Annotated in this window: 51 protein-coding genes; 33 read left to right on the forward strand and 18 right to left on the reverse strand. The window is 51.6% G+C overall.

The annotated features are described in order from the left end of the window. Window positions 1-442 precede the first annotated feature (442 nt). Window positions 443-1741, forward strand: coding sequence for an alpha-ketoglutarate permease (kgtP, locus tag H9644_RS15240; protein WP_191775200.1), 1299 nt, complete (start codon window positions 443-445; stop codon window positions 1739-1741). Here the strand turns inward: kgtP and H9644_RS15245 are convergent. The 5 genes from H9644_RS15245 to trxC all read right to left on the reverse strand — a co-directional run bounded on the left by H9644_RS15245 (window position 1738) and on the right by trxC (window position 7455). Further along, window positions 1738-2061: a YfiM family lipoprotein gene (locus H9644_RS15245; protein ID WP_074399450.1), complete on the reverse strand. Its 324-nt coding sequence runs from the start codon at window positions 2059-2061 to the stop codon at window positions 1738-1740. The genes kgtP and H9644_RS15245 overlap by 4 nt on opposite strands. Before the next feature lie 44 nt (window positions 2062-2105). Continuing rightward, window positions 2106-3461 carry a CDP-diacylglycerol--serine O-phosphatidyltransferase gene (pssA, locus tag H9644_RS15250; protein ID WP_064526119.1) on the reverse strand — a complete coding sequence of 452 codons (1356 nt, stop codon included), beginning with the start codon at window positions 3459-3461 and terminating at the stop codon, window positions 2106-2108. 113 nt (window positions 3462-3574) lie between these two features. Then, window positions 3575-6235 carry a peptidyl-lysine N-acetyltransferase PatZ gene (gene patZ / locus H9644_RS15255; RefSeq protein WP_191775204.1) on the reverse strand — a complete coding sequence of 887 codons (2661 nt, stop codon included), beginning with the start codon at window positions 6233-6235 and terminating at the stop codon, window positions 3575-3577. Between the two features lie 31 nt (window positions 6236-6266). Then, entirely contained in the window at window positions 6267-6965 is a 699-nt protein-coding gene (gene tapT, locus H9644_RS15260) for a tRNA-uridine aminocarboxypropyltransferase (protein WP_064526123.1), read from the reverse strand. Window positions 6966-7035: 70 nt separating this feature from the next. Then, window positions 7036-7455 carry a thioredoxin TrxC gene (gene trxC / locus H9644_RS15265; protein WP_191775205.1) on the reverse strand — a complete coding sequence of 140 codons (420 nt, stop codon included), beginning with the start codon at window positions 7453-7455 and terminating at the stop codon, window positions 7036-7038. Window positions 7456-7661: 206 nt separating this feature from the next. Between trxC and H9644_RS15270 the strand changes: the two genes are divergently transcribed. Continuing rightward, a complete protein-coding gene (locus tag H9644_RS15270) occupies window positions 7662-8699 on the forward strand; it encodes a tRNA/rRNA methyltransferase (RefSeq protein ID WP_191775206.1) in 1038 nt (345 codons plus the stop codon). Window positions 8700-8746: 47 nt separating this feature from the next. Here H9644_RS15270 and ung read toward each other — a convergent pair whose 3' ends face one another. Next, entirely contained in the window at window positions 8747-9436 is a 690-nt protein-coding gene (gene ung, locus H9644_RS15275) for a uracil-DNA glycosylase (protein WP_130237953.1), read from the reverse strand. Window positions 9437-9741: 305 nt separating this feature from the next. On the opposite strand from ung, the gene grcA reads away from it, so the two are divergent. Further along, window positions 9742-10125: an autonomous glycyl radical cofactor GrcA gene (gene grcA / locus H9644_RS15280; RefSeq protein ID WP_000627804.1), complete on the forward strand. Its 384-nt coding sequence runs from the start codon at window positions 9742-9744 to the stop codon at window positions 10123-10125. A 58-nt stretch (window positions 10126-10183) separates the two neighbouring features. Here grcA and eamB read toward each other — a convergent pair whose 3' ends face one another. Continuing rightward, window positions 10184-10771 (reverse strand): cysteine/O-acetylserine transporter, encoded by a 588-nt coding sequence (gene eamB, locus H9644_RS15285; RefSeq protein WP_064526133.1) that lies wholly within the window; start codon window positions 10769-10771, stop codon window positions 10184-10186. A 102-nt stretch (window positions 10772-10873) separates the two neighbouring features. On the opposite strand from eamB, the gene H9644_RS15290 reads away from it, so the two are divergent. After that, window positions 10874-11755 (forward strand): LysR family transcriptional regulator, encoded by an 882-nt coding sequence (locus tag H9644_RS15290; RefSeq protein ID WP_191775208.1) that lies wholly within the window; start codon window positions 10874-10876, stop codon window positions 11753-11755. A gap of 32 nt (window positions 11756-11787) precedes the next feature. Here the strand turns inward: H9644_RS15290 and srmB are convergent, their stop codons facing one another. Continuing rightward, complete coding sequence (gene srmB / locus H9644_RS15295; RefSeq protein ID WP_000219193.1) at window positions 11788-13122, reverse strand: ATP-dependent RNA helicase SrmB; 1335 nt, start codon at window positions 13120-13122, stop codon at window positions 11788-11790. Window positions 13123-13253: 131 nt separating this feature from the next. On the opposite strand from srmB, the gene trmN reads away from it, so the two are divergent. After that, window positions 13254-13991 (forward strand): tRNA(1)(Val) (adenine(37)-N(6))-methyltransferase TrmN, encoded by a 738-nt coding sequence (gene trmN / locus H9644_RS15300; protein WP_064526137.1) that lies wholly within the window; start codon window positions 13254-13256, stop codon window positions 13989-13991. Here the strand turns inward: trmN and nadB are convergent. After that, window positions 13976-15598, reverse strand: coding sequence for an L-aspartate oxidase (gene nadB, locus H9644_RS15305; protein ID WP_064526139.1), 1623 nt, complete (start codon window positions 15596-15598; stop codon window positions 13976-13978). The two genes, trmN and nadB, sit on opposite strands and share 16 nt — an antisense overlap. A gap of 255 nt (window positions 15599-15853) precedes the next feature. Here nadB and rseD point away from each other — a divergent pair, with 255 nt between their 5' ends. From rseD to shoB, 13 genes are all read left to right on the forward strand, one after another. Further along, window positions 15854-16009, forward strand: coding sequence for a rpoE leader peptide RseD (gene rseD, locus H9644_RS15310; protein WP_064526141.1), 156 nt, complete (start codon window positions 15854-15856; stop codon window positions 16007-16009). Continuing rightward, a complete protein-coding gene (gene rpoE / locus H9644_RS15315; protein ID WP_001295364.1) occupies window positions 16006-16581 on the forward strand; it encodes an RNA polymerase sigma factor RpoE in 576 nt (191 codons plus the stop codon). Before rseD ends, rpoE begins: the two co-directional genes overlap by 4 nt. A gap of 32 nt (window positions 16582-16613) precedes the next feature. Next, window positions 16614-17267: an anti-sigma-E factor RseA gene (rseA, locus tag H9644_RS15320; protein ID WP_191775210.1), complete on the forward strand. Its 654-nt coding sequence runs from the start codon at window positions 16614-16616 to the stop codon at window positions 17265-17267. Next, on the forward strand, window positions 17267-18223 hold the full coding sequence (gene rseB / locus H9644_RS15325) for a sigma-E factor regulatory protein RseB (protein ID WP_064526144.1): 957 nt from the start codon (window positions 17267-17269) through the stop codon (window positions 18221-18223). The genes rseA and rseB overlap by 1 nt, the downstream gene beginning before the upstream one ends. Then, window positions 18220-18699, forward strand: coding sequence for a SoxR-reducing system protein RseC (rseC, locus tag H9644_RS15330; RefSeq protein ID WP_064526146.1), 480 nt, complete (start codon window positions 18220-18222; stop codon window positions 18697-18699). Before rseB ends, rseC begins: the two co-directional genes overlap by 4 nt. A gap of 197 nt (window positions 18700-18896) precedes the next feature. Beyond that, the gene (gene lepA, locus H9644_RS15335; protein WP_000790173.1) at window positions 18897-20696 is read left to right on the forward strand and encodes a translation elongation factor 4; all 1800 of its coding nucleotides are present in this window, start codon (window positions 18897-18899) and stop codon (window positions 20694-20696) included. Window positions 20697-20711: 15 nt separating this feature from the next. Then, window positions 20712-21686 carry a signal peptidase I gene (gene lepB / locus H9644_RS15340; protein ID WP_000002532.1) on the forward strand — a complete coding sequence of 325 codons (975 nt, stop codon included), beginning with the start codon at window positions 20712-20714 and terminating at the stop codon, window positions 21684-21686. 272 nt (window positions 21687-21958) lie between these two features. Beyond that, window positions 21959-22639, forward strand: coding sequence for a ribonuclease III (gene rnc / locus H9644_RS15345; protein ID WP_001068343.1), 681 nt, complete (start codon window positions 21959-21961; stop codon window positions 22637-22639). Then, complete coding sequence (era, locus tag H9644_RS15350; RefSeq protein ID WP_000020738.1) at window positions 22636-23541, forward strand: GTPase Era; 906 nt, start codon at window positions 22636-22638, stop codon at window positions 23539-23541. The genes rnc and era overlap by 4 nt, the downstream gene beginning before the upstream one ends. A gap of 131 nt (window positions 23542-23672) precedes the next feature. Further along, window positions 23673-24401 (forward strand): DNA repair protein RecO, encoded by a 729-nt coding sequence (gene recO, locus H9644_RS15355; protein ID WP_191775348.1) that lies wholly within the window; start codon window positions 23673-23675, stop codon window positions 24399-24401. A gap of 11 nt (window positions 24402-24412) precedes the next feature. Continuing rightward, window positions 24413-25144 carry a pyridoxine 5'-phosphate synthase gene (pdxJ, locus tag H9644_RS15360; protein WP_064526152.1) on the forward strand — a complete coding sequence of 244 codons (732 nt, stop codon included), beginning with the start codon at window positions 24413-24415 and terminating at the stop codon, window positions 25142-25144. After that, window positions 25144-25524, forward strand: coding sequence for a holo-ACP synthase (gene acpS, locus H9644_RS15365; RefSeq protein WP_064526159.1), 381 nt, complete (start codon window positions 25144-25146; stop codon window positions 25522-25524). The genes pdxJ and acpS overlap by 1 nt, the downstream gene beginning before the upstream one ends. Window positions 25525-25944: 420 nt before the next feature. Next, window positions 25945-26025: a type I toxin-antitoxin system toxin ShoB gene (gene shoB / locus H9644_RS15370; RefSeq protein WP_000128779.1), complete on the forward strand. Its 81-nt coding sequence runs from the start codon at window positions 25945-25947 to the stop codon at window positions 26023-26025. 193 nt (window positions 26026-26218) lie between these two features. Here the strand turns inward: shoB and yfhL are convergent, their stop codons facing one another. Next, entirely contained in the window at window positions 26219-26479 is a 261-nt protein-coding gene (gene yfhL, locus H9644_RS15375; protein ID WP_001196283.1) for a 4Fe-4S dicluster ferredoxin YfhL, read from the reverse strand. A gap of 55 nt (window positions 26480-26534) precedes the next feature. After that, on the reverse strand, window positions 26535-27383 hold the full coding sequence (locus tag H9644_RS15380; RefSeq protein WP_064526160.1) for a MurR/RpiR family transcriptional regulator: 849 nt from the start codon (window positions 27381-27383) through the stop codon (window positions 26535-26537). A 207-nt stretch (window positions 27384-27590) separates the two neighbouring features. Between H9644_RS15380 and yfhb the strand changes: the two genes are divergently transcribed. Continuing rightward, the gene (gene yfhb, locus H9644_RS15385; protein ID WP_064526162.1) at window positions 27591-28226 is read left to right on the forward strand and encodes a phosphatidylglycerophosphatase C; all 636 of its coding nucleotides are present in this window, start codon (window positions 27591-27593) and stop codon (window positions 28224-28226) included. A gap of 57 nt (window positions 28227-28283) precedes the next feature. Then, window positions 28284-28787 carry a tRNA adenosine(34) deaminase TadA gene (tadA, locus tag H9644_RS15390; RefSeq protein ID WP_064526984.1) on the forward strand — a complete coding sequence of 168 codons (504 nt, stop codon included), beginning with the start codon at window positions 28284-28286 and terminating at the stop codon, window positions 28785-28787. On the opposite strand, the gene mltF is transcribed toward tadA, so the two are convergent. Further along, the gene (gene mltF, locus H9644_RS15395; RefSeq protein ID WP_191775211.1) at window positions 28784-30340 is read right to left on the reverse strand and encodes a membrane-bound lytic murein transglycosylase MltF; all 1557 of its coding nucleotides are present in this window, start codon (window positions 30338-30340) and stop codon (window positions 28784-28786) included. The genes tadA and mltF overlap by 4 nt on opposite strands. Before the next feature lie 256 nt (window positions 30341-30596). Here mltF and purL point away from each other — a divergent pair, with 256 nt between their 5' ends. The 5 genes from purL (at window position 30597) to glnB (ending at window position 39102) form a co-directional block, all read left to right on the forward strand. Continuing rightward, complete coding sequence (purL, locus tag H9644_RS15400) at window positions 30597-34484, forward strand: phosphoribosylformylglycinamidine synthase (protein ID WP_064526165.1); 3888 nt, start codon at window positions 30597-30599, stop codon at window positions 34482-34484. 589 nt (window positions 34485-35073) lie between these two features. Then, window positions 35074-36501, forward strand: a complete 1428-nt coding sequence (gene qseE / locus H9644_RS15405) for a two component system sensor histidine kinase QseE/GlrK (protein ID WP_191775213.1) — start codon at window positions 35074-35076, stop codon at window positions 36499-36501. A 164-nt stretch (window positions 36502-36665) separates the two neighbouring features. After that, window positions 36666-37379, forward strand: coding sequence for a two-component system QseEF-associated lipoprotein QseG (gene qseG, locus H9644_RS15410; RefSeq protein WP_191775215.1), 714 nt, complete (start codon window positions 36666-36668; stop codon window positions 37377-37379). Continuing rightward, on the forward strand, window positions 37369-38703 hold the full coding sequence (glrR, locus tag H9644_RS15415; protein WP_064526171.1) for a two-component system response regulator GlrR: 1335 nt from the start codon (window positions 37369-37371) through the stop codon (window positions 38701-38703). Before qseG ends, glrR begins: the two co-directional genes overlap by 11 nt. 60 nt (window positions 38704-38763) lie before the next feature. Then, on the forward strand, window positions 38764-39102 hold the full coding sequence (glnB, locus tag H9644_RS15420) for a nitrogen regulatory protein P-II (RefSeq protein WP_000717691.1): 339 nt from the start codon (window positions 38764-38766) through the stop codon (window positions 39100-39102). 43 nt (window positions 39103-39145) lie between these two features. On the opposite strand, the gene hmpA is transcribed toward glnB, so the two are convergent. Beyond that, window positions 39146-40336 (reverse strand): NO-inducible flavohemoprotein, encoded by a 1191-nt coding sequence (hmpA, locus tag H9644_RS15425; RefSeq protein WP_191775217.1) that lies wholly within the window; start codon window positions 40334-40336, stop codon window positions 39146-39148. 328 nt (window positions 40337-40664) lie between these two features. On the opposite strand from hmpA, the gene glyA reads away from it, so the two are divergent. Further along, window positions 40665-41918: a serine hydroxymethyltransferase gene (glyA, locus tag H9644_RS15430; RefSeq protein ID WP_191775229.1), complete on the forward strand. Its 1254-nt coding sequence runs from the start codon at window positions 40665-40667 to the stop codon at window positions 41916-41918. A 166-nt stretch (window positions 41919-42084) separates the two neighbouring features. Here glyA and H9644_RS15435 read toward each other — a convergent pair whose 3' ends face one another. Further along, a complete protein-coding gene (locus H9644_RS15435; protein WP_191775231.1) occupies window positions 42085-43278 on the reverse strand; it encodes an ROK family protein in 1194 nt (397 codons plus the stop codon). A 117-nt stretch (window positions 43279-43395) separates the two neighbouring features. On the opposite strand from H9644_RS15435, the gene H9644_RS15440 reads away from it, so the two are divergent. The 6 genes from H9644_RS15440 (at window position 43396) to H9644_RS15465 (ending at window position 52325) form a co-directional block, all read left to right on the forward strand. Beyond that, a complete protein-coding gene (locus H9644_RS15440) occupies window positions 43396-46677 on the forward strand; it encodes a DUF5107 domain-containing protein (protein ID WP_191775233.1) in 3282 nt (1093 codons plus the stop codon). Between the two features lie 96 nt (window positions 46678-46773). Beyond that, complete coding sequence (locus tag H9644_RS15445) at window positions 46774-47757, forward strand: substrate-binding domain-containing protein (RefSeq protein ID WP_191775235.1); 984 nt, start codon at window positions 46774-46776, stop codon at window positions 47755-47757. A 22-nt stretch (window positions 47758-47779) separates the two neighbouring features. Beyond that, entirely contained in the window at window positions 47780-49291 is a 1512-nt protein-coding gene (locus H9644_RS15450; RefSeq protein WP_191775237.1) for a sugar ABC transporter ATP-binding protein, read from the forward strand. Between the two features lie 24 nt (window positions 49292-49315). Beyond that, the gene (locus H9644_RS15455) at window positions 49316-50314 is read left to right on the forward strand and encodes an ABC transporter permease (protein WP_064526190.1); all 999 of its coding nucleotides are present in this window, start codon (window positions 49316-49318) and stop codon (window positions 50312-50314) included. A gap of 32 nt (window positions 50315-50346) precedes the next feature. After that, window positions 50347-51441, forward strand: coding sequence for a zinc-dependent alcohol dehydrogenase family protein (locus tag H9644_RS15460; RefSeq protein ID WP_191775240.1), 1095 nt, complete (start codon window positions 50347-50349; stop codon window positions 51439-51441). Window positions 51442-51452: 11 nt separating this feature from the next. Then, window positions 51453-52325, forward strand: a complete 873-nt coding sequence (locus H9644_RS15465) for an aldose 1-epimerase (RefSeq protein ID WP_191775242.1) — start codon at window positions 51453-51455, stop codon at window positions 52323-52325. Between the two features lie 158 nt (window positions 52326-52483). Here the strand turns inward: H9644_RS15465 and H9644_RS15470 are convergent, their stop codons facing one another. Next, window positions 52484-52906 carry a DoxX family protein gene (locus tag H9644_RS15470; protein ID WP_191775244.1) on the reverse strand — a complete coding sequence of 141 codons (423 nt, stop codon included), beginning with the start codon at window positions 52904-52906 and terminating at the stop codon, window positions 52484-52486. A gap of 256 nt (window positions 52907-53162) precedes the next feature. Between H9644_RS15470 and H9644_RS15475 the strand changes: the two genes are divergently transcribed. After that, complete coding sequence (locus H9644_RS15475) at window positions 53163-54302, forward strand: 3-phenylpropionate MFS transporter (RefSeq protein WP_191775252.1); 1140 nt, start codon at window positions 53163-53165, stop codon at window positions 54300-54302. On the opposite strand, the gene csiE is transcribed toward H9644_RS15475, so the two are convergent. The 3 genes from csiE to suhB all read right to left on the reverse strand — a co-directional run bounded on the left by csiE (window position 54294) and on the right by suhB (window position 57567). Further along, on the reverse strand, window positions 54294-55574 hold the full coding sequence (csiE, locus tag H9644_RS15480; protein WP_191775254.1) for a stationary phase inducible protein CsiE: 1281 nt from the start codon (window positions 55572-55574) through the stop codon (window positions 54294-54296). The two genes, H9644_RS15475 and csiE, sit on opposite strands and share 9 nt — an antisense overlap. A 190-nt stretch (window positions 55575-55764) precedes the next feature. Then, a complete protein-coding gene (locus H9644_RS15485; protein ID WP_064526200.1) occupies window positions 55765-56619 on the reverse strand; it encodes an alpha/beta hydrolase in 855 nt (284 codons plus the stop codon). Between the two features lie 144 nt (window positions 56620-56763). After that, a complete protein-coding gene (gene suhB, locus H9644_RS15490) occupies window positions 56764-57567 on the reverse strand; it encodes an inositol-1-monophosphatase (protein ID WP_044790284.1) in 804 nt (267 codons plus the stop codon). Window positions 57568-57671 lie beyond the last annotated feature (104 nt).

A 57671-nucleotide genomic window follows, 5' to 3' on the forward strand; every position in this document is an offset into this window, starting at 1 on the left:
AGTGAAACGCCGTAGCGCCGATGGTAGTGTGGGGTCTCCCCATGCGAGAGTAGGGAACTGCCAGGCATCAAATTAAGCAGAAGGCCATCCGTCAGGATGGCCTTTTTGCATTATTGCAGAAAAAACCGGATGCGACGCTGGCGCGTCTTATTGTTTTATCTGTGCCCGTCCTGAATAGCGTAGGCAGTAAAAACCACCGAATGGTCTGGCTAAGAAATAAAGACCCTACACATTTCCTTGTATACGCCAGATGTTCGCCCATTTCCATACGACAACCTCACCTGAAATCCTTCCTGCCATCCTGAATAATCATTCTCTTGCTAACCAAATTCGCAATTATGGTTGCACAAGCACATGTAACAAATGTATAACATTTGCCTTACTAAATAATAAACAACATCGACCGACAAAAGCATCGGATTATGGCAGGAGAAATATTGGCATGGCAGAAAGCACTGTAACGGCAGACAGCAAACTGACAAGTAGTGATACTCGTCGCCGCATCTGGGCAATAGTAGGGGCCTCTTCAGGTAACCTGGTCGAATGGTTCGATTTTTATGTCTACTCATTCTGTTCCCTCTACTTCGCCCACATCTTTTTCCCTTCAGGTAATACGACCACTCAACTACTGCAAACAGCAGGCGTTTTTGCTGCGGGCTTTCTGATGCGTCCAATAGGTGGCTGGCTATTTGGACGCATAGCCGATAAACATGGTCGTAAAAAATCAATGTTGTTATCGGTGTGTATGATGTGTTTCGGATCACTGGTTATCGCCTGTCTGCCAGGTTATGAAACTATCGGTACCTGGGCTCCAGCATTATTGCTTCTCGCGCGTTTATTCCAGGGATTATCCGTTGGTGGAGAATATGGCACCAGCGCCACTTATATGAGTGAAGTTGCTGTTGAAGGGCGCAAAGGGTTCTATGCTTCGTTCCAGTATGTCACGCTAATTGGCGGTCAGTTGCTGGCCTTACTGGTTGTGGTGGTTTTACAACATACTATGGAAGATTCTGCTCTCAGAGAGTGGGGATGGCGCATTCCTTTTGCGTTAGGAGCGGTGTTAGCCATTGTAGCGTTGTGGTTACGCCGTCAATTAGATGAAACTTCGCAACAAGAAACGCGCGCTTTAAAAGAAGCGGGTTCAATGAAGGGATTATGGCGCAATCGCCGTGCATTCATTATGGTTCTCGGCTTCACTGCTGCGGGTTCCCTTTGTTTCTATACCTTTACCACCTATATGCAGAAGTATCTGGTGAATACTGCGGGAATGCACGCCAACGTAGCAAGCGGCATTATGACTGCGGCATTGTTTGTATTTATGCTCATTCAACCGCTCATTGGCGCGCTGTCAGATAAGATTGGTCGCCGAACCTCAATGTTATGTTTTGGCTCTTTGGCCGCTATTTTTACCGTCCCCATACTGTCAGCATTGCAGAACGTCTCCTCTCCTTATGCCGCTTTTGGTCTGGTGATGTGCGCCTTGCTGATTGTGAGTTTTTATACATCAATCAGCGGGATACTGAAGGCTGAGATGTTTCCGGCACAGGTTCGCGCATTAGGCGTTGGTCTGTCATATGCGGTCGCCAATGCTATATTTGGTGGTTCGGCGGAGTATGTAGCGTTGTCGCTGAAATCGATAGGAATGGAAACGGCATTCTTCTGGTATGTGACATTGATGGCCGTGGTGGCGTTTCTGGTTTCTTTGATGCTGCACCGCAAAGGGAAGGGGATGCGTCTTTAGTGATGCGCTATTTGCCAGACGGTATAGCCGGTGGTTGCACCGGCTACATCCCATGTAAAATCTTTCCAGCTCCAGCCGCTCCCTTCGGGGCGGCTATCCCAAAGTTCTTTTGACGTTCCCAACCCTACAGAGAACATCAGCCCGAACATTGCGCTGCGGTCGCGACTCATCCCCTGATGCTGTGCGTATTCATTTCCTGCGGCGGAAAGCATCGCCGAGGCGATAAAGTGTTGAGCTTTATCCTGCCCGTGCCAGCTATCGTAAGCCATGTGGCTGCAACCAGAAAGTAACAATAGCGAACAGACAAAAAGAATACGCAACGCGGCCTCCAAAAAAAACAAACCCCGTACAGGACGGGTTCAGATTACAGGATACGGCTAATTAATCGGTCGATGCGGATGCGGCGCAAACGGCGGATAAGTTTGCGAACTTTCACCGGATAATCGGCAATACTTTGCAGATCGCGGTAGTGCTTAACAATGGTGGTATGCTCGCGGATCAGATCCAGTTCTTTTTCACGCTGCGGCGCAAGCTCCAGTTGCGGATCGTGGATCAAAATGGCGTTTTCCAGATCCAGACGCCAGGCGCGTGGATTCAGGTTATTGCCAGTTACCAGCATCCACTTATCATCAACCCACATTCCTTTCAGGTGATAAGTATTATCGTCATCTTTCCACAAACGGACCACTAACTGGTCGGTATTGACGTAATACTGCAAACGACTCAGGAAGCGACGCAGATTGATCTCATAAAGATAAGGCAACGCGCCAATTATCTTGAATGGTTCATCTTCCGGGATATAGAAGTCATTCGCGGTTTTATCACCAACGATAATTTCGACCTTTTTCCCTTCACGCAGCAACTGGATGATATTGCGCACCAGGATTGCCGGGAGGTTGAAGTATGGCGTGCAGATAGTCAGTTTCTGTTCTGCACAAGGCATCAGATGGAAAATGGTCTTGTTCAACAGACTCGATTTCCCCAGGCCCACCAACGGCGTGACGGAAAGTTGATCGTTATCAGCATCTCCCTGGAAATGATAAGCGGCATCACGCAACTCCTGGCGGAACAGGCGAATGTCGTTCTTGATTTCCGGACTTTTTGGGCGATGTTCATCATCCAGACGGTTAACACCGCGACCATTCATAATATTCTGCGTAACCCATTCAAACATAATGTCTGACATCTTACGGTTACGAATCAGATGATAACGGTCGTAGCGGTATTTGTCGTGCTGATGCAGATAAACATCGTTCAGACTGGCACCGCTGTAAAGTACGCTATCGTCGATGATAAAGCCTTTAAAATGCAGAACACCCAGGGCTTCACGGGTATTGATGGGAACGCCATAAACCGGAACATCTACGCCCGGATTTTCCTGCGCCATGCGGCAGTACCAGTCAGCGTTAGTATTAGATGCCGCAGCGCCAATGCGTCCACGTTGCGCACGATGCCAGTCGACCAGCACCCGCACATCCAGTTCCGGACGCTGCCGTTTAGCCTCATAGAGCGCGCTCAGAATGCCTTTGCCACCATCATCCTGTTCGAGATACAGGGCAACAATGCAAATGCGCTGCTTCGCGCTGGCTATTTTTTCCAGCAGCGTCTCCCGGAAGTCGGCGGGAGCGTAAAAGAAATCGACATCATCAACTGATTGAGAAATCTTGGGTAGTTGGGCAAGGTGTTGTTGATGTTTATTACGCTTAAATTTTGACAACATCACAGTGCATTTCTTCTCTGTTCATTGAAGGGTCCTCTGTGCAATGCAGACGACATAAGCGGGCAATAATAACATCAGACCCGATTAAGTGGTCAACATTTCCAGTACCTTACTCATGATTCCTCGCGCTGGGCAAGATTTAGCGTAAGCCCAACGATCCCCTCTTCGAGCTGGATATCAACGTTAAACCCGAGCTTGCGGGCCAGCGCCACCATGCCACGATTGTTTGGCATCGTAATACCATTCAGACGTTGCAGTCCGTGATCTCGCGTATAGGTAATCAACTTTTCCATCAGTCGCCGACCTAATCCTAACCCTTTGAGATCCGAGCGAACCAGTACGGCAAATTCAGCATCAATGTTATCAGGGTCGGAGATCGCGCGTGTGACGCCGAGGATCTCTTCCGTTTGATCAATACGTCGCACCGCCACAAATGCCATTTCCCGATCGTAGTCGATCTGTGTCATGTTAGCTAAATCTTCATGGGTAAATTCGTTGATCTCGCTAAAGTAGCGATAATAAAGATCTTCTTTGGTGACTCGTGAAATGAATTGCTGAAGCTGTGGCTCATCCTCTGGCAAAATCGGGCGGAACAAGCAGCGTTCGCCGTTTTTCAATTCCACCCATTCTTCCAGCTGATGCGGGTACGGGCGCACTGCCAGCCGACTCTCGTTATCGCCTGCAAACGGTGCAATATCGAGCGTGACATCCAGCGCGGTAAATTCACTGCCAGAAGCCAGCAAAGGATGAATATCCAGACGCTGAATTTCCGGGCAATCGACAATCAAGTTGGAAACCTGCACCAGAAGCTGGCTCAAGCCTGCAACATCCAATGGACGTAGCGCACTGCGCGCACGAATCTTTTTACTTTTGATTCCCTGAATGACCAGATAGCGGGCCAGGTTCATGTTTAGCGGCGGTAGCGCGACGACGGCTTGATCTTCAGGGCGCCACTCCACACCGCCTTCACCCAGCATGATCAGCGGTCCGAAAACCGGATCCTGCTCAACCACTACCCGCAACTCTTGAGCGCCCGCACGGTTAGCCATACTTTGCACCAGCAAACCGTGGATCCGCGCCTGCGGCCAGGCCATTTTTACGCGATCGAAAATAGCGTTCGCGGCTTGCTGTACTTCATTGGCTGTACGCAAGTAAAGCATTACGCCCTGAACTTCCGATTTATGTGGAATATCCGGCGAGCGCAATTTCAGCGCCACCGGATAACCAATCTGTTCAGCAATATGCACCGCTTCGGTACTATCGCTGGCAATCCAGGTGGGAAGCGTGTTCATACCATACGCTTGCAGGATTGGCTGTACCTCATGGGTATCGAGCGACGTTGCCCCTTCGGCAATAGCCTGTTGCAACAGAAGATGCGCTTCTGCGGTATTGGAAGTCAGATTGCTGGGCAGCGCCGGCGTTTCGCGTAGTTGCTTCTGATTACGCCGATACTCAACCATATGCATAAAAGCAGTGATGGTTCCTTCCGGGGTACGGTAGGTCGGCAGCCCGGCTTCGCTGAATAAACGTCGTGCCTCTTGCGAGGAGTGCTCGCCGCACCAGTTCGTCAGCAGGGAGACATACTTGCTGCGAGGGTGATGTTTTACCGCTTCAATTAATGCTTGCGCGCTTTCTGTTGCGGGCGCAGCGGCACTGGGCGAGTGAATAACCATCAGCGCATCAAAATCCTGACTGTGGAGCAGAATATCCAGCGTTTTAATATAGTGCTCACTGCTGGCGTCATCGCGCAGATCAAGCGGGTTAGAGATTACTACATGTTCTGGCAACGCATCGCGTAGTTTCTGGCAAGTTTCTTCGCTTAGCGCTGCCAGTTTGCCATTGCGTGACCATAAGGCATCCAGCGCCAGCGCAGCTGGCGCTGCACCGTTGCTGATAATCATCAGTCGGTCGCCACGCAATGGGCGCATATGGCTAAGGGTTTCCACCGCCGAAAACAGTTCGTGAGTGTCCTGTACTCGTAATAAACCGGCACGCTGAATAGCCGCATCCCATGCCGGGTCCATTCCTGCCGTCGTATTCAGCAGTCGCTGTGCTGCCGGGCTACGTCCGCTTTTAATTACCAGAATCGGTTTATTACGCGAGGCGCTACGGGCAGCCGAAACAAAGCGCCGCGCGTCGCTTAATTGTTCGAGATAGAGCAGGATGGCGCTGGTTTTACTGTCGCGCGCCAGGTAATCGAGCAATTCATCAACGTCGATATCCAGGCTATCGCCGAGCGCAATAAAATACGAAAAACCCATTTCACGCTGTTGCGCCCAGTCGAGAATGGTGTTGGAAACAGCAGCCGATTGCGAAATAAACGCCAGTTTGCCGCGTTTGATTGGTACGGGCGAAAAGCTGGCATTCAGACCTTGCCACGGCGCCAGTAATCCCAGACTGTTTGGCCCAAGCAAGCGCATGTTATGGCGCTGGGCGCAGGCACGGAGATCTTCATGTTGCGATGCCGGGGCAGAAAGAATAATGCAGGTTTTACAGCCTTTCTCGCCGAGTTCTTCCAGAAGCGCCAGATTGCGGCTGGCATTGGTACACAGCACTGCAAGGTCGGGCGTAAATGGCAGACTGGCGATGTCCGGCCAGGCCAGTACACCTTGTACCGCTTTCCAGGCAGGCGTCACCGGTAACACCGGTCCGTTAAAGCCTCCCGCCAGCAGGTTACGCATCATCAGGTAACCTGCGCGATTAGGTTTCATCGATGCGCCAATTACCGCTATCGATTTTGGTCGCAGTAGTGCTTCCAGTCCTCGCTGACTCATACCAGTCTCCCGCAGAAGTGACTGAATGATTCTAAACGCTTTCTAACTGTTCTGCTGTGATGCTACCCAGATGTTGCGTTTTTCCTGCCAGATAGCGTGTTTTAAAGCGAGTGAAATGCTCGCCTAAGCTGACCGCAGCCCCGGTATCGCCCGCCATATCTAAAAGTGCGATAGCCACTTCAGCGGTACAATATTGGCCTTCAGCCTGGGCTTCACGCAGGCGATAAGCAGAAAGCCGGGAAAGATCGACGGAAATGACGGGAAGATTATCCAGATACGGACTTTTACGAAACATCTTGCGAGCTTCCGGCCAGGTGCCATCGAGCATGATAAACAGCGGTGGCTTACCAGAAGGCGGAGTGAAAATGACTTCCCGTTGTTCATCGGCATACGAGGCGGGAAAAACCACCATTGGCTGATATTCCGGATTCTGTACCAGATCCAGCAGTTCTTGCGATGGTTCGGTGCGCGACCATTGAAACGCGATGGTATCCGGCAAGATATCGGCAATCAAACGTCCCGTATTGCTGGGCTTCATCGGCTCGGTGTCGAACATCAGCAAACAAAAGCGGCTTTTTGCTTCCGCTGGCGTGATCGTTGAACAGAGACATAATTTCTCTGGTAAAAGACAACGTTGGCAACGACGAACGCGATTACCACGGGCAAGAAAAGGACGCGTTGCGCGCGCAATACGCTCGGCGCGTAACTGGAGAACAGCGTTTTCGGTCATAAGAGAGCGTCGAAAAAACGCCATTGTCGCAGAGGAGAAAACGGGGTACAAGAGATGCGCCCCGACAAGATTAAAGCGATTCGTTCAGCCAGCTATCGAAAGGTGCTTTCGGTACTGCGCCATTAAGCATGTCGATAACCTGACCGTTTTTGAAAATCATGATCGTTGGAATACTGCGAATACCAAAGCGACTGCTTAATTCTCGTTCAGCTTCGGTATTCACTTTCACAAAGCGCACTTTACCGCTACGCTCTTGCGCAACATCTTCAAAAATTGGCGCGAAATTACGGCAAGGGCCGCACCACGGCGCCCAGAAGTCGATCACCACAGGCAGATCGTCTTTCAGTAATTTGTCGAGCGTTTCACTGGTCGCATTAATCACCTCTCCGTCAAACAGGTTGTGACCGCAGCGTCCACATTTTGCCGCATCTTCGATCCGATCGTCGGGAATGCGATTGATGGCCTGACAATGGGTACAAACGGTATTCATATCTAACCTCGGGATGAGTAAGGAGACTTATCGGTAACGACACAGGTATGTTTCTAATATGTTACATATTATCGAGGGCATTGTTCCAGACAACAATCTGTTTTATTCAATGGGTATGATAGTCACAGGCTTTGGAACGAAATCATGGCGAACCGCGCGCACTTCGGGTAATCTGCGCGCTTCGCGCAGCGCTGGTGGAGAAAAGCATGAACGATGAAATGAAAAGCAAAAGCGGCAAGGTCAAAGTGATGTATGTCCGCAGTGATGATGATTCTGATAAACGTACTCATAACCCGCGTACCGGGAAAGGGGGCGGGCGTCCAGGAAAATCTCGTGCCGACGGTGGCCGTCGCCCCGCCCGCGATGACAAACAGAGTCAGCTTCGTGACCGCAAGTGGGAAGAGTCGCCGTGGCGCACGGTTTCCCGCGCGCCGGGTGATGAGACGCCGGAAAAGGCCGATCACGGTGGCATCAGTGGTAAAAGTTTTATTGATCCGGAAGTGTTGCGTCGTCAGCGTGCGGAAGAAACTCGTGTCTACGGCGAAAATGCATGTCAGGCACTGTTCCAGAGCCGCCCGGAAGCAATTGTTCGCGCCTGGTTTATCCAGAGCGTAACGCCGCGTTTTAAAGAGGCATTGCGCTGGATGGCGGCAAACCGCAAAGCGTACCATGTGGTGGATGAAGCCGAACTGACAAAAGCGTCAGGCACGGAACATCACGGTGGCGTTTGCTTTCTGATCAAAAAACGTAACGGCACAACCGTGCAGCAGTGGGTAAGTCAGGCCGGTGCGCAGGATTGTGTACTGGCGCTGGAAAACGAATCTAACCCGCATAACCTGGGCGGCATGATGCGTAGCTGTGCGCACTTTGGCGTGAAAGGCGTTGTGGTGCAGGATGCTGCGTTGCTGGAATCGGGGGCGGCTATCCGTACCGCAGAAGGCGGCGCAGAACATGTTCAGCCGATTACTGGCGACAACATTGTTAACGTACTGGATGATTTCCGTCAGGCGGGCTACACCGTGGTGACCACTTCCAGCGAGCAAGGTAAACCGCTGTTCAAAACCAGTCTGCCAGAAAAAATGGTGCTGGTGCTGGGTCAGGAATATGAAGGGTTACCGGATGCCGCACGCGATCCGAACGATTTGCGCGTGAAGATTGACGGTACTGGCAACGTTGCTGGACTGAATATCTCTGTTGCAACCGGCGTTCTTCTTGGCGAATGGTGGCGTCAGAATAAAGCCTGATAAATCAGCCGGGTGGCAGTTCTGCCATCCGGCATTTTCCCGTTAATTTACTCACTCTCTGCCGGTAATACTGGCATCCAGTCAATCGGCGTCTCGCCACGTTGTTCCAGCCACTGATTTGCCAGCACAAAATGGTTACAGCCAAAGAATCCACGATGCGCAGAAAGCGGTGACGGATGCGGTGCTTTCAGCACGTGATGGCGTTGCTTATCTATAATCGCCCCTTTCTTTTGTGCATGCGATCCCCACAACAAAAATACCACGCCTTCGCGATGCTGATTAATCAGACTGATGACTTTATCAGTAAATGTCTCCCAACCGAGGCTGGCGTGGGAATGCGCCTGGCCTGCACGTACAGTCAATACGGTATTGAGCAGCAGGACACCCTGACGCGCCCAGCTTTCAAGATAGCCATGAGTAGGGCGAGTAAAGCCTGGGATAGTATTTTCCAGCTCTTTATACATATTCAGCAGTGACGGTGGTGTCGGAATGCCGGGGCGAACGGAAAATGCCAGACCATGCGCCTGTCCTGGTCCGTGATAAGGATCCTGGCCGAGAATCACCACTTTAACGTCCCCCAACTCTGTAAAGCGGAACGCGTTAAAGACATCTTTTTGTGGCGGATAGATAGTGATACCGGACTGCCGCTCGCTGGCGACGGTCTGAAGGGTGTTAAGAAAATAGGGTTGCTGCTTCTCTTCAGCCAGCACGTCATGCCAGGTTAATTCGTTAGCCATCTCGCTCTCCTGCGAATCTTCAATTCGCCTAGCTTAACTGCTTCTTTCTACAGAACAAAACCAAGCTCGCTTTTTAGCCAAAAATACGTGAAAAAAAATGTAAATTGGTAAAATTTCACATCCGCATAAGTTGATGTAAAACAATAAAATCCATTTGCGACCATATTTGATGTGTGGTTTTTATTGATTTAAATCAAAGAATCAGGGGTCTTTGAGGAGTATATATACACTCAAGCAACAATGGTTTTACCAATTGGCCGCGACAGGCCGATCAAATCAAATAAATTTTGCCGGGGAGGCATCACATGATTACAGGTATCCAGATTACTAAAGCCGCTAACGACGATCTGCTGAACTCTTTCTGGCTGCTGGACAGCGAAAAAGGCGAAGCGCGTTGCATCGTTGCGAAAGCAGGTTTTGCAGAAGACGAAGTGGTTGCAGTAAGCAAGCTGGGTGACATTGAATACCGTGAAGTTCCAGTAGAAGTTAAACCAGAAGTTCGCGTAGAAGGTGGTCAGCACCTGAACGTAAACGTTCTGCGTCGTGAAACTCTGGAAGATGCAGTTAAGCATCCGGAAAAATATCCGCAGCTGACTATCCGTGTATCCGGTTATGCAGTTCGCTTTAACTCTCTGACTCCGGAACAGCAGCGCGACGTTATCGCTCGTACCTTTACTGAAAGCCTGTAAGGCTTAAGTCAGATATATCAGAAGCGGAAGAGGGCAACCTCTTCCGTTTTTTTGTTTATTAATAGAAAATACGAACCGCGCAATAGACCAGAAGCAGCGCCAGCACGATATTTAACAGATGACCATACTGGCGAAACAATCGCTGAAACAGATGCCCCGCCAACGCCCAGCATACATTGCCAAACGTCCCAATCATTGCCAGCAAAACGCTGACGCCAACTACCCAGCTTAACGCCTGCGTTTGCGGCAGGACAAATGTCGATAGTGCCGTAATGCCGTACAAAATGATTTTGACGTTCACAAACTGTAGCGCAAAGCTTGCCCAAAAGCTGATCGGTTTTGCCTGTAGCCCGTCTTCCTTTGTTGGGCTGGTAGCGATTTTCCACGCCAGCCAGACAATATATGCCGCCCCCGCCCAACTTAACAGATGCACTGCTGCCGGGTCGATAACAGCCAGTGAAAACGAAATTCCCGCACACAGCAGCATGACGATTAAAAATCCCAGACTCATCCCTGCCAGTACGCGGGTACTCTGACGAAACCCATGCGACGTGGCAGAACTAAGGGCGAGAATATTGTTTGGTCCTGGTGTAAGGGCAGTAATCAGTGTGTAGGTCCAAAAAGCACTTAAAAGGGTCGGTGTCACTTGTTATCTCCTCTGTTTTAGTAGACAGTACCCGACACAAAACATTTAAAAAAATGAATGTTTTCACATTCTAAATTCGATATTTTCGATAGGTTTGGGATTATGGATCTGCGCCGTTTTATTACCCTAAAAACCGTGGTGGAAGAGGGTTCCTTTTTGCGTGCTTCGCAAAAATTGTGCTGCACACAGTCGACGGTTACCTTTCATATTCAGCAGCTTGAACAGGAGTTTTCGGTCCAGTTGTTTGAGAAAATTGGTCGACGGATGTGCCTCACTCGCGAAGGAAAAAAGCTGCTGCCGCACATTTATGAACTCACCAGAGTGATGGAAACGCTTCGCGAAGCTGCCAAAAAAGAGTCTGATCCGGACGGAGAACTGCGCGTTGTTTCGGGGGAAACGTTACTCTCTTACCGTATGCCGCAAGTGTTGCAGCGTTTTCGACAACGAGCGCCAAAAGTGCGTTTATCATTGCAGTCGCTGAACTGTTATGTGATCCGTGATGCACTACTGAATGATGAGGCAGACGTCGGCGTCTTTTATCGCGTAGGGAATGATGATGCACTGAACCGACGTGAGTTGGGTGAACAATCGCTGGTGCTGGTGGCTTCACCGCAAGTTGCAGATGTTGATTTTACTGAGCCGGGTAGGCATAACGTCTGTAGCTTTATTATCAACGAACCGCAATGTGTCTTCCGGCAGATCTTTGAAAGCACGCTGCGCCAGCGGCGCATCACGGTGGAAAACACCATTGAGCTTATAAGCATCGAAAGTATCAAGCGTTGTGTTGCGGCAAATATCGGTGTCAGCTACTTGCCACGCTTTGCGGTGGCAAAAGAGCTTGAAAGCGGTGAATTAATTGAATTGCCCTTCGGTGAACCGTCGCAGACCATTACAGCAATGTGCGCACACCATGCCGGAAAAGCGGTTAGCCCGGCGATGCACACTTTTATTCAGTGTGTTGAAGAGTGTTTTTTGCCGTTATAAAAATAATGCCGGGATTAAGCCCGGCATTATGATTACTCTTCTGTCGTTTGCGGCGGCACGCCCGTTCCGCTTGGTTTGCGGCGCTTACCAATATTTTTGGTATCGCGATGGCGTTTTTTCACCCGCGGCTTCTCTTTCTCTTTAGCCTTTTTCTTCTCGGCACGTTTCGCCAGTACTTTCTTAGATGGCTTGCCAGTCTGTTTCTCGCTTGGCGCACGCGTTTTCGGGCGTAACTCATCAATTACGCGAGCTTTAATCGGCTCTTCAATGTAACGGCCAACTTTGCCCAGCAGTAGATGGTCATGAGCTTCAACCAGCGAAATCGCAGTGCCTTTACGGCCAGCGCGAGCGGTACGCCCGATACGGTGCAAATAAGTATCGCCACTGCGCGGCATATCGAAGTTAAAGACGTGGCTGACATCCGGAATGTCGATACCGCGTGCAGCAACGTCGGTAGCAACCAGCACGTTAACGCGACCTTCGGTCAGACGTTTAATCGCTTCATTACGCTTGCCTTGTACCATCTCACCTTCGAGATAGCAGTTGTTGATGCCCGCTTCGCGCAGCCAGTTTGCCAGTTCATGCACACGCTCACGCTTACGCACAAATACGATTGAGCGAGTCGCTTCAGGCTGTTTTAACAGATGCACCAGCAACGCGGTTTTATGCTCAAGATCATCGGCGCGGTAATACCACTGATGGATCTTTTTGCGCTCACGAGTGGAAGGATTAGCAGAAACTTCCACCGGATCTTCCAGCAGACGCTCGGCAAAATCCTGAATCGCATCGCCTTCCAGCGTTGCGGAGAAGAGCAGGGTCTGTTTACGCCAGCGCGTTTCGCCAGCAATATGTTCGATATCCTGAGCGAAGCCCATATCCAGCATACGGTCCGCTTCGTCGAGGATCAGCGTTTCAACCGCGCGGCAATCGAAATTCTCTTCTTTTATGTATTGCAGCAGACGTCCGGTCGTGGCGACCACGATGTCCTGGTTTTCGCTGAACACTTCTGCGTGGTTCATATAGGCCACGCCGCCGGTGATAGTGGCGATATCGAGATGCGTATGTTTCGCCAGTTCGCGGGCATGATCGGCCACCTGCATCGCCAGTTCGCGAGTTGGGGTGAGGATCAAAATACGCGGTGGACCGGATTTCTTACGTGGGAAATCGAGCAGGTGCTGCAACGCTGGCAGCAGATACGCCGCCGTTTTACCGGTGCCTGTCGGCGCAGAACCGAGTACATCACGGCCATCGAGCGCAGGCGGAATGGCGGCAGCCTGAATGGCGGTCGGGCGAGTGAAACCTTTATCCTGGAGGGCTTCCAGCAGGCTTTCGTCGAGTTCAAGTTCGGAAAAAGTCGTTACAGTCATGTTCTACCTCTGTGTGGGGCGCTGATTATAGACGTTACGGCTGCAATCTTCATCTGTTTGTATGGATATCACTTCTCAGGTATTGTTCTTACCCGGTGCTATCGCCGTTTTTTCAGCAAGGTTTTATTTTCATGTCACAGTCTACATCCGTGCTTCGTCGTAATGGATTTACTTTTAAACAGTTTTTTGTCGCACATGATCGCTGTGCAATGAAAGTGGGAACGGATGGTATTTTGCTTGGCGCATGGGCTCCTGTGGCTGGGGTAAAACGCTGCCTTGATATCGGCAGCGGTAGCGGCTTATTGGCTTTGATGCTGGCGCAGCGCACCGATGACAGCGTGATAATCGATGCGGTTGAAATTGAAAACGAAGCGGCTGCCCAGGCGCGGGAAAATTTCGCTCAGTCCCCGTGGGCAGAGCGGATTAACGTCCATACGGCGGATATTCAGCAGTGGATAACACAGCAGACAACGCGCTTTGATTTAATCATCAGCAACCCGCCCTATTATGAGCAGGGAGTGGAGTGTGCGACACCGCAGCGGGAACAGGCGCGCTATACCACCACGCTGGATCATCAATCCTTGCTGACCTGCGCGGCAGAATGCATTACCGAAGAGGGATTTTTCTGCGTGGTGCTGCCAGAGCAAATCGGTAATAGTTTTACTGAGCTGGCATTAAGTATGGGGTGGCATTTACGTTTGCGAACGGATGTGGCAGAAAACGAAGCACGATTGCCGCACCGGGTGCTGCTGGCATTCTCCCCACTGGCGGGGGAGTGCTTTTGCGATCGCTTAGTCATTCGTGGGCCAGACCAGAACTATTCTGAAGCGTATACGGCGCTGACCCAGGCCTTTTATCTATTTATGTAATGATTGACGGGGGTGAGAATCGACGGACCGGAATGCGTGAGTAGCTCCGGGTAATCCAGCGTGAAATGCAACCCCCGACTCTCCTTGCGCATCATTGAACAGCGAACAATCAACTCGGCAACCTGCACCAGATTACGCAGTTCCAGCAAATTATTCGACACGCGGAAGTGGGCGTAATATTCGTCTATTTCCTGTTGCAACATATTGATACGCCGCAGGGCGCGCTCAAGACGTTTTGTTGTGCGCACAATGCCTACGTAATCCCACATAAACAAGCGTAACTCGTGCCAGTTATGTTGAATCACCACCAGTTCATCAGGATTCTCAACGCGGCTTTCATCCCAGGGTGGCAGGCTGCTGACGCCGCGCGCATAAGGCATACGTTTTGTGATATCTTCCGCCGCCGACCAGCCATAGACCAGACACTCCAGCAAGGAGTTAGAGGCCATGCGGTTAGCACCATGTAATCCTGTATAACTCACTTCTCCAATGGCATACAGGCCATCAACATCCGTGCGTCCATGATTATCAACCATTACACCGCCGCAGGTATAGTGCGCAGCAGGCACAATCGGCACCGGTTCTTTCGTGAGATCAATACCCAGCCCCAACAACTTTTCATAGATCATCGGGAAATGCTGGCGAATAAATTCGGCGGGCTTATGGCTGATATCAAGGAACATACAATCCGCGCCGAGGCGTTTCATCTCATGGTCAATGGCGCGGGCGACAATATCGCGCGGGGCCAGTTCGCCGCGATCATCAAAATCAGGCATAAAACGTGTGCCGTCCGGGCGTTTCAAATAAGCTCCTTCGCCGCGTAAGGCTTCCGTTAACAGGAAATTCCGTGCCTGTGGATGGTACAGCGCGGTAGGGTGAAACTGATTAAATTCGAGATTGGCGACCCGGCAACCAGCACGCCAGGCCATGGCAATACCATCACCAGAGGAAATATCCGGATTGGTGGTGTACTGATAAACCTTCGACGCGCCGCCAGTTGCCAGCACCACTGCTTTGGCGTGGCAAGTTTCCACTGTTTCTTTATTACGGTTCCAAACCCACGCGCCGACAACCCTTCGCGTTCCAGGCAAACCAATCTTGTCAGAAACAATCAGATCAACCGCATTGCTGCGTTCCAGCACATGAATATTCGGATGGTTCTGCGCCTTGCTCACCAGCGTGGTTTCTACTTCTCTACCGGTGGCGTCGGCAGCATGAAGAATACGACGGTGACTATGCCCACCTTCACGGGTCAGATGATAGCTCTCTTCGCCATTTGGCTGGACGTGGGTATCAAACAACACTCCCTGATCAATTAGCCATTGCACGCAGGAACGCGCGTTGCTGGCGACAAACTCAACCGCATGGCGATCGCAAATTCCGGCGCCAGCAATCAATGTGTCTTCCACATGCGAGTCAATGCTGTCAGTTTCATCAAACACGGCGGCGATTCCGCCCTGGGCATAAAATGTTGAGCCTTCCGTTACCGGGCCTTTGCTAAGAACGATGATCCGATGCTGGTCAGCCAGACGTAGTGCCAGTGAAAGCCCGGCTGCGCCGCTACCGATAATCAACACATCGCAAGAATGTTCAGGAAGAGTATTCATTTTGTTTGTTTAATTTACTAAACACGATTTGGTCATCATAGCAGCACATTGTGTAATTAAACACCTGTTATTTTAATATTTGTTACAATGGCTAAACAGGAAGATCCTGGGCGGTGGAAAAAAGAGAAGTTGCTTGCTGGCGGAGGATTAGGTGGTGAAATAAAAAGGCCGTTGGGGTACTCTTCAGGCAGTTAAATGGGCATTTCTACACAGATAATGCGATGTTCAGATTCTGTAGACTTATAATGATAGATAATGATCCGTCTACAGCATGACAAACAAAAACAGATGCGTTACGGAACTTTACAAAAACGAGACACTCTAACCTTTTGCTTGCTCAAATTGCAGCTAATGGAGTGGCGTTTCGATAGCGCGTGGAAATTTGGTTTGGGGAGACTTTACCTCGGATGAGCGAGCAGTTAACGGACCAGGTCCTGGTTGAACGGGTCCAGAAGGGAGATCAGAAAGCTTTTAACTTACTGGTAGTGCGCTATCAGCATAAAGTGGCGAGTCTGGTTTCCCGCTATGTGCCGTCGGGTGATGTTCCCGATGTGGTACAAGAAGCTTTTATTAAAGCCTATCGTGCGCTGGATTCGTTCCGGGGAGATAGTGCTTTTTATACATGGCTGTATCGGATAGCTGTCAATACAGCGAAAAATTACCTGGTTGCTCAGGGGCGTCGTCCACCTTCCAGTGATGTGGATGCCATTGAAGCAGAAAACTTCGAAAGTGGCGGCGCGCTGAAAGAAATTTCGAACCCTGAGAACTTAATGTTGTCAGAAGAACTGAGACAGATAGTTTTCCGAACTATTGAGTCCCTCCCGGAAGATTTACGCATGGCAATAACCTTGCGGGAGTTGGATGGCCTGAGCTATGAAGAGATAGCCGCTATCATGGATTGTCCGGTAGGTACGGTGCGTTCACGTATCTTCCGAGCGAGGGAAGCTATTGATAATAAAGTTCAACCGCTTATCAGGCGTTGACGATAGCGGGATACTGGATAAGGGTATTAGGCATGCAGAAAGAACAACTTTCCGCTTTAATGGATGGCGAAACGCTGGATAGTGAGCTGCTTAACGAACTGGCTCACAACCCGGAAATGCAGAAAACCTGGGAAAGCTATCACTTAATCCGTGACTCTATGCGGGGTGATACTCCTGAGTTGCTTCATTTCGATATCTCATCACGCGTGATGGCCGCCATTGAAGAAGAGCCAGTTCGTCAACCGACGATATTGATCCCAGAGGCCCAGCCTGCACCGCATCAATGGCAGAAAATGCCATTCTGGCAGAAAGTACGTCCGTGGGCGGCACAGCTTACCCAAATGGGCGTAGCGGCATGTGTATCGCTTGCAGTTATCGTTGGCGTCCAGCACTATAATGGACAATCTGAAACGTCCCAGCAGCCCGAAACACCGGTATTTAATACTCTGCCGATGATGGGTAAAGCCAGCCCGGTAAGCCTGGGGGGACCTTCTGAAGCGACGACCGCGAGCAATGGTCAGCAGCAACAGGTACAGGAGCAGCGTCGTCGCATTAATGCCATGTTGCAGGATTACGAACTGCAACGTCGACTCCACTCCGAACAGCTTCAGTTTGAGCAGGCCCAGACACAGCAAGCCGCTGTACAGGTGCCAGGAATTCAAACTTTAGGAACGCAATCGCAGTAATGAAGCAACTTTGGTTTGCCATGTCATTAGTGACAGGTAGCCTGTTATTCTCTGCTAACGCCTCGGCCACTCCCGCGTCCGGGGCGTTATTACAGCAGATGAACCTGGCTAGTCAGTCACTGAATTACGAGCTGTCATTCATCAGCATCAATAAACAAGGTGTTGAGTCTCTGCGTTATCGACATGCACGCCTCGATAACCGTCCGCTTGCACAGTTGTTGCAAATGGATGGCCCGCGCCGGGAAGTGGTACAGCGCGGCAATGAAATCAGCTACTTTGAGCCGGGCCTTGAACCGTTTACTCTTAATGGCGATTACATTGTTGATTCTCTGCCATCGCTCATCTATACCGATTTCAAACGCCTTTCTCCTTACTACGACTTTATCTCCGTGGGACGCACTCGTATTGCTGATCGTCTTTGCGAAGTCATTCGCGTAGTCGCCCGTGATGGTACACGCTACAGCTACATTGTGTGGATGGACACCGAATCGAAATTACCGATGCGGGTTGATCTCCTTGATCGCGATGGCGAAACGCTGGAACAATTTCGCGTGATTGCTTTTAACGTCAATCAGGATATCAGCAGCAGTATGCAGACGCTGGCGAAGGCGAACTTGCCGCCACTGCTTTCTGTTCCTGTAGGTGAAAAAGCCAAATTCAACTGGACTCCAACCTGGTTACCGCAGGGGTTTAGCGAAGTCTCCAGTAGCCGACGCCCGTTGCCCACGATGGACAATATGCCCATCGAATCACGTCTCTATTCTGACGGGTTGTTCAGCTTCTCGGTAAACGTTAACCGCGCGACGCCGTCGAGCACCGATCAGATGTTGCGAACCGGACGCCGAACAGTCAGCACCAGCATACGTGACAACGCGGAAATCACTATTGTTGGTGAACTACCGCCGCAAACGGCGAAACGCATCGCCGAGAACATTAAGTTCGGGGCCGCGCAATGATCAAAGAGTGGGCTACTGTCGTCTCCTGGCAAAACGGGCAGGCGCTGGTCAGTTGTGATGTCAAAGCCTCATGCAGCAGCTGCGCTTCCCGTGCTGGCTGCGGCAGCCGCGTGTTGAATAAACTTGGTCCGCAAACCACACATACCATCGTCGTACCCTGTGATGAACCGTTAGTGCCGGGGCAAAAAGTGGAATTAGGAATCGCTGAAGGTAGCCTGCTTAGTTCCGCATTGCTGGTTTATATGTCGCCGCTGGTGGGATTGTTCCTTGTTGCTTCGTTATTTCAGCTACTCTTTGCTTCAGACATTGCGGCGTTATGCGGCGCAATTCTTGGTGGCGTTGGTGGATTCCTGATTGCGCGCGGCTACTCGCGAAAGTTTGCTGCCCGGGCTGAATGGCAACCGATCATTTTAAGCGTGGCATTGCCGCCAGGCCTTGTGCGGTTTGAAACATCTTCGGAAGACGCGAGCCAGTGATTTCACTGGCTTTGTCGCATTTTGCATAACAAATGCGAGGACGTTTCCAGATACTACAATCCATACGGTATGAACATTTCCTCGCCTCAATGTTGTAGTGTAGAATGCGGCCTTTCTATTAATACAGACGTTAAGCTCAGAACAGCGACTTCTAAAAGCCTGGTTAACCGGGCATTAAGGCACAATAATCATACTTTATGAAGAATATACGTAACTTTTCGATCATTGCTCACATTGACCACGGTAAATCGACGCTGTCTGACCGTATTATCCAGATCTGCGGTGGCCTGTCTGACCGTGAAATGGAGGCGCAGGTTCTCGATTCCATGGATCTTGAGCGTGAGCGTGGCATCACCATCAAAGCGCAGAGCGTGACGCTGGACTACAAAGCGTCTGACGGCGAAACCTATCAGCTTAACTTTATCGACACTCCAGGCCACGTTGACTTCTCCTATGAAGTTTCCCGTTCTCTGGCCGCCTGCGAAGGCGCATTGCTGGTGGTCGACGCCGGGCAGGGCGTAGAAGCGCAAACTCTGGCGAACTGCTACACCGCGATGGAGATGGATCTCGAAGTGGTGCCGGTACTGAACAAGATTGACTTACCGGCAGCCGATCCTGAACGCGTGGCGGAAGAAATTGAAGATATTGTTGGCATCGATGCCACCGACGCGGTGCGCTGTTCAGCGAAAACCGGCGTTGGCGTGCAGGACGTTCTCGAACGTCTGGTGCGCGACATTCCACCGCCGGAAGGCGATCCAGAAGGTCCGTTACAGGCGCTGATTATCGACTCCTGGTTCGATAACTACCTGGGCGTGGTTTCACTTATCCGTATTAAAAACGGCACCCTGCGTAAGGGCGACAAAGTGAAAGTTATGAGCACCGGGCAGACCTATAACGCCGACCGCCTGGGGATCTTCACGCCGAAACAGGTTGATCGTACTGAACTGAAATGCGGCGAAGTAGGTTGGCTGGTGTGTGCGATCAAAGACATCCACGGCGCACCGGTAGGCGATACCTTAACGCTGGCGCGTAATCCGGCAGAAAAAGCGTTGCCTGGGTTTAAGAAAGTTAAACCGCAGGTTTATGCGGGCTTGTTCCCGGTAAGTTCCGACGACTATGAAGCCTTCCGTGACGCGTTGGGCAAACTCAGCCTGAACGACGCCTCACTGTTCTATGAGCCAGAAAGCTCTACGGCGCTGGGCTTTGGTTTCCGCTGCGGCTTCCTCGGCCTGCTGCACATGGAGATCATTCAGGAACGTCTGGAACGTGAATACGATCTGGACCTGATTACCACAGCACCGACAGTAGTGTATGAAGTTGAAACTACGGCAAAAGAAGTTATCTACGTCGACAGCCCATCCAAGCTGCCAGCGGTAAATAACATCTACGAACTGCGCGAGCCGATTGCAGAGTGTCACATGCTGCTGCCGCAAGCGTATCTCGGTAACGTCATTACCCTGTGCGTGGAAAAACGCGGTGTACAGACCAACATGGTCTATCACGGAAACCAGGTAGCGCTGACGTACGAGATCCCGATGGCGGAAGTGGTGCTTGATTTCTTCGACCGACTGAAATCAACCTCGCGTGGCTATGCGTCTTTGGATTACAACTTCAAACGCTTCCAGGCTTCTGACATGGTGCGTGTTGACGTCTTAATCAACGGTGAACGTGTTGATGCGCTGGCATTGATCACCCACCGTGATAATTCGCAAAATCGTGGTCGCGAGCTGGTGGAGAAGATGAAAGATCTGATCCCACGCCAGCAGTTTGATATCGCTATTCAGGCAGCGATTGGTACGCACATCATTGCGCGTTCCACCGTGAAGCAGCTGCGTAAAAACGTACTGGCTAAATGCTATGGTGGTGATATTAGCCGTAAGAAAAAGCTGCTGCAGAAGCAGAAAGAAGGTAAGAAACGTATGAAGCAGATAGGTAACGTCGAGCTGCCGCAAGAAGCGTTCCTTGCCATTCTGCACGTCGGCAAAGACAACAAATAACCCTTAGGAGTTGGCATGGCGAATATGTTTGCCCTGATTCTGGTGATTGCCACACTGGTGACGGGCATTTTATGGTGCGTGGATAAATTCTTTTTCGCACCTAAACGACGGGAACGTCAGGCAGCGGCGCAAGCGGCTGCCGGGGATTCACTGGATAAAGCAACCCTGAAAAAGGTTGCGCCGAAGCCAGGCTGGCTGGAAACCGGGGCTTCTGTATTTCCGGTGCTGGCTATCGTATTGATTGTGCGTTCATTTATTTATGAACCGTTCCAGATCCCGTCAGGTTCGATGATGCCGACTCTATTAATCGGTGACTTCATTCTGGTAGAGAAATTTGCTTACGGCATTAAAGATCCTATTTACCAGAAAACATTGATCGAAACCGGTCATCCGAAACGTGGCGATATCGTGGTCTTCAAATACCCGGAAGATCCGAAGCTTGATTATATCAAGCGAGCGGTAGGTTTACCGGGCGATAAAGTCACTTATGATCCGGTGGCGAAAGAAGTGACCATTCAACCAGGATGCAGTTCCGGTCAGGCGTGTGAAAACGCGCTACCAGTAACTTATTCCAACGTTGAACCGAGCGATTTCGTACAGACCTTCTCGCGTCGTAACGGCGGGGAAGCGACCAGTGGCTTCTTTGAAGTGCCGAAAAACGAAACTAAAGAAAATGGTATTCGTCTTTCTGAACGTAAAGAGACGCTGGGCGATGTAACGCATCGTATCCTGACTGTACCCATCGCCCAGGATCAGGTAGGGATGTATTACCAGCAGCCAGGGCAGCAACTGGCAACCTGGATTGTTCCGCCGGGTCAATATTTCATGATGGGTGACAACCGCGATAACAGCGCGGACAGCCGTTACTGGGGCTTTGTGCCGGAAGCGAATCTGGTCGGTCGGGCAACGGCTATCTGGATGAGTTTCGATAAGCAAGAAGGTGAATGGCCGACAGGTGTGCGCTTAAGTCGCATCGGTGGCATCCATTAATTGCTGTTTCTCGTTCACGTTGTCGTCATTCTGGCGGCAACGTGAATTATTTATGAGATAAATCTCCCCAGGCTAACGACATCCCTTATCGTTGTGTATAGAATATTCCCCCGAAGTTTAAGGTTGGCGCCTTCTGGTTGCCACGGCACACGAAACAGCGTTGATTTCCACATATGGCGTAATGAATCCGCAACAAAGCGGTTAACAGAGCCTATGTGTATCAGGTCTGTTTCGTGTGCTGAATTGTTGACGCATTTATTTATTGGTATCGCATGAACCCCATCGTAATTAATCGGCTTCAACGGAAGCTGGGCTACACTTTTAATCATCAGGAACTGCTGCAGCAGGCATTAACTCACCGCAGCGCCAGCAGCAAACATAACGAGCGTTTAGAATTTTTAGGCGACTCAATCTTGAGCTACGTTATCGCCAATGCGCTGTATCACCGTTTCCCTCGTGTGGATGAAGGCGATATGAGCCGGATGCGTGCCACGCTGGTCCGTGGCAATACGCTGGCAGAACTGGCACGCGAATTTGAGTTAGGCGAGTGCTTGCGTTTAGGGCCGGGTGAACTTAAAAGCGGTGGATTTCGTCGCGAGTCAATTCTCGCCGACACCGTCGAAGCATTAATTGGCGGCGTATTCCTCGACAGTGATATTCAAACCGTCGAGAAGTTAATCCTTAACTGGTATCAAACCCGTCTGGACGAAATTAGCCCAGGCGATAAACAAAAAGATCCGAAAACGCGCTTGCAAGAATATTTGCAGGGGCGCCATCTGCCGCTGCCAACCTATCTTGTAGTTCAGGTCCGTGGCGAAGCGCACGATCAGGAATTTACAATCCACTGCCAGGTCAGCGGCCTGAGTGAACCGGTGGTTGGCACAGGTTCAAGCCGTCGTAAGGCTGAGCAGGCTGCCGCCGAACAGGCGTTGAAAAAACTGGAGCTGGAATGAGCATCGATAAAAGTTACTGCGGATTTATTGCCATCGTCGGACGTCCGAACGTTGGCAAATCCACGCTGCTGAACAAACTGTTGGGGCAGAAAATCTCCATCACTTCCCGCAAAGCGCAGACAACTCGTCACCGCATTGTGGGTATCCATACTGAAGGCGCGTATCAGGCGATCTACGTCGATACCCCGGGCCTGCATATGGAAGAGAAGCGTGCTATTAACCGCCTGATGAACAAAGCGGCGAGCAGCTCCATTGGCGACGTTGAGCTGGTGATTTTTGTCGTTGAAGGCACCCGTTGGACGCCGGACGATGAAATGGTGCTCAACAAGTTGCGTGACGGTAAAGCGCCGGTGATCCTCGCGGTGAACAAAGTGGATAACGTGCAGGAAAAAGCCGATCTGCTGCCGCACCTGCAGTTCCTTGCAAGCCAGATGAATTTCCTCGATATCGTGCCAATCTCCGCCGAAACCGGACTTAACGTTGACACTATCGCGGCAATCGTGCGCAAACACCTGCCGGAAGCGACGCATCACTTCCCGGAAGATTACATCACCGACCGTTCACAGCGGTTTATGGCCTCTGAAATCATCCGTGAAAAACTGATGCGTTTCCTCGGAGCAGAACTGCCGTACTCCGTGACCGTGGAGATCGAACGTTTTGTCACCAATGAACGTGGTGGTTACGACATCAACGGTTTGATTCTCGTTGAGCGCGAAGGGCAGAAGAAGATGGTCATCGGCAACAAAGGGGCCAAGATTAAAACCATCGGTATTGAAGCGCGTAAAGACATGCAAGAAATGTTCGAAGCGCCTGTCCACCTTGAGCTGTGGGTGAAAGTGAAATCTGGTTGGGCCGACGACGAACGCGCGTTGCGCAGTCTCGGTTACGTTGACGATCTTTAATTAGCATACTCTATGACTTTCGAGGTGCAGGAAGGCGGCAAGACCGTGAATCCCTGGGAGCTTACTAAAGTAAGTGACCAGGGTGAACGGGTGCAGCCAGGGCACCTGCAACTTGAAAGGCGACGAGTATGATGGAAGGCTGGCAGCGCGCATTTGTCCTGCATAGTCGCCCGTGGAGCGAAACCAGTCTGATGCTGGACGTCTTCACGGAGGAATCGGGTCGCGTGCGCCTGGTTGCCAAAGGCGCACGCTCTAAACGCTCAACTCTGAAAGGTGCATTACAGCCTTTCACCCCTCTCTTGCTACGCTTCGGTGGGCGCGGTGAAGTCAAAACGCTGCGCAGTGCTGAAGCTGTCTCATTGGCGCTACCATTAAGCGGTATCACGCTTTACAGCGGTCTGTACATCAACGAACTTCTCTCTCGCGTGCTGGAATACGAGACGCGCTTCTCGGAACTCTTTTTCGATTACTTACACTGCATCCAGTCTCTGGCTGGAGCCACAGGCACACCGGAACCGGCCTTGCGTCGCTTTGAGCTGGCATTGCTCGGGCATCTGGGTTATGGCGTTAATTTTACCCATTGCGCAGGTAGCGGCGAACCGGTGGATGACACCATGACGTATCGTTATCGCGAAGAAAAAGGCTTTATCGCCAGTGTAGTTATCGACAACAAAACCTTCACCGGAAGGCAGTTGAAAGCGTTACACGCGCGGGAATTTCCTGATGCAGACACATTGCGTGCCGCGAAACGCTTTACCCGCATGGCGCTTAAGCCGTATCTTGGCGGTAAACCATTAAAGAGCAGGGAACTGTTCCGGCAGTTTATACCTAAGCGAACAGTGCAAACACATAATGACTGATGAGGATTGTCATGGCTGAATTACTGTTGGGCGTCAACATTGACCATATCGCAACACTGCGGAATGCACGTGGTACTGCCTACCCCGACCCGGTGCAGGCCGCGTTTATTGCCGAGCAGGCTGGCGCGGATGGCATTACCGTGCATTTGCGTGAAGATCGTCGCCACATTACTGACCGCGACGTGCGCATCCTGCGTCAGACGCTGGATACCCGCATGAATCTGGAGATGGCGGTGACTGAAGAGATGTTGGCGATTGCCGTTGAGACTAAGCCTCATTTTTGCTGCCTGGTACCAGAAAAGCGCCAGGAAGTGACAACCGAAGGTGGCCTGGACGTAGCCGGTCAGCGTGACAAAATGCGCGATGCCTGTAAACGTCTGGCGGATGCCGGGATTCAGGTTTCTCTTTTCATTGATGCCGACGAAGAGCAAATCAAAGCTGCAGCAGACGTAGGCGCCCCGTTTATCGAGATCCACACCGGTTGTTATGCCGATGCCAAAACTGAAGCTGAACAGGCGCAAGAGTTGGCACGCATTGCCAAAGCAGCAACCTTTGCTGCAAGTCTCGGTCTGAAAGTTAACGCCGGTCACGGTCTGACCTATCACAACGTGAAAGCCATTGCCGCCATCCCTGAGATGCATGAACTGAATATCGGTCATGCCATTATCGGACGAGCGGTGATGACCGGGCTGAAAGATGCGGTGGCAGAAATGAAGCGTCTGATGCTGGAAGCGCGTGGCTAATGGCAATATTAGGTTTAGGCACCGATATCGTGGAGATCGCTCGCATTGAAGCGGTGATCGCCCGATCTGGTGAGCGCCTGGCACGCCGCGTATTAAGCGATAACGAATGGGAAATCTGGAAAACGCACCAACAGCCAGTGCGTTTTCTGGCGAAGCGTTTTGCTGTGAAAGAAGCGGCAGCAAAAGCGTTTGGCACCGGGATCCGCAATGGTCTGGCGTTTAATCAGTTTGAAGTGTTTAACGATGAGCTCGGCAAGCCAAGACTACGGTTGTGGGGCGAGGCGTTAAAACTGGCAGAAAAGTTGGGCGTCGCGCATATGCATGTGACGCTGGCAGATGAGCGCCACTATGCTTGTGCCACGGTAATTATTGAAAGTTAAAAATAATACCGTTCTCTTTAAAAAATAAAACCCCCGAACTGGTAAGGAACGGGGGTTTTACTTTACAACTTTAATTTTGTGCAGCACGCACCCTCAATGAGAGCGATTATGGATCAGTGTGGTTATCTTTTACAAGCAACTTGCAATCTTTAGTATAAAAACTCGAGCCTTGACGAATAAATCGATATTGATGGCAAGATTAACGTGACCGCCAATTTGTAAGTACATTAAAATTAGCTTCGTTATTGGAAATTTTGCTGTGCTTTACACCATGCCACTGAATTCCCCCATTGAAACGAGTGGTGTCGTCAAAGCTCTGGTGTGGAGTGCAGCATGCACCCTCAATAACTCGCACGTTCAGCTTTGGGGAGATGTAAGGGCTAATCTGAGCGGCTGCATTCCTTGTTTAAGGAAAAACGAATGACTGATTGTCGATACCTGATTAAACGGGTCATTAAAGTCGTCATTGCTGTTTTACAGCTGATCCTTCTGTTCTTGTAACACCAGGAAACGTACTTAAGGCGCGTCAGGTTAACCAGCCAGGCGCGCCTTTAATAATTAGAAGTAAATGTCTGCGTAGATATTATAGAAATTCATTTAATGAATATATTTATTAATGACGTCATGGAAATAAATATAACACTTTCGGTTTTATTCGGGTAAATAAGCAATACCCTGCTCCTGAAGCAGGATATTAAATTTTATCCGCGTGATGCATCAGCACAAATTTATCCCACAACTGCTCTTCTGTCTCGACATGCGCCGGATCTTTCACAATGGTATTAGGGATCGGGCACACCTTCTGGCAGGTTGGCGTTTCGTAGTGACCTACGCATTCAGTACACTTATCGCTGTTAATCTCGTAAATATGATCACCCATCGAAATCGCCTCATTCGGGCATTCAGGTTCACACATATCACAATTGATGCATTTTTTAGTGATTAACAGCGCCATAAGGAAACTCTCAAAACAACACAAACCGGGCGGGCATTATACGCGCATTCTTTACTCAAACCAGTTTTTTCACCAGTGCCTCGCTGTGGCGAATGCGCTCAGGCGCCAGTTCGAGATCCTGCTGGATTAGCGCAATGAACAGCAAATCTGTAAGCATTCCCTGGGCGTGACAAGCGGAGATCGACGCACTATTCGTCGCCTGTTCTTCGGCAATAGTATACAGGCAATGGGATGCACGTTGTTGCAGAGCATTTGGCGTGAAACCGGTAATTGCCAGCACCTTTCCTCCCACACGTAGCATCTCATCCGCCGCGAGATTTAACTCACGTCGTACACCAGTGTAAGAGATAGCTAATAACAGGTCGTCCGGTGAAGATGCCTGTACAGTTGAGAGCAACGCATGCATATCGCGTTCTGCGGCAGCATTGAAACCAATCTTCATCAGTTTCCAGGCAAAGTTTTGCGCTACCAGACCCGAAGCGCCAATGCCAGTCAAAATAATCCGCCGCGCAGAACGCAACATCACCACGCATTCATGCAATTTCTCTTCACTGTTAACGTTCAGCGTCGCATACATGGCAGCCGTGTTTTCTTTTATGAGCTTTTCGCCCACCAGTCGCAACGGATCATCACCGCGAATTTGGTTATGAATGGGGACAGAAGGGGATTCCGGCTGGCTCGCCAGAGCTTCGCTTAACGCCAGTTTTAAGGCTGGAAAACCTTTATAGCCGAGTTTTTGTGCGAATTTCACTACGCTGGATTGACTGACTCCGGCTTCGTTGGCCAATTGCTGCGAACTTAAATGGCGCGCCGAATCAGGTTGTAGCAGGAGATAGTCCGCCAGTTTTTTATCACTCTGGGCAAGCTGCTGGTAACGCTGACGAATACGAAGTAAGCCGTTCATATCTTTCCTCGCGATGAAATAATGGCGACAACAGGCAATATGAGACACAAGCGAGTGAATATTATATTCCATAGTTTGTAAGATCTATGAATTAAAAATTCCATTCAGCATTATACGGTAGATTGTTGCCGGAAAAGTGATGATCTATCTGTTAGGCTATGTAGTAGCGATGATTAATCAGGATGTTTCAGTCCAGAGGAGTATGGTTTGGCAACTCACGAGCGTCGTGTGGTGTTTTTTGACTTAGATGGAACATTGCATCAACAGGATATGTTCGGTAGTTTTCTGCGCTACATACTGCGTCGCCAACCACTGAATACACTGCTTGTCCTGCCGCTATTACCGGTTATTGCCATGGCATTATTGATAAAAGGTCGTGCCGCGCGCTGGCCGATGAGTCTGCTATTGTGGGGATGTACTTTTGGTCACCGCGAAGCGCGTTTACAGGCGTTGCAAGCCGATTTTGTGCACTGGTTTCGCGACAATGTTACTGCTTTCCCGCTGGTGCAAGAGCGCCTGACTACCTATCTGCTAAGTTCCGATGCCGATATCTGGTTGATAACTGGTTCTCCGCAGCCATTGGTTGAGGCTGTCTATTTTGATACATCGTGGCTACCACGGGTTAATCTTATCGCCAGCCAAATCCAGCGAGGCTATGGCGGCTGGGTGTTGACCATGCGTTGTCTCGGGCATGAGAAGGTCGCGCAACTGGAGCGCAAAATCGGTACGCCACTGCGGTTGTACAGTGGTTACAGCGACAGTAATCAGGACAACCCGCTGCTCTATTTTTGTCAGCACCGTTGGCGCGTAACTCCGCGCGGCGAACTCCAGCAACTGGAATAGAGTAAAGCATAGCGTACGTGTATAATGCGCCGCGCTTTTATAACCGGAGTTTTCTTTTTGTCTGAAGTCGAATTTAGTCACGAATACTGGATGCGTCATGCCATGACGCTGGCAAAGCGTGCCTGGGACGAGCGGGAAGTACCGGTCGGCGCAGTATTAGTGCATAACAACCGGGTAATCGGCGAAGGCTGGAATCGTCCGATTGGTCGGCATGATCCAACCGCGCACGCTGAAATCATGGCCCTGCGTCAGGGCGGTCTGGTGATGCAAAATTATCGCCTGATCGACGCAACATTATATGTCACGCTGGAGCCGTGTGTAATGTGCGCCGGAGCGATGATTCACAGCCGCATTGGTCGTGTTGTTTTTGGTGCACGAGATGCGAAAACGGGCGCTGCCGGATCATTAATGGATGTGTTGCACCATCCGGGGATGAATCACCGGGTGGAAATCACAGAAGGGATACTGGCGGAAGAGTGTGCAGCGCTACTCAGCGACTTCTTTCGCATGCGTCGTCAGGAAATTAAAGCGCAGAAAAAAGCACAATCTTCTGCGGATTAATTTTGTTTCTTTTCACTTCCCTTCCTGGAAAACAGCAGCGAAGGGGAGTGTGTCAGATAATTAGATGACGACTGTGAAAGAAACGAGAGAAAAGGAAATTTTCCTTTACTCAATTCTGTTGGTGACACCGCCGGATAATCCTGAGCCAACTGCATCGCCGCTTCTGTAGCCTGCTTTTCTTTCTCCTGCAGATACCCCACCAGACTAATCTGATATTTACGGATATTTTCGACATAGGCGTAAGCTTCATGTCCCCGCGCATAACCGTAAGTCAGCTTGCTGTAATAGGGTTTCTGGCTAAGTAAAGGCAGACGTTGTTTAACATCGGTCCAACTGTCAGGATTACCTTTGGTTTTTGCCGTCAGGGCGCGAGCATCCAGCATATGCGCATAACCCATATTGTAAGCGGCGAGCGCAAACCAAATCCGTTCATTTTCTGGCACGCTTTCCGGCACTTTACTCATCATATCCTGCAAATAACGCGCGCCGCCGCTGATGCTTTGTTCGGCATCGGTACGATCGGTAATGCCCAGGCTTTGCGCGGTATTTTTGGTCAACATCATCATTCCACGCACACCGGTCGGTGAGGTGGCTTGCGCGTCCCAATGTGATTCCTGATAAGCAATAGCCGCCAGCAAACGCCAGTCAATTTCCTCGGCGTATTTTTCAAACAAAGGTTTTAATTGTGGCAGAACCGCATCGACGGCGCGTAAAAATGTGCGCGTATCGACGTAATCAAAATCATCGCCATGCCCCAGGTATTTCTCTTCAATGCGTGCCAGCGTACCGTCCTCATTCATTTTGTTGAAGAAGTCGAGCAGAGCTGCGGAAAGGGTATTATCGTCATCTAACTGGCTAAACCAGGTCACGGGTTGTTCATCGGTGATATCGAGCGCCACGGCGAGTTCCGGGTGAACTCGCTGAAACAGGCTGATGGCGACAGAATCAGCAATGGTGTAATCCAGCTTACCTCCAATGACATCTTCCAGTAATTCTGCAGAGCCTTTTTTGTCGTCCACCTTCCAGCTTAAATCCGGGAACTTAGTTTCTTTCAGTCTTTGCAGATCGTTAACGACGACGTGTCCTGGTGCGATGGAGAGCTGTTCCGCCGTCAAATTGCCCAGCGTGCGTGGGCGATATTGACCCACTTTGTAAACCAGTTGTTGTGAAACGGAATAATAGGTTGGACCAGGCTGATAATTTTTTACCCGCTCACTGTTATAAACCAGACCGGCTGCCAGAAGGTCGGCGTCGCCGTTGTCGAGATCGTCAAACAACTGGCTGATATTCTGCCGTACGGTCACTTTCAGTTTCACGCCGAGGTAGTCGGCAAATTGTTTAGCCAACTCATAATCCAGCCCGGAAGATTTACCGTTAATCTCATTCCAGGTGAGGGGAGTATGAATGGTGCTCACGCGCAATTCTCCCCGCGCTTGAATGGCGGCGATACGGTTGTCGGCTTTACCAAACCACGGAATAGATGGCCAGAGAGCTACCGCGAGAAGCAGTGCCAGAATGCCAATGAACAGATAATTAATCTTTAATTTTTTCAATTAGTTAATTCTCTGTGTCGTTCGTGTCCTGGCTTGAAAAAACGATATGCTAAACAAAGGTATAATCATCAATGAGCGGCATTTTGCGTAAACCTGTGCCAGTTGGCAACTTATTACAGCCGTTGGCGGCACGCGTTGCTAATTCACGATGGTGATTTTATTTCCACGCAAACGGTTTCGTCAGCGCGTCAGATTCTTTATAATGACGCCCGTTTCCCCCCTTGGGTACACCGAAAGCTTAGAAGACGAGAGACTTATGATGGAAATTCTGCGTGGTTCGCCTGCACTGTCGGCATTCCGAATCAATAAACTGCTGGCGCGTTTTCAGGCTGCCAGGCTCCCGGTTCACAACATTTACGCCGAGTATGTCCATTTTGCTGACCTCAATGCGCCGTTAAACGAAGAAGCGTACGCGCAACTTGAACGCCTGCTGAAATATGGCCCGGCACTCGCCAGCCATGCCCCGGAAGGCAAATTACTGCTGGTGACCCCGCGTCCAGGTACCATCTCTCCCTGGTCTTCAAAAGCGACCGATATCGCTCATAACTGCGGGCTGCAACAGGTAAACCGCCTTGAGCGCGGCGTTGCTTACTATGTAGAAGCCGGTACGCTGAACAATGAACAATGGCAGCAGGTTACCGCTGAACTGCACGACCGCATGATGGAAACGGTCTTTTTCGCTTTAGATGATGCAGAGCAGCTGTTTGCCCATCATCAACCGACTCCGGTCACCAGCGTTGATTTACTGGGGCAGGGACGTCAGGCGCTGATCGACGCAAACCTGCGTCTCGGCCTGGCACTGGCGGACGATGAAATTGACTATCTGCAAGATGCTTTCACAAAGCTTGGTCGTAACCCGAACGACATCGAGCTTTATATGTTTGCCCAGGCGAACTCTGAGCACTGCCGTCATAAGATTTTTAACGCCGACTGGATTATCGATGGTAAACAACAGCCGAAATCGCTGTTTAAGATGATCAAAAACACCTTCGAAACCACGCCGGATCACGTTCTCTCTGCTTATAAAGATAACGCCGCAGTGATGGAGGGCTCTGAAGTGGGCCGCTATTTTGCCGACCACGAGACGGGCCGCTACGATTTCCATCAGGAACCGGCGCATATTCTGATGAAAGTGGAAACCCACAACCACCCGACGGCGATTTCTCCGTGGCCGGGGGCGGCGACCGGTTCTGGCGGTGAAATACGTGATGAGGGCGCCACCGGGCGCGGTGCGAAGCCGAAAGCCGGTCTGGTCGGTTTCTCCGTTTCTAACCTGCGTATTCCGGGCTTCGAACAGCCGTGGGAAGAAGATTTCGGTAAGCCGGAGCGCATTGTCACCGCGCTGGACATCATGACTGAAGGCCCATTAGGCGGCGCGGCATTTAACAACGAATTTGGTCGTCCGGCACTGAACGGCTACTTCCGTACCTATGAAGAAAAAGTAAACAGTCACAACGGCGAAGAGCTGCGCGGCTATCACAAACCGATCATGCTGGCGGGTGGGATCGGCAACATTCGCGCCGATCACGTACAAAAAGGTGAGATCAACGTTGGTGCGAAGCTGGTCGTCCTCGGCGGTCCGGCGATGAACATCGGTCTTGGCGGCGGTGCGGCGTCTTCTATGGCGTCTGGTCAGTCTGATGCGGATCTCGACTTTGCTTCCGTCCAGCGCGACAACCCGGAGATGGAGCGTCGCTGCCAGGAGGTGATCGACCGTTGCTGGCAGTTGGGCGATGCGAACCCAATCCTGTTTATCCACGACGTTGGCGCAGGCGGTCTTTCTAACGCCATGCCGGAGCTGGTGAGCGACGGCGGACGCGGCGGTAAATTTGAACTGCGCGATATCCTGAGCGACGAACCGGGCATGAGCCCGCTGGAAATCTGGTGTAACGAATCCCAGGAACGCTACGTGCTGGCGGTTGCTGCCGATCAGTTACCGCTGTTTGACGAACTGTGTAAGCGTGAACGCGCGCCATACGCGGTGATTGGTGAAGCGACCGAAGAACTGCATCTTTCTCTGCACGATCGCCATTTTGATAATCAGCCAATCGATCTGCCGCTGGACGTGCTGCTTGGCAAAACGCCGAAGATGACCCGCGACGTACAAACGCTGAAAGCGAAAGGCGACGCCCTGGCCCGTGAAGGGATCACCATTGCTGATGCGGTGAAACGCGTGCTGCATCTGCCGACCGTGGCGGAGAAAACTTTCCTGGTGACCATTGGCGACCGTACCGTAACCGGTATGGTGGCGCGCGATCAGATGGTGGGTCCGTGGCAGGTGCCGGTCGCTAACTGCGCGGTCACTACCGCCAGCCTCGACAGCTACTACGGTGAAGCGATGGCGATTGGCGAACGTGCGCCGGTTGCGCTGCTGGATTTCGCCGCTTCTGCCCGTCTGGCGGTCGGTGAAGCGTTAACTAACATCGCCGCTACGCAGATTGGCGATATCAAACGCATTAAACTTTCCGCCAACTGGATGGCGGCAGCAGGTCATCCTGGTGAAGATGCTGGCCTGTATGAAGCCGTTAAAGCCGTGGGCGAAGAGCTTTGTCCGGCGCTGGGCCTGACGATCCCGGTGGGTAAAGACTCCATGTCGATGAAAACCCGCTGGCAGGAAGGTAGCGAAGAGCGCGAAATGACGTCGCCGCTGTCGCTGGTAATTTCTGCATTTGCCCGCGTAGAAGATGTACGTCACACCATTACGCCGCAGCTTTCTAACGAAGATAACGCACTGCTGCTCATTGATCTGGGCCTTGGCAATAACGCGCTGGGCGCAACGGCGCTGGCGCAGGTTTACCGTCAGCTTGGCGACAAACCCGCTGATGTGCGCGACGTCGCGCAACTGAAAGGTTTCTATGACGCGATTCAGGCACTGGTTGCGCAGCGTAAGCTGCTCGCGTACCACGACCGCTCTGACGGTGGCCTGCTGGTGACGCTGGCGGAAATGGCGTTTGCCGGTCATTGCGGCATTGAAGCGGATATCGCCTCTCTGGGCGACGATCGCCTGGCTGCGTTGTTTAACGAAGAACTGGGGGCGGTGATTCAGGTGCGCGCCGCTGACCGTGAAGCGGTCGAAGCCGTACTGGCACAGCATGGCCTTGCTGATTGCGTTCATTATGTCGGTCAGGCGGTATCTGGTGACCGTTTTGTGATTACCGCTAACGGACAGGCTGTATTCAGCGAAAGCCGTACTACGCTGCGTGTCTGGTGGGCAGAAACCACCTGGCAGATGCAGCGCCTGCGTGACAACCCGGAGTGCGCCGATCAGGAACATCAGGCGAAATCCAACGACGCCGATCCGGGTCTGAATGTGAAACTGTCGTTCGATATCAACGAAGATGTGGCAGCACCGTTTATTGCCACTGGCGCGCGCCCCAGAGTTGCCGTGCTGCGTGAGCAGGGCGTGAACTCGCATGTTGAGATGGCGGCAGCTTTCCATCGTGCAGGCTTCGATGCTATCGACGTGCATATGAGCGACCTGCTGGCTGGACGAACTGGTCTGGAGGATTTCCACGCCCTGGTAGCGTGTGGCGGTTTCTCCTACGGTGACGTGCTGGGCGCAGGTGAAGGCTGGGCGAAGTCTATTCTGTTCAACAACCGTGTACGCGATGAGTTTGCAACTTTCTTCCATCGTCCGCAAACGCTGGCGCTGGGGGTATGTAACGGATGCCAGATGATGTCCAACCTGCGCGAACTGATCCCTGGTAGTGACCTGTGGCCACGTTTTGTGCGTAACACATCCGATCGCTTTGAAGCGCGTTTCAGCCTGGTTGAAGTGACCCAAAGCCCGTCGTTGCTGCTGCAGGGGATGGTTGGTTCGCAGATGCCGATAGCCGTTTCTCACGGTGAAGGGCGCGTTGAAGTGCGCGATGCGGCGCATCTGGCGGCACTGGAAAGCAAAGGGCTGGTGGCGCTGCGCTATGTCGATAACTTCGGCAAAGTCACTGAAACCTACCCGGCCAACCCGAATGGTTCCCCGAACGGTATCACTGCGGTCACTACCGAAAGCGGTCGTGTCACCATTATGATGCCGCACCCGGAACGTGTTTTCCGGACTGTCAGCAACTCCTGGCATCCGGAAAACTGGGGGGAAGATGGTCCGTGGATGCGCATTTTCCGCAATGCACGTAAGCAGTTGGGGTAAGGCTGCGAGTATTTTTCGCAACGCATTGATTTTGTTGGCCGGATAAGGCGTTAACGCCGCATCCGGCATTAAACGTCAACCACTATTATCAGCTCCCAAATCCGGGAGCTTTTTTTGTGTCTGTAAATCACGACAACGGGTGGTTTGCCGTGTCGCTTATAGGTGACATTTAACTTGTTGATTTAATTTAAAACTAATACTTTTATCTTTAATTGTCTCTTATGAGCGACACAGTGGCTGATTTATAGACAAATCGTCAAGCAGCCATAAATCCATCAAACCAACGTAGAATCAGTACGTTATCAAACTATTTTATTTATTGGCACAGTTACTGCATAATAGTAACCAGTGGCTCATTCACCTACTTATGTCAGCCCCTTCGGGACGTGCTACATAAAATTCGAATGACGCACAACAAGGTGCCTGCCGTCCAACTTCTGATATCAGCGTAGCTATATCAACCATCGGGCGAAACGTCGAGTTAGGCACCGCCTTATTCCACAACAAAGCCGGGTAATTCCCGGCTTTGTTGTATCTGAACTCCCCCTCGGTTAGCATCAGGCTATTCGCGTCTGACGAGAGTAACACCTTGAAACGCTGGCCCGTTTTTCCCCGTTCATTACGACAATTAGTCATGCTGGCATTCTTGCTCATTTTGCTTCCTCTGCTGGTGCTGGCATGGCAAGCCTGGCAAAGCCTTAATGCACTTAGCGATCAGGCGGCGCTGGTCAATCGCACAACGCTTATTGACGCCCGGCGCAGTGAGGCAATGACTAATGCGGCGCTGGAGATGGAGCGTAGCTACCGTCAGTATTGCGTGCTGGATGATCCCACCCTGGCAAAGGTCTATCAAAGCCAGCGTAAACGTTACAGTGAAATGCTCGATGCCCACGCAGGCGTGCTGCCAGACGATAAACTCTACCAGGCATTACGTCAGGATTTGAACAATCTGGCCCAACTTCAGTGTAACAACAGTGGGCCGGATGCGGCGGCGGCTGCGCGTCTGGAAGCCTTTGCCAATGCCAATGCCGAAATGGTACAGGCCACGCGCACCGTGGTGTTCTCACGCGGGCAGCAACTCCAGCGTGAAATAGCCGAACGCGGACAGTATTTCGGCTGGCAGTCACTGGTGTTGTTCCTGGTGAGTCTGGTAATGGTGCTGCTTTTCACCCGAATGATTATCGGCCCGGTGAAAAATATCGAACGGATGATCAACCGTCTGGGGGAAGGGCGTTCTCTGGGTAATAGCATCTCGTTCAGTGGCCCGAGTGAGTTACGTTCGGTCGGGCAGCGTATTCTCTGGTTAAGCGAACGCCTGTCATGGCTTGAATCCCAACGCCATCAGTTTTTAAGACATTTATCTCATGAATTGAAAACGCCGCTGGCGAGTATGCGCGAGGGTACTGAATTATTGGCTGACCAGGTCGTCGGGACGCTCACGCCGGAACAAAAAGAGGTGGTGAGCATCCTCGATAGCAGCAGCCGCAATTTGCAAAAACTTATAGAACAACTGCTTGATTACAACCGTAAACAGGCGGATGGCGCAGTTGAGCTTGAGAACGTTGAGCTAGCACCGCTGGTGGAGACGGTGGTTTCCGCTCACAGCCTGCCAGCACGGGCTAAAATGATGCATACCGACGTCGATCTCAAGGCAACAGCTTGCCTGGCGGAGCCAATGTTGCTGATGAGCGTGCTGGATAATCTTTACTCCAATGCGGTGCACTACGGGGCTGAATCCGGTAACATTTGCCTTCGCAGCAGTTTACATGGTGCGCGGGTTTATATTGATGTCATCAATACAGGCACGCCCATTCCGCAAGAGGAACGCGCCATGATCTTCGAACCCTTTTTTCAGGGAAGCCACCAGCGAAAAGGGGCGGTGAAGGGCAGCGGTTTGGGATTAAGCATTGCCAGGGATTGTATTCGCCGTATGCAGGGAGAACTGTATCTGGTCGATGAGAGCGGGCAAGACGTTTGCTTCCGCATTGAATTGCCTTTGTCGAAAAACACGAAATAATGTTAAGCGCCTATCCCATTAGGCTATTTTATTTGCCAGTTCGGCCCCGGGCAGTGCTCGAAATCCTCACGTACTACGTGTACGCTCCGGTTTCTCCGCGCTGCCCGTGTCCAAACTGCCTGCAACAATTACGCCCGCTGGGAAAGGCTCTAAGTCTGGTGAATATGCGACACATTTTTCAACGATTTTTACCCCGACGGCTGTGGCTGGCGGGGGTGCCTTGTCTGGCGCTGCTGGGCTGCGTGCAGAATCACAATAAGCCAGCCATTAATGCGCCAGTAGAAGAAAAAATTCCGGTTTATCAACTGGCTGATTATCTTCCTACTGAATGTAGCGACATCTGGACGCTGCAAGGTAAATCAACCGAAACTAACCCGCTTTACTGGCTACGGGCGATGGATTGCGCCAACCGCTTAATGCCAGCGCAGTCGCGTCAGGAAGCGCGTAAGTATGGTGATGGCAGCTGGCAAAATACCTTTAAGCAGGGGATTTTGCTCGCCGATGCCAAAATCACGCCTTTTGAGCGCCGTCAACTGGTCGCGCGCATTGATGCGTTAAGTACTGAGATCCCGGCGCAGGTTCGCCCTTTGTATCAACTCTGGCGCGACGGACAGGCGCTGCAACTGCAACTGGCGGAAGAACGCCAACGTTACAGCAAACTCCAGCAGTCCAGCGACAGCGAACTGGACGCCTTGCGCCAGCAACATCACGTTCTACAGCAACAGCTGGAACTCACCACCCGCAAGCTGGAGAACCTGACGGATATTGAGCGCCAGCTCTCGACCCGCAAACCGGCCGGAAATTTCCCACCGGACACGCCGCACGAGAGTGAAAAAAACGCGCCATCCACCAATGAGGTCACCCCTGATGAGCCATAAACCTGCGCATTTATTATTGGTCGATGACGATCCGGGATTGCTGAAATTGCTTGGTCTGCGCCTGACCAGTGAAGGTTATAGCGTGGTTACAGCAGAAAGTGGTGCCGAGGGATTACGGATACTGAATCGTGAAAAAGTGGATTTAGTCATCAGCGACCTGCGGATGGATGAAATGGATGGTATGCAACTGTTTGCTGAAATCCAGAAAGTGCAGCCAGGTATGCCGGTAATCATCCTCACCGCGCATGGTTCTATTCCCGATGCCGTAGCAGCGACACAGCAGGGCGTGTTTAGTTTCCTCACCAAGCCCGTCGATAAAGACGCGCTATATCAGGCAATTGATGATGCGCTGGAGCAATCCGCCCCAGCCACTGACGAACGTTGGCGCGAGGCGATTGTCACTCGTAGTCCGCTGATGCTGCGCTTGCTGGAACAGGCGCGGCTGGTGGCGCAATCAGATGTTAGTGTTTTGATTAACGGTCAGAGCGGCACCGGGAAAGAGATTTTCGCCCAGGCAATTCACAACGCCAGCCCGCGCAACAGCAAGCCGTTTATTGCTATTAACTGTGGCGCATTGCCTGAACAGTTGCTGGAGTCGGAGTTGTTTGGTCATGCACGCGGCGCGTTTACTGGTGCCGTCAGCAATCGCGAAGGTTTATTCCAGGCGGCGGAAGGTGGCACGTTATTTCTCGATGAGATTGGCGATATGCCCGCACCTTTGCAGGTCAAACTGCTTCGCGTATTGCAGGAGCGCAAAGTACGTCCGTTGGGCAGCAACCGCGATATTGATATCGACGTGCGGATTATTTCAGCGACTCACCGCGACCTGCCAAAAGCGATGGCGCGCGGGGAGTTTCGCGAAGATCTCTATTACCGCCTCAACGTTGTCAGCCTGAAAATTCCGGCGCTGGCGGAGCGCACGGAAGACATTCCGCTGCTGGCAAATCACTTGTTGCGCCAGGCGGCAGAACGGCATAAACCGTTTGTCCGCGCGTTTTCTACAGATGCGATGAAACGCCTGATGACCGCCAGCTGGCCAGGCAATGTGCGCCAGTTGGTGAACGTGATTGAACAGTGTGTGGCGCTGACCTCATCGCCGGTGATTAGTGATGCGTTAGTGGAGCAGGCGCTGGAGGGCGAAAACACGGCGCTGCCCACCTTTGTTGAGGCACGTAACCAGTTTGAACTCAACTACTTACGCAAGTTGTTGCAAATCACCAAAGGCAACGTCACTCATGCGGCGAGAATGGCGGGGCGCAACCGGACAGAATTTTATAAACTGCTTTCCCGACACGAGCTGGATGCAAACGATTTCAAGGAATGAATCGGCGTAATGTGTTACGTTTAGCAGATCAAAAGACAGGCGACCTTTTCAAGGAATAGCATGAAAAAGATTGATGCGATTATTAAACCCTTCAAGCTGGACGATGTCCGCGAAGCACTGGCCGAAGTCGGTATTACCGGCATGACCGTGACCGAAGTGAAAGGCTTTGGTCGCCAGAAAGGCCACACTGAGCTGTACCGCGGTGCGGAATATATGGTGGATTTTCTGCCGAAGGTGAAAATTGAGATCGTCGTGCCGGACGACATTGTCGATATCTGCGTAGACACGATTATTCGCACGGCGCAAACCGGCAAAATTGGTGATGGTAAAATTTTCGTCTTTGACGTGGCACGGGTCATTCGTATCCGTACCGGTGAAGAGGACGACGCGGCAATTTAAACCGCGTCATGGTTGCCGGATGTCTCCATCCGGCAACATCAAATCACAGCACTTTATGCGGGCCAAAGCATTCGTAATGAATGTTTTCCTGCTTCACACCCAGGTCCACTAACTGTTTCGCGGCAAACTGCATGAAGCCGACCGGACCGCAGAGATAGAACTGCATTGCCGGATTGCTGAACGCACCTTCCAGTTTGCTTAAATCCATCAGACCTTCACTGTCAAACTGACCTTTCGCGCGATCGGCTTCGCTCGGCTGGCGATACCAGGTGTGTGCGGTAAAGCGCGGCAGTGCTTGCCCCAGTTCCTTAACTTCATCAGCAAAGGCGTGAACATCGCCATTTTCTGCCGCATGGAACCAGTTTACCTGGGCGCTATGGCCTGCTTTTGCCAACGTGTCGAGCATCGCCAGCATTGGCGTTTGCCCTACGCCCGCAGAGATCAGTGTTACCGGCGTGTCATCTGTCACATCCATAAAGAAATCACCCGCTGGAGCCACCAGTTTCACAACATCGCCAACGTTGGCGTGATTGTGCAGCCAGTTGGATACCTGGCCGCCATCTTCGCGTTTCACCGCAATACGATAGCCTTTGCCATCAGGTTTACGGGTCAAAGAGTACTGACGAATTTCCTGATGCGGGAAACCTTCCGGTTTCAGCCAGACGCCGAGATATTGCCCCGGACGGTATTCTGCCACTGCGCCACCGTCGACCGGTTCCAGTTCGAAGCTGGTGATCAATGCGCTGCGCGGTGTTTTAGCCACAATGCGGAAATCGCGTGTACCTTCCCAGCCACCGGCTTTGCTGGCGTTTTCGTTATAGATTTCTGCCTCGCGATTGATAAATACATTAGCCAGTACGCCATAGGCTTTACCCCACGCGTCCAGCACTTCCTGGCCCGGGCTGAACATTTCGTCCAGGGTCGCTAACAGGTGTTCGCCGACGATGTTGTACTGTTCCGGTTTGATCTGGAAACTGGTGTGCTTCTGGGCGATTTTTTCTACCGCAGGCAGCAGCGCAGGCAGGTTTTCGATATTGCTGGCGTAGGCGGCAATAGCGTTAAACAAGGCTTCACGTTGATCGCCATTACGCTGGTTACTCATATTAAAAATTTCTTTGAGTTCAGGGTTATGAGTAAACATACGGTCGTAGAAATGGGCGGTTAACTTCGGCCCTGTTTCCACCAGTAAAGGGATAGTGGCTTTTACTGTAGCGATGGTTTGAGCGTCAAGCATATGGTCTTCCTTTTTTTGCATCTTAATTGATGTATCTCAAATGCATCTTATAAAAAATAGCCCTGCAATGTAAATGGTTCTTTGGGGGTTTTTCATTAAGAATGTGATGAAGTGAAAAATTTGCATCACAAACCTGAAAAGAAATCCGTTTCCGGTTGCAGGCCCTTTATTCTCAAAAGCCTTGCACAGCCTGAAGGTAATCGTTTGCGTAAATTCCTTTGTCAAGACCTGTTATCACACAATGATTCGGTTATACTGTTCGCCGTTGTCCATCAGGACCGCCAAAATCAGGCGAAAATTTTATTGTTAGCTGAGTCAGGAGATGCGGATGTTAAAGCGTGAAATGAACATTGCCGATTATGATGCCGAACTGTGGCAGGCTATGGAGCAGGAAAAAGTACGTCAGGAAGAGCACATCGAACTGATCGCCTCCGAAAACTACACCAGCCCGCGCGTAATGCAGGCGCAGGGTTCTCAGCTGACCAACAAATATGCTGAAGGTTATCCGGGCAAGCGCTACTACGGCGGTTGCGAGTATGTTGATATCGTCGAACAACTGGCGATCGATCGCGCGAAAGAACTGTTCGGCGCTGATTACGCTAACGTTCAGCCGCACTCCGGTTCCCAGGCTAACTTTGCGGTCTACACCGCGCTGCTGGAACCCGGTGATACCGTTCTGGGTATGAACCTGGCGCATGGTGGTCACCTGACTCACGGTTCTCCGGTTAACTTCTCCGGTAAACTGTACAACATCGTTCCTTACGGTATCGATGCAACTGGCCACATCGACTACGCAGATCTGGAAAAACAAGCCAAAGAACACAAACCGAAAATGATTATCGGCGGCTTCTCCGCATACTCCGGCGTGGTTGACTGGGCGAAAATGCGTGAAATTGCTGACAGCATCGGTGCTTACCTGTTCGTTGATATGGCGCACGTTGCAGGTCTGGTTGCCGCTGGCGTCTACCCGAACCCGGTTCCTCATGCTCACGTAGTGACTACCACCACTCACAAAACTCTGGCGGGTCCGCGCGGCGGCCTGATCCTGGCGAAAGGCGGTAGCGAAGAGCTGTACAAAAAACTGAACTCTGCTGTCTTCCCTGGCGGTCAGGGCGGTCCGTTGATGCACGTAATCGCCGGTAAAGCGGTAGCGCTGAAAGAAGCGACGGAGCCGGAGTTCAAAACTTACCAGCAGCAGGTCGCGAAAAACGCCAAAGCGATGGTAGAAGTGTTCCTCGAGCGCGGCTACAAAGTGGTTTCTGGCGGTACTGATAACCACCTGTTCCTGGTTGATCTGGTTGATAAAAACCTGACCGGTAAAGAAGCTGACGCCGCTCTGGGCCGTGCTAACATCACCGTCAACAAAAACAGCGTACCGAACGATCCGAAGAGCCCGTTTGTAACTTCTGGTATTCGCGTAGGTACTCCGGCGATTACGCGTCGCGGCTTCAAAGAAGCAGAAGCGAAAGAACTGGCTGGCTGGATGTGTGACGTGCTGGACAGCATCAATGATGAAGCGGTTATCGAGCGCATCAAAGGTAAAGTTCTCGACATCTGCGCACGCTACCCGGTTTACGCATAAGCGAAACGGTGATTTGCTGACAATGTGCTCGTTGTTCATGCCGGATTCGGCGTGAACGGTCTACAAATTCTCCGTGTAGGCCTGATAAGCGTAGAGCATCAGGCAATCTTACGTTTGTGATCATCGTAAGGCTTCCTTCGGGAAGCCTTGTTACGTTATCGCGCCATCAAATCTGTCGTAACTGCGCCTCAACATACAAATAGCCAATCCCCAGTACCTGTTGTGCGCGGCTTAATTGCCCGAAGCCAATTTGCGTCGCTTTCACGCTCGGTCCTTCGTCGCGGTCGAACGGATTAAATCCCGTCTGGCGAATAATGGTATTAAGCCAGTTCTCGCCAAAAGCACAGCTGCGACCATATAACCAAATCTGATTAATATTGAGGATGTTGAGGAAATTATACAGACTCAAACCAATGGCGTTGGCACTGCGGTCAACCCAGCTAGTGACCCACGGTTCTCCGCTCTGCCAGGCCGCAATCAATTGCGCGGTAGTCAGTTTTTCGGGATCAAGCTGAGTATTGCCTGGTTGTGATTTTAGCCATACCCGCGCCTGCTTTTTTAATGCGCTTAACGAGGCAACGGTTTCCAGACAGCCGTAACGTCCGCAGTCGCAGGCGACGCCATCCAGGTTAACGATGGTGTGACCAATCTGCCCGCTGCCATACAAACTGCCGCGATAAATTTGCTCGTTAATCACGAATGACGAGCCAATGCCGTAATCAACGTTGATCACACAGAAATCACGTCCCTGCGAATTATTTTGCCATTTCTCTGCCAGTGCCAGCATCACACAGTCATTATCGACCATCACCCGAATACCGAGCTTCTCTTCCAGCAGATACTTGACCTCAACCGGTGTTGCCCACGGCGCTTGCGGCATGGTTTGCGACACACCGGTCACAGGATCCACCTGGCCGTGGATTGCCAGCGCCAGATTGATGGTGCGGCCTGGCCACAGTTTGCGATGGCGATGCCAGCATTTTTCGATTTCGGACAGCAGTGCCTGAGGTGTTGGTGCCTCTATCTGTAAATACTCAAATTCACCTTTCGGACTTAAACAAGCATTAGCAACCTGACACTCAATGCTGGTGGGCGTCACGTTCAGGCACAGCGTCCAGTCGCCATCCGGCGCAATCAGCCATGTGCCGCTGCTATGCCCGCGTGTCTGGCTTTCATCGTCGATATTCACCACCCGCTTTTCGTTTTCCAGCTCCTGCAAAATATTACTGACCGCCGGAATCGAAATTTGCGCCAGCCGCGCCAGCGTCGACTTATTGGCGCGTTTTTGTCGGTATAGCAATTCCAGAATCACGCATTTGTTATGGTGGCGGATCTGTTGATTGTTAATGCAGGCTCTCATCTTCACTAAACCTTGTTTAGTTAATTGCGTGATTATTCCGCGAAAACATTGCCAGATTGTTCAATACACTGCCACAAATCTTTTAATTCAGTATGTCTTGTTAATATTGAGGACACCATGACTCCAGTAAAAGTGTGGCAAGAGCGCGTTGAGATCCCGACCTATGAAACCGGGCCGCAGGATATACATCCCATGTTCCTGGAAAATCGCGTTTATCAGGGCTCGTCCGGCGCGGTTTATCCCTACGGCGTGACCGATACGCTGAACGAGCAGAAAACCCTGAAATCCTGGCAGGCGGTGTGGCTGGAAAACGACTACATCAAAGTGATGATCCTTCCGGAGCTGGGCGGTCGTGTGCATCGCGCGTGGGATAAAGTGAAACAGCGCGATTTTGTCTATCACAATGAAGTCATTAAACCGGCGCTGGTGGGGCTGCTGGGGCCGTGGATTTCCGGCGGGATTGAGTTTAACTGGCCACAACACCATCGCCCGACCACCTTTATGCCCGTTGATTTCACCATCGAAGCCCATGAAGACGGTGCACAGACGGTGTGGGTCGGCGAAACGGAACCGATGCATGGTTTACAGGTGATGACCGGTTTTACGTTGCACCCTGACCGTGCCGCACTGGAGATTGCCAGCCGCGTCTATAACGGCAATGCCACGCCGCGTCATTTCTTGTGGTGGGCCAACCCTGCGGTGAAAGGTGGCGAAGGGCATCAGAGCGTTTTCCCACCGGATGTGACTGCGGTGTTTGATCACGGCAAACGCGCAGTGTCTGCCTTCCCAATCGCCACTGGCACCTATTACAAAGTGGATTACTCCGCTGGAGTGGACATTTCTCGCTATAGAAATGTGCCAGTGCCGACTTCGTATATGGCCGAAAAATCGCAGTACGATTTTGTTGGCGCATGGTGTCACGATGAAGATGGCGGCTTGCTGCACGTTGCCAACCACCATATTGCGCCAGGTAAAAAACAGTGGAGCTGGGGACACAGTGAATTTGGCCAGGCGTGGGATAAGAGTCTGACCGACAATAACGGCCCGTATATCGAGCTGATGACCGGCATTTTTGCCGATAACCAACCCGATTTTACCTGGCTTGATGCTTACGAAGAGAAGCGTTTCGAGCAGTATTTCCTGCCTTATCATTCTCTGGGTATGGTGCAAAACGCCTCCCGCGATGCAGTGATTAAACTCCAGCGTAGCGAGCGGGGGATTGAGTGGGGGCTGTATGCCATCTCCCCGTTGAATGGATATCGCCTGGCGATCCGCGAAATCGACAAATGCAACGCGTTACTCGACGACGCCGTGGCCCTGACACCAGCGACCGCCATTCAGGGCGTGTTGCACGGTATCAATCCAGACAGACTGACCATTGAACTCTCCGATGCCGACGGCAATATCGTACTGAGTTATCAGGAACATCAGCCGCAAGAATTGCCGTTGCCGGACGTCGCCAAAGCGCCACTGGCAGCGCAAGACATTACCAGTACAGATGAGGCCTGGTTTATCGGTCAGCATCTTGAGCAATACCATCATGCCAGCCGTTCACCGTTCGATTACTACCTGCGCGGCGTGGCGCTGGACCCGTTGGATTATCGCTGTAACCTGGCGCTGGCGATGCTGGAATATAACCGTGCAGATTTCCCGCAAGCGGTGGCGTATGCCAGTCAGGCGTTGAAACGCGCACATGTGCTGAACAAAAACCCACAGTGCGGACAGGCAAGTTTAATTCGCGCCAGTGCTTACGAACGTCAGGGACAATATCAACAAGCCGAAGAGGATTTCTGGCGTGCGGTCTGGAGCGGCAATAGTAAAGCGGGCGGCTATTATGGTCTGGCACGTCTGGCGGCGCGTAATGGTAACTTCGACGCTGGTCTGGATTTTTGCCAACAAAGTCTTCGCGCCTGCCCAACCAATCAGGAAGTGCTTTGCCTGCAGAACCTGCTGCTGGTGTTAAGCGGTCGTCAGGACAACGCGCGTTTACAGCGCGAGAAACTGCTGCGCGATTATCCGCTGAACGCCACCCTGTGGTGGCTGAACTGGTTCGATGGTCGTAGCGAATCAGCCCTCGCGCAGTGGCGCGGTCTGTGTCAGGGACGCGACGTTAATGCCCTGATGACCGCAGGGCAACTGATTAACTGGGGAATGCCTGCTCTGGCGGCAGAGATGCTGAACGCACTGGACTGCCAGCGTACGCTGCCGCTTTACCTGCAAGCCAGCTTGCTGCCGAAAGCTGAACGCGGCGAACTGGTCGCAAAAGCGATTGATGTCTTCCCGCAGTTTGTCCGTTTCCCTAATACACTGGAAGAAGTAGCGGCGCTGGAGTGTATCGAAGAGTGCTGGTTTGCACGGCATTTACTGGCCTGTTTCTACTACAACAAGCGCAGCTACGGCAAAGCCATTGCCTTATGGCAACGTTGCGTAGAGATGTCGCCGGAGTTTGCCGACGGCTGGCGCGGGCTGGCGATCCATGCGTGGAATAAGCAGCATGATTCTGAACTGGCCGCGCGTTATCTTGATAGTGCTTATCAGCTTGCGCCGCAGGATGCACGTCTACTTTTTGAACGGGATTTGCTGGATAAGTTAATCGGCGCGGCACCAGAAAAACGACTGGCGCGTCTGGAAAATAATCTGGAAATTGCGCTGAAACGCGACGACATGACCGCAGAATTGCTCAATTTGTGGCATCTCACTGGTCAGGCAAACAAAGCGGCGGATATTCTCGCCACGCGCAAATTCCACCCGTGGGAAGGCGGGGAAGGGAAAGTCACCAGTCAGTTTATCCTCAACCAGTTATTACGTGCCTGGCAGCATCTTGATGCCAGACAGCCGCAGCAGGCCAGCGAACTGCTTCATGCCGCGCTGCATTATCCGGAGAATTTAAGCGAAGGCCGTTTACCGGGGCAAACTGACAACGACATCTGGTTCTGGCAGGCGATATGCGCAAAAGCCCTGGGCGATGAAACTGAAGCGACGCGTTGTTTACGTCTGGCGGCGACCGGCGATCGCACCATTAACATCCACAGTTATTACAACGATCAGCCGGTTGATTATCTCTTCTGGCAAGGAATGGCACTGCGACTGCTGGGCGAACATCAAACCGCACAGCAACTGTTTAGTGAAATGAAACAGTGGGCGCAAGAGATGGCGAAAACCAGTATTGAAGCGGATTTCTTTGCTGTTTCACAACCTGACTTGTTGTCGCTGTATGGCGATTTGCAACAGCAGCATAAAGAAAAATGCCTGATGGTGGCGATGCTGGCGGCCGCGGGATTAGGGGATATTGCGCAATATGAATCTGCTCGCGCTGAATTGACTGCGATTAATCCAGCCTGGCCGAAAGCGGCATTATTCACCACCGTGATGCCTTTTATTTTTAACCGCGTTCACTAAACCCTATTAACTGTAATATTTGAGCGGCACGTGCTGCCGCTCATCACTAAATAATTAGAATAAGCCGTTGTAAATAAAAACCCTACAGGAGGCACTATGCCTACAAAAATCAGAATAACCCGTAATCTATTATTAATGGCTACGCTATTGAGTAGCGCACTATTTGCCAGAGCAGCGGAAAAAGAAATGACCATTGGCGCAATATATCTTGATACCCAGGGATATTACGCTGGAGTGCGTCAGGGTGTTCAGGATGCGGCAAAAGATTCTTCAGTACAGGTACAGTTAATAGAAACCAATGCTCAGGGCGATATTTCAAAAGAAAGTACCTTTGTTGATACCCTCGTGGCGCGTAATGTCGATGCCATTATTTTGTCGGCAGTTTCTGAAAATGGCAGTAGCCGCACCGTTCGTCGCGCCAGTGAAGCGGGTATTCCGGTAATTTGCTACAACACCTGTATTAATCAAAAGGGCGTCGATAAATATGTTTCGGCATATCTGGTTGGTGATCCGCTGGAATTTGGTAAAAAACTGGGTAACGCTGCCGCCGATTATTTTATTGCCAACAAAATTGACCAGCCGAAAATTGCCGTCATCAATTGCGAAGCCTTTGAAGTTTGTGTGCAACGACGTAAAGGGTTTGAAGAAGTATTAAAAGCCCGCGTTCCCGGCGCGCAAATTGTCGCTAATCAGGAAGGGACTGTTTTAGATAAAGCGATTTCTGTCGGTGAAAAACTGATTATCTCCACGCCGGATCTCAACGCCATTATGGGGGAATCGGGCGGTGCGACACTCGGCGCAGTAAAAGCGGTACGCAATCAAAATCAGGTCGGAAAAATTGCTGTTTTCGGTTCGGATATGACCACTGAAATTGCTCAGGAGCTGGAAAACAACCAGGTGCTAAAAGCGGTAGTGGATATTTCTGGTAAGAAAATGGGCAATGCTGTTTTCGCGCAAACATTGAAGGTTATCAATAAACAAGCCGACGGTGAAAAAGTGATTCAGGTGCCAATCGATCTCTATACCAAAACTGAAGACGGTAAACAGTGGCTGGCAACGCACGTTGATGGTCTGCCCTAATAGCTGATACGCAGAGGTCCCTATGTTCACGGCAACAGAGGCAGTCCCGGTAGCAAAAGTGGTGGCTGGAAATAAGCATTATCCAGGCGTCGTTGCGCTGGATAACGTTAACTTCACGCTCAATAAAGGCGAAGTTCGCGCGCTGTTAGGAAAAAACGGTGCGGGAAAATCGACCCTCATTCGAATGCTTACCGGTAGCGAACGTCCGGATAGCGGTGATATCTGGATTGGCGAGACGCGACTGGAAGGTGACGAAGCTACGCTGACTCGCCGTGCCGCTGAACTGGGGGTACGCGCGGTTTATCAGGAGTTAAGTCTGGTGGAGGGGCTGACGGTGGCGGAAAACCTCTGCCTTGGTCAATGGCCACGCCGCAATAGCATGATTGATTACCCGCAAATGGCGCAGGATGCCCAACGTTGCTTACAGGCGCTGGGTGTCGACGTTAGCCCTGAACAACTTGTTTCGACATTGAGTCCGGCGCAAAAGCAACTGGTGGAAATTGCGCGGGTGATGAAGGGCGAGCCGCGCGTGGTCATTCTTGATGAACCCACCAGCTCGCTTGCCAGTGCGGAAGTTGAACTGGTGATAAGCGCCGTGAAAAAGATGTCAGCACTGGGCGTGGCGGTGATTTACGTCAGCCACCGGATGGAAGAAATCCGCCGCATTGCCTCCTGTGCCACCGTTATGCGCGATGGTCAGGTGGCGGGTGATGTGATGCTCGAAAACACCTCAACCCGCCATATTGTGTCGCTGATGCTCGGACGCGATCACGTTGATATTGCACCGGTTGTTGCTCAGGAGATTGCGGACCAGGCCGTACTGGAAGTTCGCGCGTTACGCCACAGACCAAAGCTTACGGAGATCAGTTTCTCCCTGCGTCGTGGCGAAGTGCTCGGCATTGCTGGCCTGCTGGGGGCAGGGCGCAGTGAATTGCTGAAAGCGATTGTTGGGCTGGAGACGTATGAACAGGGCGAAATTATTGTCAACGGCGAGAAAGTCACGCGCCCCGATTACGGCGACATGCTGAAACGCGGGATTGGTTATACGCCAGAAAACCGCAAAGAAGCAGGGATCATTCCCTGGCTGGGCGTTGACGAAAATACGGTACTGACCAATCGGCAAAAAATCAGCGCCAACGGCGTACTGCAATGGTCCACCATCCGCCGCCTGACCGAAGAGGTGATGCAGCGGATGACGGTCAAGGCTGCCAGTAGCGAAACGCCCATCGGCACGCTTTCTGGCGGCAATCAGCAAAAAGTGGTGATCGGTCGTTGGGTCTATGCCGCCAGCCAGATTTTGTTGCTCGACGAGCCAACGCGCGGCGTCGATATCGAAGCCAAGCAGCAGATCTATCGTATTGTCCGCGAGCTGGCCGCAGAAGGAAAAAGCGTGGTGTTTATCTCCAGTGAAGTGGAGGAGTTGCCGCTGGTGTGCGACCGCATCCTGTTGTTACAGCACGGCACGTTCTCGCAGGAGTTTCACTCGCCGGTCAATGTGGATGAGCTGATGTCCGCCATTCTGTCTGTGCACTGATGAATTTTACCGAGGAACCTGAAGATGTCTGCTTCGTCATTACCATTGCCGCAGGGCAAGAGCGTCTCGCTCAAACAATTTGTCAGTCGCCATATTAATGAGATTGGTTTGCTGGTGGTGATTGCCATTTTGTATCTGGTCTTCTCCCTGAACGCGCCTGGCTTTATCTCATTGAATAACCAGATGAACGTGCTGCGCGATGCCGCCACCATCGGGATCGCCGCCTGGGCGATGACGCTGATTATTATCTCCGGTGAAATTGATGTCAGCGTTGGGCCGATGGTGGCTTTTGTCTCAGTGTGCCTGGCGTTTTTGCTGCAATTTGACGTTCCGCTGGCGATTGCTTGCCTGCTGGTGTTGCTGTTAGGGGCGCTGATGGGAACGCTCGCCGGGGTGCTGCGCGGCGTGTTTAACGTGCCAAGTTTCGTTGCCACACTGGGGTTGTGGAGCGCCCTGCGCGGAATGGGGCTGTTTATGACTAACGCCCTGCCAGTGCCGATTGACGAAAACGAGGTCCTGGACTGGCTGGGGGGACAATTTCTCGGTGTGCCAGTATCCGCGCTGATCATGATGGTGTTGTTTACGCTGTTTGTGTTCATCAGCCGCAAAACTGCTTTCGGGCGCTCGGTTTTTGCCGTTGGCGGTAATGCTACGGCAGCGCAGTTGTGCGGTATTAACGTTCGTCGGGTGCGCATTCTCATCTTTACCCTTTCGGGATTATTAGCGGCGGTGACGGGCATTTTGCTGGCGGCGCGCCTTGGTTCTGGTAACGCAGGTGCGGCCAACGGTCTGGAGTTTGATGTTATTGCCGCTGTCGTGGTCGGCGGTACGGCGCTTTCCGGTGGTCGCGGCTCGTTGTTCGGTACGCTGCTTGGCGTACTGGTGATTACGCTAATCGGTAACGGTCTGGTGTTGCTTGGGATTAACTCCTTTTTCCAGCAGGTGGTGCGCGGCGTCATCATCGTGGTGGCGGTCCTGGCGAATATCTTGCTGACCCAGCGAAGCAGTAAAGCGAAACGCTAAACCTTAACGCCCCTGGCGCGGGTGCGGCAGGGATGAAAATTAATCGTATTGTTAATGAGGGATTTATGAAAACGATGCTGGCAGCTTATTTACCAGGAAATTCGACCGTCGATCTGCGGGAAGTTGCGGTGCCGACGCCGGGGATTAACCAGGTGCTGATCAAAATGAAATCCTCCGGGATTTGCGGAAGCGATGTCCACTACATTTATCATCAGCACCGCGCCACGGCGGCCGCGCCCGATAAACCGTTATACCAGGGATTTATCAACGGTCATGAACCGTGCGGGCAAATTGTGGCAATGGGGCAAGGCTGTCGCCATTTCAAAGAGGGCGATCGCGTGCTGGTGTATCACATTTCTGGCTGTGGTTTTTGCCCGAACTGCCGCCGCGGTTTTCCTATCTCTTGTACCGGCGAAGGAAAAGCGGCTTACGGCTGGCAGCGTGACGGCGGTCATGCCGAATACCTGCTGGCGGAAGAAAAAGATCTGATCCTCCTGCCGGATGCGTTGAGCTACGAAGATGGTGCGTTTATCAGTTGTGGCGTTGGCACGGCCTATGAAGGGATTTTGCGCGGTGAAGTTTCCGGCAGCGATAACGTGCTGGTGGTTGGTCTGGGACCGGTCGGCATGATGGCGATGATGCTGGCGAAAGGTCGCGGTGCAAAACGGATCATCGGCGTTGATATGTTGCCGGAACGTCTGGCAATGGCGAAACAGTTAGGCGTGATGGATCACGGTTATTTGGCAACCACTGAAGATCTGCCGCAGATAATCGCCGAACTCACTCACGGTGGCGCGGATGTTGCGCTCGATTGCTCCGGTAATGCCGCAGGTCGCTTACTGGCACTGCAATCCACCGCTGACTGGGGACGCGTGGTTTACATTGGTGAAACCGGAAAAGTGGAGTTCGAGGTTAGCGCTGACCTGATGCACCACCAACGGCGAATTATTGGTTCCTGGGTGACCAGTTTGTTCCATATGGAGAAATGCGCCCACGATTTGACTGACTGGAAATTGTGGCCGCGTAACGCCATTACTCATCGCTTCACGCTGGAACAGGCGGGAGATGCTTATGCGCTGATGGCAAGCGGCAAATGCGGCAAAGTCGTGATTAACTTCCCGGATTAAGGAGTTAGCGGATGACCATCTATACCTTATCTCACGGGCCGCTAAAGCTGGATGTCTCTGACCAGGGCGGCGTAATCGAAGGTTTCTGGCGTGACACGACGCCGCTCTTACGTCCCGGTAAAAAAAACGGTGTGGCAACCGATGCCTCTTGTTTTCCGCTGGTGCCATTTGCAAACCGGGTGAGCGGCAACCGTTTTGTCTGGCAGGAGCGAGAGTATCAACTGCAACAAAATGTTGAGTGGGATACGCACTATCTGCACGGTGACGGCTGGCTGGGCGAGTGGCAATGTGTAACGCGCAGCGATGATAGCTTGTGTCTGGTGTATGAACATCGCACGGGTGTTTATCACTATCGGGTAAGTCAGGCGTTTCATTTAACGGCAGATACGCTGAGGGTCACGCTCTCTGTCACCAATCAAGGGGTAGAGACGCTGCCATTTGGTACCGGCTGGCATCCTTATTTTCCGTTGTCGCCGCAAACGCGGATTCAGGCACAGGCGAGCGGTTACTGGCTGGAGCGGGAGCAGTGGCTGGCGGGTGAGTTTTGCGAGCAGTTACCGCAGGAGCTGGATTTCAACCAGCTCGCGTCGTTGCCGCGCCAGTGGGTAAACAATGGTTTTGCTGGCTGGAATGGTCAGGCCCGCATCGAGCAGCCGCAGGAAGGTTACGCCATCACTATGGAGACGACGCCGCCCGCGCCGTGCTATTTCATCTTTGTCTCCGACCCGGTGTTTGATAAAGGGTATGCGTTTGATTTCTTCTGTCTGGAGCCGATGAGTCATGCGCCGGATGACCATCATCGCTCTGAAGGGGGGGACCTCATTGCGCTTGCGCCGGGGGAATCAACAACCTCAGAGATGTCGTTGCGGGTTGAGTTGCTGTAATTTATAAAATACCGGATGCACAGGCCTACAGGGTAATTTCGACTTGGTAGCAATCGGCGCACCATGCCTGATGCGACGCTTATCGCGTCTTATCAGGCCTACAATCGGTGTTGGATCGGTAGGCCGGATAAGGCGTTCACGCCGAATCCGGCATGTTTTTAACGTCGATCCAGAGAAATAGCCCCCGGCCCGGTAATTGCCAGCAGCAGGAATGCGCCAGCAATGCTGATATTCTTCCAGAAATTAATCATATTTGGCCCGACCGCATCGCCGGTCATATCCCAGTAATGGTGGCCAATCACCGCCGTACCCAACGTGTAGAAAATAAACAGTATCGCCAGTGGGCGGGTGAAAAAGCCAAGTACGATTAATATCGCGGCGGGGACTTCCATAATCACCGCAATAACTGCCGCCAGCATCGGCATCGGTGCGCCCAGCGAGGCCATATATTGTACAGTACCGTCAAAGCCCATCATTTTGGGAAAACCAAAAATAATGAAAATTAAGATGACGGCGATACGGGCAATTAATAACAACACGGGGCGGGCGGCACCAAAATCAAAATAACGTAGTGAGTTCATAACCAATCCCTTTGCAAGATAATGTGATTTAAACGTAATACACACACTCGCACCTCGCCACGCCTCAGCAGATGAGAAATTTGGTAATTATCCAGGTCAGCATCCAGCGCATTTTCTGTAGGTGATATTTTGTTAGCGGTATTAACGATAATTTTTTCCAGAATGGTGTACTGGAAGTGGCCCTGATTTTCTTATTTTTCAACTTGCAACAACATTCGATTAACCTCAGACTAACGCCTCCTGACGGGAGGGACTCATGGTTTTGCAATCCACGCGCTGGCTGGCGCTCGGTTATTTCACTTACTTTTTTAGCTACGGTATTTTTCTACCTTTCTGGAGCGTCTGGCTTAAGGGAATTGGCTTAACGCCAGAAACCATCGGCCTGTTGTTGGGAGCCGGGTTGGTGGCCCGTTTTCTCGGTAGTTTGATAATTGCGCCTCGTGTCAGCGATCCTTCTCGCCTGATTTCTGCGCTGCGTGTACTGGCGTTGCTGACGCTACTTTTTGCTATCGCCTTCTGGGCGGGTGCGCACGTAGCGTGGCTGATGGTGGTGATGGTTGGTTTTAACCTCTTTTTCTCACCGCTGGTGCCGTTGACCGATGCATTGGCGAATACCTGGCAAAAGCAGTTCCCGCTTGATTATGGCAAAGTGCGACTTTGGGGCTCGGTGGCGTTTGTCATTGGCTCGGCGCTAACGGGAAAACTGGTCAGCGTATTCGATTATCGGGTGATTCTGGCAATGCTGACGTTGGGCGTAGCATCTATGCTGCTCGGTTTTCTGATTCGCCCGACCATTCAGCCACAAGGAGCAAGCCGCCAACAGGAAAGCACCGGTTGGCCAGCGTGGTTGGCGCTGGTTCGCCAGAACTGGCGTTTTCTGGCCTGCGTGTGTTTGTTGCAGGGGGCGCATGCGGCTTATTATGGTTTTAGCGCCATTTACTGGCAGGCGGCTGGCTATTCGGCCTCGGCAGTAGGCTATTTGTGGTCGCTGGGCGTGGTGGCGGAAGTCATTATCTTTGCGCTGAGTAATAAGCTTTTCCGCCGTTGTAGCGCCCGTGATATGTTGCTGATCTCGGCGGTATGCGGGGTAGTGCGTTGGGGAATTATGGGGGCAACCACTGAGCTGCCGTGGTTGATTATGGTGCAAATTCTGCATTGCGGCACCTTCACCGTGTGCCACCTGGCGGCCATGCGCTACATTGCCGCTCGTCAGGGGGGCGAGGTGATCCGCTTACAGGCAGTTTATTCTGCCGTCGCGATGGGCGGCAGTATTGCCATCATGACCGTCTTTGCCGGTTTCCTGTATCAATATCTGGGGCATGGCGTGTTCTGGGTGATGGCATTGGTGGCGTTTCCGGCAATGTTTTTGCGCCCAAAAGTCGTTCCCTCATGCTGATTCAAGTATTTTGCGGATCTGCTCCTGTTGATGTGCCGTCAGGGTCAGATCCGTATAAATTAGCGGTGGTGAAAAAAGCGGCAGCGGTATGGTATAAGGCGCAATAATAAGCGCGGCGTTGCGCGGTGCGCCAATCTGCAAAAATGTCTTCACAGACATGTGCTTAATATTGAGTGGCAGTATCGTTAGCTCACGCAATTGCAGCTCAATATTCGCTTCTCGTTCGCTGTCATTGCCCGTCAGCAAAATAATCTGTTTTTCGTGAATTTCATTTGCCGGCATCAGCCATGCACCGAAAATCACAGCCACCAGACAACTTTCTTCATCGGAAAGACTGACATTGTATTCATTTTCAAACCCAACCAGCGCTTCGCGGGTGGTGTGCACGAGCCGTGGATAAAGTCGACGGAACTCTTCCGGTAAAGTGTTATCAATGCCGATAGAAAACAAACAGCGGTTTAACGCCTGGGCGAGGTGAGTATAAAGCTGATAGCATAACCCCTGTTCATCATAGAAACGGACGTTACTCAACTGACGAAAATGCTGTACCAGACGGTTAATTGACAGACGCAACTGCTTGCCACGCTGATGGGTGTCTCGCAGTGGATCAGGAACCCGCAACATGGAAAAAAGTAATGCCATAAATAGCGGTTCATCTGGGGGGACAGGTTGACGCGCCCGCCGTTGCCAGTGCCGGCCAATTTCCTGTGCAACCTGAAACTCAATGCAAGATTCCAGCCAGTGGCGTTGCAGCGGGTTAAAAAGGGGCGAGATTCCGGCATGGTGTTGCAATAAGCAATATTGCAGATACAAACACAGGAAATGAATATCTCGCGCGTCAAAGCGTTTTTGTAGCCTTCGCGAGCAGAGATTAACTAACGCCAGTAGATTGGTGTCGTCGTAAAAATTACGAGCAATCCCCCGACGTTTTAGCTCCCTCTTTAACGCGGGTGTAAAATGGTTGCTGATAAATGACGGGCAAAGGCGAAAAGCGCGTCGTAGCCAATGAAATAAACATAAGCGTTTGTTAAGTATTGTACCTTCAATCCGGTAGCTCCCGTCATATCCAGTTGTAATGATGAGTTGATGATAACGCTGGATCTCCCGTCCTGTTTCGCTGATATCGCGACCCACAATTTCATCATCCACACCATTAAGCTCGCTGAAAGTTGCCGCTGTGGCACTCAACCCCGGCTGGAACAGCGTCAGTAATACCTGGCAACGGCGCTGGGGAGCTGAAAGTACAGATGGTGGGGCAAGTGTAGGTATCATCTGTAGATCTCCCATAAGCATAATTTATAAGAATAGCTAAAGTTTGCTTAGGGAAACGGTGATTGGAATGCTATTCATCAGAAATGATGACAAACATCACAGAATTTTTATCGATATAAACACTTCCAGGCAGTTTAATGCCATCAATTAAAGTGATTTCTTGCTGTTTTATCTGGTTTCGACCATAAAGTTAATTCTGTGGATTCAACGCGCTAAGGATAAAATCCACCATCTGCTCGCGATAAACGTCTCCGTGACGATCGGAAAAGGCATCAATATGTTCGCCATCGGGGATCAAAATCAGGCGTTTTGGCTCTTTCGCCAGGGCAAATAATTTCTCGCTATGCTGCCATGGAATAACATGATCAGCTTTGCCGTGAATCAGTAAAAGCGGAATGGGGCTGACACTGGCGATGTAGTTTTCGCTGCTGTAACTCTCATCAAGTAAGTAGCCACTGCCGGGGATCATTTGGTTGGCGATGGTCGAATAAGAGGCAAATGTGGAGTCGAGGATCACCGCGCGTATGCCCTCGCGATCTCCCAGTCCAATAACGTCAAGAATATTCGCGCCGCCAATACTCTGCCCGAACAACACCAACCGTTTTGGGTTTACATCGCTGCGATGGCGCACCACATTGATGGCACTTTGCGTATCGTCCAGTAATCCGGCTTGTGATGGCGTGCCTTTAGATTTACCAAAACCGCGATAATCGAACATAAAAACATTGAAATTGCGTTCTGGTAACCAACTGACCAGTGGCCAGTGGGCGGACATATTCCCGGCATTGCCATGAGCATGAATTACGGTAGCAATAGCGTTTTCGGCAGGACCAGTGGAAGAGGGGATAAACCAGCCTTGCAGCCTTGTGCCGTCTTTAGCAGTAAATTCAACAGATTCCGCAGACCAGGGATCAGGGCCGTAAATTTTGTCATCGGGATAATAAAAGAAGTTGATGGCGATGCGCGGCACTAAATAAACGCAGAAAGCAGCAATAAAAAGAATAAACAGTATCTTGAGAACGCGTTTGTTCGCTGGCAGAACCATGACCTTTCCTTACGACTTCTTTGTAATCCATTAATCGGGGAAAGATGGTGGGAGAGTGGCAAAGGAAAGTAAAGCGGTGAGAAAGTATTTCGGAATAGCGCCTGAAAGGCGAGGGCGGGTGAGGAAAGTCACCCGCCCGAGAAATTAACGCTTCAGGGCGTCGCTTAACTCGTCACGCATATTTGACAGCATGGCTTTCACTACGCGTGGGTTACCGGCAACGATGTTACCAGTCAGCATGTAGTTATGACCGCCAGTGAAGTCGCTGACGATACCGCCTGCCTCACGAACCAGCAACTCGCCTGCGGCGAAGTCCCACGGACGCAGACCGATTTCAAAGAAACCGTCAACACGACCAGCGGCGACGTAAGCCAGGTCCAGCGCTGCAGAACCGGTACGACGGAAGTCAGCGCACTCGTTGAACAGTTTGCCGACGATGTTGATGTAGGTGGTGGCGTACTGTTTTGCTTTGAACGGGAAGCCGGTCGCCAGAATAGTACCGTCGAGATCGCGAGCGGTGCTGCCGCGCAGACGATAACCGTTCAGCTGTGCGCCCTGACCGCGAGTCGCGGTGAACAGTTCGTTACGCATAGGATCGTAAACCACAGCAACTTCAGTGCGGCCTTTGATACGAACGGCGATAGATACCGCGAAGTGCGGCAGACGTTTGATAAAGTTGGTAGTGCCATCCAGTGGATCGATAACCCATTGAACATCCTGATCAGTACCTTCAAGTTCACCGCTTTCTTCGGTGATGATGGTGTGCTGTGGGTAAGATTTACGAATCGTGTCGATAATCACCGCTTCGGCAGCTTTATCTACGTTGGTCACGAAATCGTTACTGCCTTTCTGGCTCGCTTCTACAGCGTCCGGGGTTTCATAGTTTTTGGCAATTAAATTACCCGCCTTGCGCGCTGCGCGCACGGCGATGTTCAGCATCGGATGCATCGGTTTCTCTCACTGGATGTTAAAGAACGGGAAAACGGCGCAGAGTATAGCAGCGAGATCGGCATCTGTCTTCGTTTTATGTTAAGATGCACGAATAATCTTTA

The sequence above is a fragment of the Escherichia whittamii genome (assembly GCF_014836715.1).
GTDB classification, from domain to species: Bacteria; Pseudomonadota; Gammaproteobacteria; order Enterobacterales; family Enterobacteriaceae; genus Escherichia; species Escherichia whittamii.

What these genes read in the sequence shown, in the direction of transcription:
- kgtP (WP_191775200.1), top strand. Translation starts at nt 443, where the DNA reads ATGGCAGAAAGCACTGTAACGGCAGACAGCAAACTGACAAGTAGTGAT.
- pssA (WP_064526119.1), bottom strand. Translation starts at nt 3,461, where the DNA reads ATGTTGTCAAAATTTAAGCGTAATAAACATCAACAACACCTTGCCCAA.
- patZ (WP_191775204.1), bottom strand. Translation starts at nt 6,235, where the DNA reads ATGAGTCAGCGAGGACTGGAAGCACTACTGCGACCAAAATCGATAGCG.
- tapT (WP_064526123.1), bottom strand. Translation starts at nt 6,965, where the DNA reads ATGACCGAAAACGCTGTTCTCCAGTTACGCGCCGAGCGTATTGCGCGC.
- trxC (WP_191775205.1), bottom strand. Translation starts at nt 7,455, where the DNA reads ATGAATACCGTTTGTACCCATTGTCAGGCCATCAATCGCATTCCCGAC.
- H9644_RS15270 (WP_191775206.1), top strand. Translation starts at nt 7,662, where the DNA reads ATGAACGATGAAATGAAAAGCAAAAGCGGCAAGGTCAAAGTGATGTAT.
- ung (WP_130237953.1), bottom strand. Translation starts at nt 9,436, where the DNA reads ATGGCTAACGAATTAACCTGGCATGACGTGCTGGCTGAAGAGAAGCAG.
- grcA (WP_000627804.1), top strand. Translation starts at nt 9,742, where the DNA reads ATGATTACAGGTATCCAGATTACTAAAGCCGCTAACGACGATCTGCTG.
- H9644_RS15290 (WP_191775208.1), top strand. Translation starts at nt 10,874, where the DNA reads ATGGATCTGCGCCGTTTTATTACCCTAAAAACCGTGGTGGAAGAGGGT.
- srmB (WP_000219193.1), bottom strand. Translation starts at nt 13,122, where the DNA reads ATGACTGTAACGACTTTTTCCGAACTTGAACTCGACGAAAGCCTGCTG.
- trmN (WP_064526137.1), top strand. Translation starts at nt 13,254, where the DNA reads ATGTCACAGTCTACATCCGTGCTTCGTCGTAATGGATTTACTTTTAAA.
- nadB (WP_064526139.1), bottom strand. Translation starts at nt 15,598, where the DNA reads ATGAATACTCTTCCTGAACATTCTTGCGATGTGTTGATTATCGGTAGC.
- rseD (WP_064526141.1), top strand. Translation starts at nt 15,854, where the DNA reads ATGATCCGTCTACAGCATGACAAACAAAAACAGATGCGTTACGGAACT.
- rpoE (WP_001295364.1), top strand. Translation starts at nt 16,006, where the DNA reads ATGAGCGAGCAGTTAACGGACCAGGTCCTGGTTGAACGGGTCCAGAAG.
- rseA (WP_191775210.1), top strand. Translation starts at nt 16,614, where the DNA reads ATGCAGAAAGAACAACTTTCCGCTTTAATGGATGGCGAAACGCTGGAT.
- rseB (WP_064526144.1), top strand. Translation starts at nt 17,267, where the DNA reads ATGAAGCAACTTTGGTTTGCCATGTCATTAGTGACAGGTAGCCTGTTA.
- rseC (WP_064526146.1), top strand. Translation starts at nt 18,220, where the DNA reads ATGATCAAAGAGTGGGCTACTGTCGTCTCCTGGCAAAACGGGCAGGCG.
- lepA (WP_000790173.1), top strand. Translation starts at nt 18,897, where the DNA reads ATGAAGAATATACGTAACTTTTCGATCATTGCTCACATTGACCACGGT.
- lepB (WP_000002532.1), top strand. Translation starts at nt 20,712, where the DNA reads ATGGCGAATATGTTTGCCCTGATTCTGGTGATTGCCACACTGGTGACG.
- rnc (WP_001068343.1), top strand. Translation starts at nt 21,959, where the DNA reads ATGAACCCCATCGTAATTAATCGGCTTCAACGGAAGCTGGGCTACACT.
- era (WP_000020738.1), top strand. Translation starts at nt 22,636, where the DNA reads ATGAGCATCGATAAAAGTTACTGCGGATTTATTGCCATCGTCGGACGT.
- recO (WP_191775348.1), top strand. Translation starts at nt 23,673, where the DNA reads ATGGAAGGCTGGCAGCGCGCATTTGTCCTGCATAGTCGCCCGTGGAGC.
- pdxJ (WP_064526152.1), top strand. Translation starts at nt 24,413, where the DNA reads ATGGCTGAATTACTGTTGGGCGTCAACATTGACCATATCGCAACACTG.
- acpS (WP_064526159.1), top strand. Translation starts at nt 25,144, where the DNA reads ATGGCAATATTAGGTTTAGGCACCGATATCGTGGAGATCGCTCGCATT.
- shoB (WP_000128779.1), top strand. Translation starts at nt 25,945, where the DNA reads ATGACTGATTGTCGATACCTGATTAAACGGGTCATTAAAGTCGTCATT.
- yfhL (WP_001196283.1), bottom strand. Translation starts at nt 26,479, where the DNA reads ATGGCGCTGTTAATCACTAAAAAATGCATCAATTGTGATATGTGTGAA.
- H9644_RS15380 (WP_064526160.1), bottom strand. Translation starts at nt 27,383, where the DNA reads ATGAACGGCTTACTTCGTATTCGTCAGCGTTACCAGCAGCTTGCCCAG.
- purL (WP_064526165.1), top strand. Translation starts at nt 30,597, where the DNA reads ATGATGGAAATTCTGCGTGGTTCGCCTGCACTGTCGGCATTCCGAATC.
- qseG (WP_191775215.1), top strand. Translation starts at nt 36,666, where the DNA reads ATGCGACACATTTTTCAACGATTTTTACCCCGACGGCTGTGGCTGGCG.
- glrR (WP_064526171.1), top strand. Translation starts at nt 37,369, where the DNA reads ATGAGCCATAAACCTGCGCATTTATTATTGGTCGATGACGATCCGGGA.
- glnB (WP_000717691.1), top strand. Translation starts at nt 38,764, where the DNA reads ATGAAAAAGATTGATGCGATTATTAAACCCTTCAAGCTGGACGATGTC.
- hmpA (WP_191775217.1), bottom strand. Translation starts at nt 40,336, where the DNA reads ATGCTTGACGCTCAAACCATCGCTACAGTAAAAGCCACTATCCCTTTA.
- glyA (WP_191775229.1), top strand. Translation starts at nt 40,665, where the DNA reads ATGTTAAAGCGTGAAATGAACATTGCCGATTATGATGCCGAACTGTGG.
- H9644_RS15435 (WP_191775231.1), bottom strand. Translation starts at nt 43,278, where the DNA reads ATGAGAGCCTGCATTAACAATCAACAGATCCGCCACCATAACAAATGC.
- H9644_RS15440 (WP_191775233.1), top strand. Translation starts at nt 43,396, where the DNA reads ATGACTCCAGTAAAAGTGTGGCAAGAGCGCGTTGAGATCCCGACCTAT.
- H9644_RS15445 (WP_191775235.1), top strand. Translation starts at nt 46,774, where the DNA reads ATGCCTACAAAAATCAGAATAACCCGTAATCTATTATTAATGGCTACG.
- H9644_RS15450 (WP_191775237.1), top strand. Translation starts at nt 47,780, where the DNA reads ATGTTCACGGCAACAGAGGCAGTCCCGGTAGCAAAAGTGGTGGCTGGA.
- H9644_RS15455 (WP_064526190.1), top strand. Translation starts at nt 49,316, where the DNA reads ATGTCTGCTTCGTCATTACCATTGCCGCAGGGCAAGAGCGTCTCGCTC.
- H9644_RS15460 (WP_191775240.1), top strand. Translation starts at nt 50,347, where the DNA reads ATGAAAATTAATCGTATTGTTAATGAGGGATTTATGAAAACGATGCTG.
- H9644_RS15465 (WP_191775242.1), top strand. Translation starts at nt 51,453, where the DNA reads ATGACCATCTATACCTTATCTCACGGGCCGCTAAAGCTGGATGTCTCT.
- H9644_RS15470 (WP_191775244.1), bottom strand. Translation starts at nt 52,906, where the DNA reads ATGAACTCACTACGTTATTTTGATTTTGGTGCCGCCCGCCCCGTGTTG.
- H9644_RS15475 (WP_191775252.1), top strand. Translation starts at nt 53,163, where the DNA reads ATGGTTTTGCAATCCACGCGCTGGCTGGCGCTCGGTTATTTCACTTAC.
- csiE (WP_191775254.1), bottom strand. Translation starts at nt 55,574, where the DNA reads ATGATACCTACACTTGCCCCACCATCTGTACTTTCAGCTCCCCAGCGC.
- H9644_RS15485 (WP_064526200.1), bottom strand. Translation starts at nt 56,619, where the DNA reads ATGGTTCTGCCAGCGAACAAACGCGTTCTCAAGATACTGTTTATTCTT.
- suhB (WP_044790284.1), bottom strand. Translation starts at nt 57,567, where the DNA reads ATGCATCCGATGCTGAACATCGCCGTGCGCGCAGCGCGCAAGGCGGGT.